At 62.1% G+C, this 57,671-nt stretch carries 42 protein-coding genes (2 of these 42 running past the window's edge); 10 read left to right on the top strand and 32 right to left on the bottom strand.

All coding sequences use genetic code 11. The features are described from left to right. The 20 genes from mscK to betI form a co-directional block, all read right to left on the bottom strand. Positions 1–41: the beginning of a mechanosensitive channel MscK gene (gene mscK / locus JKP78_RS07645; RefSeq protein ID WP_186684260.1), read on the bottom strand. The gene continues 3,268 nt to the left of window position 1, outside the view; the window shows 41 of its 3,309 coding nt (coding positions 1–41); the start codon lies at positions 39–41; its stop codon lies off the left edge, out of view. Between the two features lie 33 nt (positions 42–74). Beyond that, complete coding sequence (locus JKP78_RS07640; protein ID WP_200626458.1) at positions 75–1,817, bottom strand: potassium/proton antiporter; 1,743 nt, start codon at positions 1,815–1,817, stop codon at positions 75–77. Between the two features lie 183 nt (positions 1,818–2,000). Beyond that, positions 2,001–3,065, bottom strand: a complete 1,065-nt coding sequence (locus JKP78_RS07635) for a 3-deoxy-7-phosphoheptulonate synthase (protein ID WP_186684262.1) — start codon at positions 3,063–3,065, stop codon at positions 2,001–2,003. A 213-nt stretch (positions 3,066–3,278) separates the two neighbouring features. Continuing rightward, positions 3,279–5,189, bottom strand: coding sequence for a threonine--tRNA ligase (thrS, locus tag JKP78_RS07630; RefSeq protein WP_200626456.1), 1,911 nt, complete (start codon positions 5,187–5,189; stop codon positions 3,279–3,281). A gap of 90 nt (positions 5,190–5,279) precedes the next feature. Continuing rightward, the gene (locus JKP78_RS07625; protein WP_186684266.1) at positions 5,280–6,689 is read right to left on the bottom strand and encodes a chorismate-binding protein; all 1,410 of its coding nucleotides are present in this window, start codon (positions 6,687–6,689) and stop codon (positions 5,280–5,282) included. Beyond that, entirely contained in the window at positions 6,686–7,231 is a 546-nt protein-coding gene (locus JKP78_RS07620) for a hypothetical protein (protein ID WP_186684268.1), read from the bottom strand. The genes JKP78_RS07625 and JKP78_RS07620 overlap by 4 nt, the downstream gene beginning before the upstream one ends. A 210-nt stretch (positions 7,232–7,441) precedes the next feature. Next, complete coding sequence (locus tag JKP78_RS07615; RefSeq protein WP_186684270.1) at positions 7,442–8,212, bottom strand: 2,3-dihydro-2,3-dihydroxybenzoate dehydrogenase; 771 nt, start codon at positions 8,210–8,212, stop codon at positions 7,442–7,444. Beyond that, complete coding sequence (locus JKP78_RS07610) at positions 8,209–9,096, bottom strand: isochorismatase family protein (RefSeq protein WP_200626454.1); 888 nt, start codon at positions 9,094–9,096, stop codon at positions 8,209–8,211. Before JKP78_RS07610 ends, JKP78_RS07615 begins: the two co-directional genes overlap by 4 nt. Positions 9,097–9,126: 30 nt before the next feature. Continuing rightward, entirely contained in the window at positions 9,127–14,823 is a 5,697-nt protein-coding gene (locus JKP78_RS07605) for a non-ribosomal peptide synthetase (protein ID WP_200626452.1), read from the bottom strand. Between the two features lie 37 nt (positions 14,824–14,860). Then, positions 14,861–16,567 (bottom strand): thiamine pyrophosphate-dependent enzyme, encoded by a 1,707-nt coding sequence (locus JKP78_RS07600; RefSeq protein WP_200626450.1) that lies wholly within the window; start codon positions 16,565–16,567, stop codon positions 14,861–14,863. After that, complete coding sequence (locus JKP78_RS07595) at positions 16,564–17,886, bottom strand: hypothetical protein (protein ID WP_186684274.1); 1,323 nt, start codon at positions 17,884–17,886, stop codon at positions 16,564–16,566. Before JKP78_RS07595 ends, JKP78_RS07600 begins: the two co-directional genes overlap by 4 nt. A 2-nt stretch (positions 17,887–17,888) precedes the next feature. After that, the gene (locus tag JKP78_RS07590; RefSeq protein WP_200626448.1) at positions 17,889–19,142 is read right to left on the bottom strand and encodes a chorismate mutase; all 1,254 of its coding nucleotides are present in this window, start codon (positions 19,140–19,142) and stop codon (positions 17,889–17,891) included. Next, positions 19,139–20,596: an aminodeoxychorismate synthase component I gene (gene pabB / locus JKP78_RS07585; protein WP_186684276.1), complete on the bottom strand. Its 1,458-nt coding sequence runs from the start codon at positions 20,594–20,596 to the stop codon at positions 19,139–19,141. Before pabB ends, JKP78_RS07590 begins: the two co-directional genes overlap by 4 nt. Positions 20,597–20,627: 31 nt before the next feature. Continuing rightward, positions 20,628–21,218, bottom strand: a complete 591-nt coding sequence (locus JKP78_RS07580; protein ID WP_200626446.1) for an anthranilate synthase component II — start codon at positions 21,216–21,218, stop codon at positions 20,628–20,630. 16 nt (positions 21,219–21,234) lie between these two features. Continuing rightward, the gene (locus JKP78_RS07575; protein WP_186684277.1) at positions 21,235–22,173 is read right to left on the bottom strand and encodes a diiron oxygenase; all 939 of its coding nucleotides are present in this window, start codon (positions 22,171–22,173) and stop codon (positions 21,235–21,237) included. 49 nt (positions 22,174–22,222) lie between these two features. Beyond that, complete coding sequence (locus tag JKP78_RS07570) at positions 22,223–22,771, bottom strand: acyl-homoserine-lactone synthase (protein WP_186684279.1); 549 nt, start codon at positions 22,769–22,771, stop codon at positions 22,223–22,225. A 124-nt stretch (positions 22,772–22,895) separates the two neighbouring features. Beyond that, positions 22,896–23,675 (bottom strand): autoinducer binding domain-containing protein, encoded by a 780-nt coding sequence (locus JKP78_RS07565; protein ID WP_200626444.1) that lies wholly within the window; start codon positions 23,673–23,675, stop codon positions 22,896–22,898. A 285-nt stretch (positions 23,676–23,960) separates the two neighbouring features. Next, the gene (betA, locus tag JKP78_RS07560) at positions 23,961–25,658 is read right to left on the bottom strand and encodes a choline dehydrogenase (RefSeq protein ID WP_186684283.1); all 1,698 of its coding nucleotides are present in this window, start codon (positions 25,656–25,658) and stop codon (positions 23,961–23,963) included. Between the two features lie 77 nt (positions 25,659–25,735). Next, positions 25,736–27,208, bottom strand: a complete 1,473-nt coding sequence (betB, locus tag JKP78_RS07555; RefSeq protein WP_186684284.1) for a betaine-aldehyde dehydrogenase — start codon at positions 27,206–27,208, stop codon at positions 25,736–25,738. 37 nt (positions 27,209–27,245) lie between these two features. After that, entirely contained in the window at positions 27,246–27,902 is a 657-nt protein-coding gene (betI, locus tag JKP78_RS07550) for a transcriptional regulator BetI (protein ID WP_170033310.1), read from the bottom strand. A gap of 531 nt (positions 27,903–28,433) precedes the next feature. Between betI and JKP78_RS07545 the strand changes: the two genes are divergently transcribed. Further along, positions 28,434–30,380 (top strand): BCCT family transporter, encoded by a 1,947-nt coding sequence (locus JKP78_RS07545; protein ID WP_225931987.1) that lies wholly within the window; start codon positions 28,434–28,436, stop codon positions 30,378–30,380. A 122-nt stretch (positions 30,381–30,502) separates the two neighbouring features. Continuing rightward, a complete protein-coding gene (locus JKP78_RS07540) occupies positions 30,503–35,152 on the top strand; it encodes a hypothetical protein (protein ID WP_200626442.1) in 4,650 nt (1,549 codons plus the stop codon). A 76-nt stretch (positions 35,153–35,228) separates the two neighbouring features. Here the strand turns inward: JKP78_RS07540 and JKP78_RS07535 are convergent, their stop codons facing one another. The 6 genes from JKP78_RS07535 to gpmI form a co-directional block, all read right to left on the bottom strand. Continuing rightward, the gene (locus tag JKP78_RS07535) at positions 35,229–35,984 is read right to left on the bottom strand and encodes a hypothetical protein (protein WP_200626440.1); all 756 of its coding nucleotides are present in this window, start codon (positions 35,982–35,984) and stop codon (positions 35,229–35,231) included. Positions 35,985–36,027: 43 nt separating this feature from the next. Next, positions 36,028–36,630 carry a trypsin-like peptidase domain-containing protein gene (locus JKP78_RS07530; protein ID WP_186684290.1) on the bottom strand — a complete coding sequence of 201 codons (603 nt, stop codon included), beginning with the start codon at positions 36,628–36,630 and terminating at the stop codon, positions 36,028–36,030. Positions 36,631–36,708: 78 nt separating this feature from the next. Then, the gene (locus tag JKP78_RS07525) at positions 36,709–37,476 is read right to left on the bottom strand and encodes a divergent polysaccharide deacetylase family protein (RefSeq protein ID WP_186684292.1); all 768 of its coding nucleotides are present in this window, start codon (positions 37,474–37,476) and stop codon (positions 36,709–36,711) included. Positions 37,477–37,484: 8 nt separating this feature from the next. Next, positions 37,485–38,801, bottom strand: coding sequence for a S41 family peptidase (locus JKP78_RS07520; RefSeq protein ID WP_200626438.1), 1,317 nt, complete (start codon positions 38,799–38,801; stop codon positions 37,485–37,487). 78 nt (positions 38,802–38,879) lie between these two features. Further along, the gene (locus JKP78_RS07515) at positions 38,880–40,184 is read right to left on the bottom strand and encodes a murein hydrolase activator EnvC family protein (protein WP_200626436.1); all 1,305 of its coding nucleotides are present in this window, start codon (positions 40,182–40,184) and stop codon (positions 38,880–38,882) included. A 140-nt stretch (positions 40,185–40,324) separates the two neighbouring features. Continuing rightward, positions 40,325–41,860, bottom strand: coding sequence for a 2,3-bisphosphoglycerate-independent phosphoglycerate mutase (gene gpmI, locus JKP78_RS07510; protein ID WP_186684298.1), 1,536 nt, complete (start codon positions 41,858–41,860; stop codon positions 40,325–40,327). A gap of 204 nt (positions 41,861–42,064) precedes the next feature. On the opposite strand from gpmI, the gene JKP78_RS07505 reads away from it, so the two are divergent. Genes JKP78_RS07505 through secB form a run of 3 tightly spaced genes read left to right on the top strand, consistent with a single transcriptional unit; the run spans position 42,065 to position 43,259 of the window. Next, positions 42,065–42,478: a rhodanese-like domain-containing protein gene (locus tag JKP78_RS07505; RefSeq protein WP_170033294.1), complete on the top strand. Its 414-nt coding sequence runs from the start codon at positions 42,065–42,067 to the stop codon at positions 42,476–42,478. Between the two features lies 1 nt (position 42,479). After that, entirely contained in the window at positions 42,480–42,734 is a 255-nt protein-coding gene (gene grxC / locus JKP78_RS07500; protein ID WP_003249204.1) for a glutaredoxin 3, read from the top strand. Positions 42,735–42,773: 39 nt separating this feature from the next. Next, positions 42,774–43,259, top strand: coding sequence for a protein-export chaperone SecB (gene secB / locus JKP78_RS07495; RefSeq protein ID WP_170033292.1), 486 nt, complete (start codon positions 42,774–42,776; stop codon positions 43,257–43,259). 164 nt (positions 43,260–43,423) lie between these two features. On the opposite strand, the gene trmL is transcribed toward secB, so the two are convergent. Next, positions 43,424–43,885, bottom strand: coding sequence for a tRNA (uridine(34)/cytosine(34)/5-carboxymethylaminomethyluridine(34)-2'-O)-methyltransferase TrmL (gene trmL / locus JKP78_RS07490; RefSeq protein WP_170033290.1), 462 nt, complete (start codon positions 43,883–43,885; stop codon positions 43,424–43,426). Here trmL and JKP78_RS07485 point away from each other — a divergent pair. Further along, entirely contained in the window at positions 43,884–44,321 is a 438-nt protein-coding gene (locus tag JKP78_RS07485; RefSeq protein WP_186684301.1) for a hypothetical protein, read from the top strand. The genes trmL and JKP78_RS07485 overlap by 2 nt on opposite strands. A gap of 383 nt (positions 44,322–44,704) precedes the next feature. Here JKP78_RS07485 and ntrC read toward each other — a convergent pair whose 3' ends face one another. From ntrC to glnA, 4 genes are all read right to left on the bottom strand, one after another. Beyond that, entirely contained in the window at positions 44,705–46,141 is a 1,437-nt protein-coding gene (gene ntrC, locus JKP78_RS07480; protein WP_186684303.1) for a nitrogen regulation protein NR(I), read from the bottom strand. Further along, a complete protein-coding gene (gene glnL, locus JKP78_RS07475) occupies positions 46,138–47,223 on the bottom strand; it encodes a nitrogen regulation protein NR(II) (RefSeq protein ID WP_170033284.1) in 1,086 nt (361 codons plus the stop codon). The genes ntrC and glnL overlap by 4 nt, the downstream gene beginning before the upstream one ends. Before the next feature lie 262 nt (positions 47,224–47,485). Next, positions 47,486–48,313: a gamma subclass chorismate mutase AroQ gene (gene aroQ / locus JKP78_RS25040; protein ID WP_225931907.1), complete on the bottom strand. Its 828-nt coding sequence runs from the start codon at positions 48,311–48,313 to the stop codon at positions 47,486–47,488. Positions 48,314–48,569: 256 nt separating this feature from the next. Next, entirely contained in the window at positions 48,570–49,976 is a 1,407-nt protein-coding gene (glnA, locus tag JKP78_RS07460) for a type I glutamate--ammonia ligase (protein ID WP_170033280.1), read from the bottom strand. 470 nt (positions 49,977–50,446) lie between these two features. Here glnA and thiI point away from each other — a divergent pair, with 470 nt between their 5' ends. The 3 genes from thiI (at position 50,447) to JKP78_RS07445 (ending at position 55,461) form a co-directional block, all read left to right on the top strand. Then, positions 50,447–51,901, top strand: coding sequence for a tRNA uracil 4-sulfurtransferase ThiI (gene thiI / locus JKP78_RS07455; protein ID WP_170033278.1), 1,455 nt, complete (start codon positions 50,447–50,449; stop codon positions 51,899–51,901). Positions 51,902–52,028: 127 nt separating this feature from the next. Then, positions 52,029–53,849: a translational GTPase TypA gene (gene typA / locus JKP78_RS07450; RefSeq protein WP_186684305.1), complete on the top strand. Its 1,821-nt coding sequence runs from the start codon at positions 52,029–52,031 to the stop codon at positions 53,847–53,849. A 187-nt stretch (positions 53,850–54,036) separates the two neighbouring features. Next, positions 54,037–55,461, top strand: coding sequence for a PhoPQ-activated protein PqaA family protein (locus JKP78_RS07445; protein WP_186684307.1), 1,425 nt, complete (start codon positions 54,037–54,039; stop codon positions 55,459–55,461). Positions 55,462–55,501: 40 nt separating this feature from the next. Here JKP78_RS07445 and JKP78_RS07440 read toward each other — a convergent pair whose 3' ends face one another. After that, entirely contained in the window at positions 55,502–55,906 is a 405-nt protein-coding gene (locus tag JKP78_RS07440) for a YkgJ family cysteine cluster protein (RefSeq protein ID WP_186684309.1), read from the bottom strand. 182 nt (positions 55,907–56,088) lie between these two features. Here JKP78_RS07440 and JKP78_RS07435 point away from each other — a divergent pair, with 182 nt between their 5' ends. Further along, positions 56,089–57,671, top strand: partial view of a glycogen/starch/alpha-glucan phosphorylase gene (locus JKP78_RS07435; RefSeq protein ID WP_200626434.1) — the 5' portion only. It continues 868 nt past the right edge of the window; 1,583 of the gene's 2,451 nt are visible here — the first part of the coding sequence; its start codon is at positions 56,089–56,091; its stop codon lies off the right edge, out of view.

Here is a 57,671-nt window from a genome sequence, read left to right as displayed (position 1 = left end):
AGCCCGAGCAGGGCTGTGCGGAGATACGCGCGCAGGGACATAGGCAGGCTACTTGTGAATCAGGCAATCGAAGTTTAGAGGAACAATCCTGGTCCGGGTCGCGTTCCTTCGGGGAATCTGACGCCTACTTTCTGAATCTTGTTCCCGTCCATGGTGGCCACGGTCCAAATTGTGCCATGCCATTCGACCTGGTCACCTACTACTGGAGCGCCTCCGACCTTCTGTCGGATGAACTGCGCCAACGGCATTTTTGCATCCAGGCCATCGAGTTTCAGGCCATACAGCGCTGCCACCGCACCCAGTTCGGCATCGCCTTCGAGTACGAAGTCGCCGAAGAAGCGCAGGTCCAGGCCGCGTTGCGGCGCCTGGCTGAACAGTTTGCCCAGGGCTGGCAGGTTGTGCTCGTGGCCGATCACGCAAAGCATGTCGCCGACTTCCAGCACGGTGCTGCCCGACGGGTGCAGCAATTGCTCGCCCCGGAACAGTGCCGCGATGCGCGTGCCTTCGGGCATTTTCAGCTCGCGCAGGGCGGCGCCGATGCACCATTTTTCCGCACCCAGGCGGTAGACGAACAGCTCCCACTCGCTGGTCAGGTGGACTTCCAGGGCAGAACGGGAGATCGGCGCCGGGTCGGGCGGCACGGTCACTTTCAGTAGCTTGGCCATCCACGGCAGGCTGGTGCCTTGCACCAGCAGCGACACCAGCACGATGAAGAACGCCAGGTTGAAGAACAGCTGGGCGTCCGGCAGGCCGGCCATCAACGGGAATACCGCCAGGATGATCGGTACCGCACCGCGCAGGCCAACCCAGGAAATGAAGCCCTTTTCACGGCCGTGGAAGGCCTTGAACGGCAGCAGGCTGGCGACCACCGACAGCGGTCGCGCCACCAGGATCATCCACAACGCCAGGCCCAGCGCAGGCAGGGCGATGGGCAGCAAATCGTGCGGCGTGACCAGCAAGCCCAGCACCAGGAACATGCCGATCTGGGCCAGCCAGGCCATGCCGTCAAGCATGTGCAAGATGCCGTGGCGGCTGCGGATCGGCTTGTTGCCCAGCACCAGGCCGCACAGGTAGACGGCAAGGAAGCCACTGCCGTGCAGGGCGTTGGTCAGCGAGAACACCACCAGGCCGCCAGCGATGACCAGGATCGGGTACAGGCCGCCTGCCAGGTTGATGCGGTTGACCAGCTGCAGCATCATCCAGCCACCGCCCAGGCCCAGCAGCCCGCCGATGCCGAACTCGCGCAGCAGGTGGGTGAGCAGGCTCCAGTGCAGGCCGGTCTGGCCGCTGGCGATCATGTCGATGAGGGTGACGGTGAGGAACACGGCCATCGGGTCGTTGCTGCCCGATTCGATTTCCAGGGTGGCGGTCACCCGCTCGTTCAGGCCTTTGCCGCCGAGCAGCGAGAACACCGCCGCAGCATCGGTGGAGCCGACGATGGCGCCGATCAGCAGGCCCTGGATCAGGCTCAGGTCGAACAGCCAGGCGGCGACCATGCCGGTGAGGGCGGTGGTGATCATCACGCCGACGGTGGCCAGCGACAGCGCCGGCCACAGGGCCACGCGGAAGCTCGCAACCCGTGTGCGCAGGCCGCCGTCCAGCAGGATCACGGCCAGTGCCAGGTTGCCCACCAGGTAGGCGGTCGGGTAGTTGTTGAAGATGATGCCGCCACCATCGACGCCGGCGATCATGCCGACCGCAAGGATGATGACCAGGATAGGGATGCCCAGGCGCGACGACAGCGAGCTGACCAGGATACTTGCGCCCACCAGCAATGCGCCGATCAGAAACAGGCTGTTGATGGTGCTAGCATCCAAAGGCAGGTACTCCGGGGTGTGGCGCGGGAAGATGACTTGACTCGCAAGTCGCGTGCCAATCGATTCTAACCTGATGAATTGGCAGCATGTAAGGCGTTTCTGCTGATGAAAAAAGGCACCACCGTGGGTGCCTTGGCGAATGCTGGCAAACCACTGGCAGCGCAGGGCTGCGCAGTGGCACTGTCAGGCCAGATCAGCGGCGCGGCGCAACAGCGTGGCGGTCTCGTCCCAGCCGAGGCAGCCGTCGGTGATGGAAACGCCATAGCGCAGCTGCGTCGACAGGTCCTGTCGGCCCGGGTTCAGATTGCTCTCCAGCATGATGCCGAAAAGATCGCGATTGCCCGCACGTCGCTGTGCCAGTACCTCTTCCAGGACTTGCGGTTGGCGGCTATGGTCCTTGCCGCTGTTGGCGTGGCTGCAGTCAACCAGCAGGCGCGGGGCGACGCCTGCTGCCAGCAGTTGGGCTCGCGCCTGCGCGACTGCTTCCGCATGGTGATTGGCGCCGTTGCGCCCGCCCCGCAACACCAGGTGGCCGTCCATGTTGCCGGCACTACTGATCAGTGCCGGGCGGCCACGCAGATCGATGCCAAAGTAGCGGTGCGGGTGGGCAGCGCTGCAAATGGCATCGCAGGCCACGCCCAGGCTGCCATCGGTGCCATTCTTGAACCCGACGGGGACATCAAGGCTGCTGACCAGCTCACGGTGGATCTGCGATTCGCTGGTCCTGGCGCCTATGGCGACCCAGCTGAGCAGGTCGCTGAAGTAATGGGCGGCCATGGGTTGCAGCATCTCGTTGGCCAGCGGCAGGCCAAGCCCGACCAGTTCGAGCATCAGCGACCTGGAGAGCTCCAGGCCAGCCTGCATGTCGTCGCTGCCGTTGAGATCCGGGTCGTACATCAGGCCCTTCCAGCCGACGGTGGTGCGGGGTTTTTCCACGTAGGCGCGCATGACAATCAGCAGTCGGTCTTGCAGCTCGTCTGCGAGTTCAGCCAGCCTGCCGCCATACTCAACCGCAGCCGGGCCGTGATGCAGCGAACAAGGGCCTGCGATCACCAGCAAGCGCGAATCGTTACCGTGGACAATCTCCCGGATTTGCTGGCGCTGCCAGTGGACCTGCTGTGCCAACTGCCCGTCCACTGGCAGTGCGGCTCTCAGCGTGTAGGCGCTGGGCAGTGTCTGGATGACGGACTCCACGGGCGTGGCTGCAGAGTCGAGATTGGGCAAGCGCGAAAAGGCAATGGTGCTCATGTCTGACATCCTGGTTGTCGTTCTGAAACAGGCACGGCCAGGCCGCGCATGCGAATGGCTGCGAGGCAGGGTGCGAGAGGGGTGAGGCGGACTTGATGCGTTATCGGGTTCGGACTTTGGGCATTGCGACCTCCCGTGTTCAGCATTCATTCCAGGCAGGTCATGCCTGGGTTGGCCACGGGCTCAATACCTCTCGAGCCCGTGGCGGCAGGGTCAATCCACCAGGGTTTCCCTGGCCAGCAGTTCGGCGAAGTCGTCAACGCTGAGCGTACCGAGGTCGTCGCCGGCACGGCTGCGCACGGCGAGCGTGCCGCTGTCTTTCTCACGGTCACCGATTACCAGCAGGTAGGGCACACGTTGCAGCGTGCTTTCGCGGATCTTGTAGCCGATCTTCTCGTTGCGCAGGTCAGCCTCGACCCGCAGGCCGCGCTCGCGCAATTGGTGGCGGACCTGCTCGGCGTAACCGTTCTGTGCATCCGTCACGGTCAGCAGCATGGCCTGAACCGGTGCCAGCCAGGTGGGAAAGACGCCAGCATGGTGTTCGATGAGGATGCCAATGAAGCGCTCGAGCGAGCCGACAATTGCCCGGTGCAGCATCACCGGGCGACGGCGCTGCGAATGTTCGTCGACATACTCGGCACCCAGGCGGTCGGGCATGTGATAGTCGACCTGGATGGTGCCGACCTGCCATTCGCGGCCGATGGCATCGCGCAAGTGGTATTCGATCTTGGGGCTGTAGAAGGCCCCTTCCCCTGGCAGCTCTTCCCAGGTCACGCCACAGGCGGACAACGCCGAACGCAGCTGGTTTTCGGCTTTGTCCCAGACCTCGTCGCTGCCCAGGCGCTTCCCGGGTTCGGGACGCAGGGCGATCTTCACCGCCACGTCCTCGAAGCCGAATGCCCGGTAGACCTTCTGAGCCTGGTGGTGGAAGGTGCGAATTTCCGATTCGATCTGTTGCTCGGTACAGAAGATATGCCCGTCGTCCTGGGTAAAGGCGCGCACCCGCATGATGCCATGCAGGGCCCCAGAGGGCTCATTGCGGTGGCAACCGCCGAACTCGCCATAGCGAATCGGCAGCTCGCGGTGGCTGCGCAGGCCGAACTTGAAGATCTGGATATGCCCTGGGCAGTTCATGGGCTTGAGGGCGTATTGGCGGTTTTCCGATTCGGTGACGAACATGTTCTCCTTGTAGTTGTCCCAATGCCCAGAGCGGCGCCACAACGAGCTGTCCACCACCTGCGGCGAGCGCACCTCCTGGTAACCGCTGTCGCGATACACCTTGCGCATGTATTGCTCTACCGTCTGCCAGATCGCCCAGCCCTTGGGGTGCCAGAACACCATGCCCGGCGCCTCTTCCTGTTGATGGAACAGGTCGTATTGCTTGGCCAGCTTGCGGTGGTCGCGCTTCTCCGCTTCCTCCAGCTGCGACAGGTAAGCCTTGAGCTGCTTGTCATTCAGCCAGGCGGTGCCATAGATGCGGCTGAGCATTGCGTTGCTGGAATCACCGCGCCAGTAGGCACCGGCCACCTTCATCAATTTGAATGCTCCGAGCTTGCCGGTATCAGGTACGTGAGGCCCGCGGCAAAGGTCGGTGAACTCACCCTGCTGGTACACCGAAAGGGTTTCGCCGCCCGGAATGTCCTCGATGATCTTCACCTTGTACGACTCGCCCAGGCTGCTGAACAGGTCGATGGCCTGCTGGCGCGGAAGCTCCCGACGTTTTATCTCCAGGCGGCTGTCGACGATCCGGTGCATCTCCGCCTCGATCAACGGCAGATCATCCTGGTTGAAAGGGCGCTCGGCTACGAAGTCGTAATAGAAGCCATTGTCGATCACCGGGCCGATGGTGACCTGGGTACCTGGGTACAGGCGCTGCACGGCTTGTGCCATCAGGTGTGCAGTGGAATGGCGGACGACGTCCAGTGCCTCCTCGCTTTTGCTTGTGACGATCTCGACCGTGGTATCGCCAGTCAGCATGTATGAGGCGTCAACCAGGCGCCCGTCGACTTTTGCCGCGAGTGTCGCGGCCGCCAGGCCACTGCCGATGGACATTGCCAATTGCTGGACGTTGAGCGGCTCCGGGAATTCCTTGCGACTGCCATCCGGTAGAGCGATAGAGATCATGTTGTTTGCTGCCCATTTAGTTTGACGTTGGCGCCAAGGCGCCGGTGTAGAGGGCCTTGCTCGATCCTGTGCAAGGCTTTTGCAACGTTATCATCCTTCATATGACCAAGCGCCATTTTGCAGGTACGGTTTCATCTTGTTGCTGGTCTCCAGCCATTCGCGGTACGGGTCGCTGGCCTTGACGATGCCGCTGCCGGCAAAAATGTGTACCTGTGCTGCGGTCACCTTGGCGGTTCTGATCGCCAGAGCGAAGTTGCACCGGCTCCCCAGGGTCAGGTAACCCAAGCCGCCGGTGAAAAACTCTCGATCGATGTATTCGAAGCGTCGGATGCGTTCGCCGCTCAGGCCCAGCGGCTTGCCCCAGATGGTCGCAGGTGGGTAGACGGCCGCCAGAGCATCGAACACGTTCATGCCGCTCGCCAGTTCGCCTTCAATGCGGCTCTTGAGGTGTTGTACATACCCCAGATCGATGACATTCCTCGATTCGCGCACGTCGAGCGAGCCCGGTCGGCAAACCTGCCGAAGTTGTTCGAAAAACAGCTGGGCAGCTGTTTCGTGCTCTTCCAGTTCCTTGCTGTCGGACAGCAGTTCCTGACGATAGCGGTCACGCTTGAGCGCTTCGTCGGAGCCTTTTCGGGTTCCCGCCAGCGGCTCCACGACCACCTTGCTGCCGTCGGTACGTATCAGGGTCTCCGGTGAGATGCCGATCCATGCCGGACCGCGATCCCAGCGGAACAGGTACTCATAGTGCGGGTTGGGCCGCGGTGCGATTTGACCGAGCAACTGCAAGGGGTCTACCGGCTTGCTCATGCTCAAGCGGACTTCACGCCCTATCACCACCTTGTCCGCTTCGCTTGTGGCCATTTCGCCGAGCAGGTCGAGCAGGTTGTCGACATAGTTGCTGCATGGTGGGATCAACTCGTAGCGGTTGACTGCGGGCAATGCCGGGTAGGTGCGCGGAGCCAGGTGGGCCACGATACGTGCGATCTGTGCGCACAGTCCGGCATCGAAGGTCGCCCCGCTGATACGTCCAGGCTCCACCCACAGGAACAGGGTCGGCATGGTCATGATCAGTGGCTCGTGCAACCGTTCGGGGTGAGTAGCGCAGCGCCAGCCACCCAGCAGGGGGACGTCGCGAGGCAGGCCAGCCAGGGCTGGCGAGCTGCTGCCCACGGTCTTCCAGAATTGTGCCACGCCCTTGAACAGCTGTTCGTGAAACGACTGCTGGTCGTCCATGTGCAGCGTATCGCGGCATAGCACGCGGTCGTGGTCGAGCCAGTCGATACGAAGTGCCTGCGGTTCGCGCGTCGCACGAAGGCGATACTGGTTGCCGAGACCGACCAGCGAACGGTCATGCCCATCGGTATGTTCGCTGAACACGCAACTGAACTGCTCGGCAAGTCCGGGGAAGGCACGACTCATTTCGGCGAGCAGAGCTGTGCCGGCGTCGTGTACGCCGAGCGCAGATGTTGGCAGGGGAAAGTCGAAGTGGCTGATCATGCGCAAATTGGCTCCTTGAATGCCTGGGCCAGATGGCTGCAGAGCTGCAGGTCCCGTTCGAAGTCGGTCGGGGCTGGCAGTGGTGGCACGGCCGCGGCGTAGTTCGCGGCCTGCCAGCGGTGCACCAGGCCGTGCGGGCGGCTGCCTGGCTGTATGGCGCTGCGTATGTTGCGCAGATTGTCACAAGGGTCGAACAGCCAAAGGCTGCCGTCGTGTCGCGGCGGGGTATCGCACAGCAGCAGCGCAGTCCCGTGCGGCTGCGCCGGGTTGGTCTCGGCAACCCGCTGGGCGATTTGTGCCGGGCTGAGTCCGTGCACCGCCAAGGCAAGCGGCAGGGCCAATGTTTGCGGCCAGGCTGGCTGCAGCTGGTTGTCGAACAGCCTGAGCTGGCTACCCGCTCCAGGGTAGCCAGCCGTGATGGCCAGGTAGCTCTCGCTCAGGCCTTGCAGCTCGTGGGCCTGCGACGGGGTAGCGTGCAGGACCGTCAATACCGGGCCACCGGTCATCCACTGCAGGTAACGCCGCAAGCGCTGGCTGGTCATTTCGAGCGCCTGGCGATCAACGCGCGCATTGGTTGGCAGCTCGATCCACTGAATGAGGGCCTCACCTGCCAGCACTCTATCCAGAAGTTGGCCCAATGGTTCGCTGCAGGCCCTGCCTGGTGCCGTTTGCGCGTTTGCGGACGCGGACCTGGCAAAGGACGAAATCGTGAAATTCATGGCAATCTGCCTCGCAATATCCAGGACGTGCACTCAACCAAAGGTGGCGCCGCCGTCCATGACCAGGTTTTGCAGGGTAATGTGGTTGGCATCGTCCGAGAGCAGGAAAGCGATTCCGGCTGCGATGTCCTGGGGTTCGGCGATCTTGCCAAGCGGGATGCCGATGCGATGCAGGCCGAGGTCGCCCTCGACCATGCGCCGGTCCAGGGTTTCGTCGTGGCCGGCCAGTTGGTGCAGCATCGGGGTACGGGTAGAACCGGGCGATACCACATTGCAGCGCACACCTTGCCTGCCGAGCTCCAGGCCCATGCAGCGGGTGAGCATGGCCACGGCGGCTTTCGATGCGCAGTATCCGCTCAGGTTCACCCGCGGCGTGGTGGCGGCGTTGGATGCAACGCTGACGATGGCCCCACGGTGTCTTGCCAACATGCAGCGGGCTACGGACTGCGATACATGGAAGGTGCCGTGCACGTTGATCTCGAACAGCCGCAGCCAGGCCTGCGCCGACATCTGTTCGAAGGGCCCTGCCTCCATGACGCCTGCGGCATTGACCAGACCGTCGAGTGGATATTGCTCGTCGATGCGGCTGACCAGGCTCGTGATGTGCTCGCGGTCGGTGATGTCGGCCGCATGCAGCTTGACCTTGTCCGAGCGCAGTTCCGCCGCGAGTGCCTCCAGGCCAGAACTGTCGCAGTCCAGGGCGATCACCGTGGCGCCCTCGGCCAGCAGGCGCCCGGCCACTGCGGCACCGATGCCGCTCGCAGCACCGGTCACCATGACGGATCTTCCGGCGAAACGTTTCATACCGAGGCTCCACTGGCTTGTGCCTGCAGGCGCTGCTCGATCAGCTGTACCCAGGCGCGGATGCTGCGGCGCTCGAGCAGTTCCAGAAAGCTTACCGGCAGGCCTGCCTGTTGCCATTGTTCGAACAGCATCAGCAGGCGCACCGAGTCCAGGCCCAGTTCGACCGGGTCGTCCACTTCTGCAACGCGCTCCAGGGGCAGCGCCAGGCAGCGGGCGATATCGCCGGGAATATCGTGGGCCACCTGTGCCGGGGCAAGGGCATCAAGCAACTGCTGCGTCGACAGCACTACGCTCGAACAGTGCGCCATGTGCTCGAGTGCCAGTTGATGACGCTCCAGGGAAAAGTCACCCAGGGCATCGGCTACCACGAATGGCTGGATGTCCGCCATGAAGGCATCGGTGGCGGTGGTCAGACAGCCAATGTGTGCGTAGACCCCGCAGATGATCAATTGGTCGCGCCCCGCCAGTTGCAGGCGTTCAAGCAAGTCGGAGCGGGCGAAGGCGCTGTAGCGGTGCTTGACCAGCATGACGTCACGCTGAGGGTCGGGCGCCAGGCCGGAGACGATGCCAGGGCTGACACCATCCTCGGCCAGCCCCGGGCCCCAGAAGTCGCACAACAGACCGCGCGATTCGACCTGCTGATTACCGGGCTGGGCGGTGTAGAACACCGGGATACCAAGGGCATAGCATGCAGAGCGCAGGGCCTGGATGCGCTGTACCAGGGCGTCGACGAAAGCTTGCGAGGCATAGGGCTTGAGAAAGTGGTTCTGCATGTCATGGATCAACAGTGCCGCCCGTTCGGGGGCCGGCGTCCAGGGTAGCGCTGGACGGTTCAGCATGACGTGGCTCGGAACCTGGTAAAGCTCGATCTGTGGAATTGCCATCGAAATATCCTTGAAAGCGTAAAGGGCGGGTCACGCCGCGAATTGGTGGCGCAGCACCTTCTTGTCGGTCTTGCCCAGGGTGGTCTTGGGCAGGCTCGCCAGCCAATGGAACTGGTCGGGGATGCGCTGTGCCGCGACGCCGCGTGCCTGCAGATGAGCCTTGAGCGAATCGGTGTCGCAGCCCAAGCCGGGGGCGGCGACCAGCACGGCGCAGGAGCGCTCGCCCAGGTGCGGATCGGGTACGCCGATCACCGCCGCTTCCAACACCCCGGGGTGGGCCAGCAGGTGGCCCTCGATTTCCTCGGCGGCGATTTTCTCGCCGCCGCGATTGACCTGGTCTTTGTGGCGGCCAGTGACGACGAGGCAGCCGTCCTCACGCAGGCGGACCACATCGCCGGTTCGATAGAAACCATCGGTGGTGAAGGCTCGGGCATTGTGCTCAGGCGCGTCGAGATAGCCGCGAATGGTGTACGGCCCACGTACCAGCAGGTGTCCCGGTTGCCCGACGACGACCGGCTGGTCGTCATCATCGACCACCAGGATTTCGTCCAGCGGGCTCATCGGCCGCCCCTGGGTGTGCAGTCGCTGGTCAAGGTCGCCAGCCAGGTCGGTATAGCAAACCAGCCCTTCGGACATGCCATAAACCTGCTGCAAGGTGAATGCGAAGCTGTCGCTCAAACGCGCTGCAACGTCATCGCTCAGACGTGCGCCGCCAACTTGCAGGAAGCGCAGGCTGCCGAGGTCGTGCTGGCGTGGCGCGTGCAACCAGGCCTGCGCCAGGCTCGGAACCAGGGCGGTGAAAGTCACCGCTTCGCGGGCAATGCTGGCAAAGCAGGCTGAGCCGCTGGGGTCGGCCTGCATCACTACCCGGCCGCCGGCGAGCAGGGTGCCGATGAAACCGGGGGAACTCAGGGTGAAGTTGTGCCCTGCCGGCAGCACGCACAGGTAGACGCTTTGCGGGCTCAACTGGCAAATCTTCGCACTGGCACGGATGCTGTAAAGATAATCGTCGTGCCTGCGCAGGATCAGCTTGGGCATGGCGGTGCTGCCACCGGACAGGGTGATCAACGCCGGTGCGCGGCTGTCGCGAGGCGGTACCGGCAGGTCCCGGCCATACAGGCTAGCGTAGGGCGTGAACTCCGCCGCATCGCCCAGCACGATCACATGACGAACCGGGCCGGCAAGGTTTTGCAGTTCACGGGCGATATCCCGATAGTCGAACCCGACGGCGTGGTCCTTGATCATGTAGGCCACGGCCTTGCTGGCCTGGACGATGTGGGTGATTTCGTTGCGCCGGTCGGTGGGCAAGGCGAATACCGGGACCACGCCCAGGCGGAACAGCGCGAAGGTGGTCTCGATGAACTCCAGCACATTGGGCAACTGCACCACCATGCGGTCGCCCGGTCGCAACCCCAGACGGGTGAAGCCATCGGCGAGCTGGTTGCAGCGGCGGTCGAGTTCTGCGTAAGTGATGCGGCGTTCCTTGTCTACCACCGCGACCTGCCCTGGGGTCAGGCGGGCATGCTGGGCAATGCAGGCATCAAGGGTTTCACCGGTCCAGGCGCCTTGCTGGCGGTAGTAGCGCTCGAAGCGCTCCGGCCAGTAGGGCGCGTCCAGACCTGGCAGTTGGGGCGGCTCTGGCTGGACGTGGTGGTGCAGGTGGTCGAGGCAGTGCTGGCGCGAGGCCGGGCCGAACGCCACTTGCCAGCCGGCCGGCAACGGTTTGAAGCTTGGCCACAGTGAAGGTTGCAAGGCACCGTTGCGCAGTAGCAAGAACTGGCCATGCGCGGCATCGAACGGGTTGTGGAAGTCACGCAGCACATGCTGTGCTCGCCGTGCCTGGGGCTTCGCCAGCGCCGCGTTGTGGCGCAACAGCACTTGGGCGAGTGCCTCCGGCTGTTCGCTGACGAAATAGTGGCCGCCGCCTTCGATCACATCCAGAGACACCTTCGGGCTGTAGGCCTGCCAGTCGAGATAGCGGCTGGCGTAGTCCGGGGTCAATGGGTCGGCGCTGCCTACGATCACATGGATGGGCGCGCGCAAGGTGCCACGGCCCCTGGTTTCGTTGCTGAAGAATGCAGCGGTCTGGCCGGCATCGTGCTTGGTCATCCGGGCAATCGCGGCCAGGCTTTGCGCGTCCGGGACCTCCTTGAACCCGCCCAACTCCTGCAGGAAACCAATGATCTGCTCGCCCGAGCGCTGCGCCACCTGGTGTTCGACCTCGTGAGGCTGCAGGTCCAGCAGCATGCCGCCGATGGTCAACCCGCGCAGATCGGCGCCGGCCTGCTCCAGGCGACGGCTGATGTCCAGCGCCAGCGCATTGCCGGCGCAGTGCCCGTAGACCAGCAACGGCCCTTGCACCTTGGCCAGGACCTCGGCGGCGACACCGGCGGCGATCGTGGCGTTGTCCGCGAACGGTTCGTCGGCGCGCACCACATCGTGGCCCGGCAGGCGCACGCACAGGTAGTTGAACGCGGTGCCCAATTGCTCGACCAGTTGCCGGTAGGCAAACACGTTACCCCCAGCGAATGGCACCAGTAACAAGGTGGCTCGGTCGGCACGAGCGCTGGCCCCCATGGCCTGTGTCCAGCTGGTTTCGGCGGTGCCCATACCGTTGTGCCGCAGGTAGTCGGCGCAGCCGCGGGGTGTTGGCTGTTCGAACAGTTGCAGTACGGGCAGGCCCATTTCACGGCACAGGCCGATGGCCTTGATCGAGTCGCCACCGATGCTGAAGAAGTCGTCATCCATGCCGATGCGTTGTACATCCAGGTGCGACGACCAGTGGGCTAGCACCTGTTCGTCAAGGCTGTCCCTTGGCGGTTCCAGGTGACGGCTGGCATTCGACTCGATGGCCGGCAGCGCGCGACGATCGAGCTTGCCATTGGCGGTCATGGCAAATGCCTGTTGGACGCCGATCGCTACGGGCACCATGTACGCCGGCAGGTTGGCGCGCAAATGATCGCGCAATGCTTCGCTGTCCACATCTGCGATTGCATAACCCGGTGCCGGCACCACGTGGGCGATCAGTCGTGGGTCGTTGGCCCGGTCGTTGACTACCAGGGCCACGGCATTGGACACCGATGCGTGAGCCCGCAGGCAGCTTTCGATCTCACCCAATTCAATACGGTATCCACGCAACTTGACCTGCTGGTCGGCACGCCCGATGTATTCAAGCTCGCCGTCGGCCAGGCGAATTGCAACATCGCCACTGCGGTACATGCGTTGTCCCGCAGCGCCGAATGGGTCGGCGACGAACCGCGTGGCATCCAGTTCAGGACGGGCCAGGTAACCCTCGGCCAAGCCTTCACCACGGACATACATTTCGCCTTGCGCCCCTTCCGGTACAGGTTGCAGGGCATCATCCAGGACCAGGATATCCATGTCGGCGTAGGGCCGGCCTATCAGGCTGCCGGCATTGGCCAGCACCTGCTCGCGGGAGATGAGGCGGTGGCAGGTGTTGATGGTGGTCTCGGTGATGCCGTACAGGTTCAGCAACTGCGTGTTTGCCGGCCGCGGCAGATCGAACCATGGGGCCAGGCGACCGAGGTCGAGTGGCTCGCCGCCGAAGCATTGGTAGCGCAGCTTCATGCGTGCAACCAGCTCCGGATGATCAGCTTCGGCTTCCATGAACCGGTAGAACGCGGAAGGGATCTGGCCGAACACGGTGACGTGCTCGCGTACCACAAGGTCCAGCAAGGCATGAGGGTCGCGGGTGGTGGCTACCGGTACGATCACCAGACGCCCACCATGCAGCAGGGCGCCCCACATTTCCCAGACAGAGGCGTCGAACATGTAGGCGTGGCAGGCTGTCCAGACGTCGCTGTTGCGGTAGTCGAACCAAGAGTGGGTGCTGCTGAACAGTCGCACCACGTTATGGTGGCTGATGCAGACTCCCTTGGGTTTGCCGGTGGAGCCTGAGGTGTAGATGATGTAGGCCCTGTCGTGCGGTTGCGGACCGCCCGCCGGGGGCAAATCGGCAGCGTCTTGCAGCGCCTGCTGGGTGGCTTGGGCATCGATGCTCAGCAGTTGGCTATCGGGTTGCAGACTGCGGGCTTTCGTCGCCGTACTCTCGTCGCATAGCATGAAGTCAGCGGCGCATTCTTCAACAATGCCGGCCAGTCGCTCTTGCGGCGCATCGGGGTCCAGGGGCACATAGGCCGCAGCGCATTTGAGTACGGCCAGGATGGCCACTACCGTTTCCAGCGAGCGCTCCAGTAACAGGGCAACGGTGCGCTGCGGCGAAGCCGTGCGCGATGGCAGGCGGGCTTTGAGCAGGTGTGCCAGGCGGTTCGCCTGGCTGTCCAGTTCCCTGTAGCTCAGTGAGCGTTCGCCCAAGGTCAGTGCGGTGGCTTCGGGCGTGGTGCCAACCCAGTGAGCGAAGCCGTCGAGCAGCGTCGATTGTGCCTGGCAGGTTGGTTGCGGTGCTGGGCAGACCTGATACGGGTAGGCGGCAAGCTGGCCGAGCGGGCGCTCGACGTCGGTGGCGAATGCCTCGATGAAAGCGAGGAAACGCTCCACGTGGGTGCCTAGCGCCTTGCCATCGTACAGATCAGGGTTGGCCATACCGCATACCCGCAGCCCCTTGCCCGGGACGGGTTGAACCAGCAGCGACAGATCGTCGGCTGCACCGGCACTGAGCACTTCGACTTCACCGGCAAGCGGGCCGAACACCAGTGCAGGCGAATAGATGTCGATATTGATCTGAGGCCCGGTCAGGCGTCGTCCATCACCCAGCAGGTTGCAATCGCGGCGGATATCCTCGGCCCGGTAGCGCTGGTGTTCGCGCATGCTGGCGAGCGCCTTGGCTGTGGCTGCTACCAGTTCGCCAACACGTGTCCATGGGTCGATTTGCAGCTGCAAGGGCAGCACGTTGGCCAACGTGCAAGGAACATCATGCGCCTGTGTGTGCAGGCGGTTCATCATCGGAACACCAACGACCACGTCCCGCTGGCCGGTACTGCGGCCGATGAACGCGCCGAAGGCAGCGATCAGTACCTGCAGCCAGTGGCTCTGCGATTGGCTGGCGCACTCACGCAAACGCTGGAAGGCCGCTTCGGACACCTGGCCGCGGTGCAGCAGGGCTTGTCGGGTGGGCAGCTTGACCTGTGGATTGAGGCTGGCCACGGTCAGGCTGCTGTCGACCTGCTGCTGCCAGTAGTCGCGGTCGCGAGCGAAGTCGGGTGATGCCTGGTAAGCCTGTTCCGCTTCCAGCACCTTGTGCAATGCGCCCAGTGGCGCTGCGTTGACGGAATGGCCAGCCTGTTCGCTGTACAACGCCGCCCAGCGCTTGAGGAACAAGCCCAGTCCGACACCGTCCAAGGCGATGTGATGGCTCTTCACGTACAGCCAGTCAGGCTGTCCGGCGATACGCACCAGGCTTGCCTGCAGCAGCGGGCCCTGCCCCAGGTCAATGGGGAGCGCGAGGTCGCTGGCCATCCACTGGCGTGCCAGGCTTTCGCTGGCAAAGGCGTGCTCGGCCAGCGAGTACTCGGATGTGGTGATGATCTGCTGCTGTACCTGCCCATGCGCCTCGTGCACTTGTGCGCGCAGGCCGCTGCTCTCGCCCATCACCTGGTTCAGGGCAACCGCCAGGTGCTGCGCGTCCACCTTGCCATCGAAGCGCAGCAGGCTGGCAATGTTGTACGCGGCGCTGTCGCTGGCCAGCTGCTGCCCGAGCCAGATAGAGCGCTGGGCGGCAGTAAGCGGGAGTGAGGTGGCAACTTCCATTTCAAACGACTCCATTCTGTGACCGGGGCACGATTGCTCAGGCTTTGGGCAGGTGCTGCTGTTTCTGCACCGCGTCGAAGAAACGCTCGCAAAGGTACGAGCGGGTATCCGGGGCGACCCGGGCATCAATCAGCACGGGGCGGTCCATCGCCAAGGCTTCGGCAAGCTGGTCGCGTAGTTGCTCCGAAGTATGTGCGGTGAAACCCTGCACCTTGTGGAAGCGCGCTATGTCGATGAATTCCAGGTCTGGCTGCTCGGTCAATGGTCGGTCCTGAGGCTTGCCTGACAACGAGGTCCAGCGCCGGTTGTTGAGGACCACCACGATGGGGCTGGTGCCGAAACGGGCAGCATGCATCAGCTCGTTGCCGGTCATGTGGAATGCGCCGTCGCCCACCAGTACCAGCGGGCGTTTACCGCTTGCCAGTTGGTAGCCAATGGCGCCCGGGACGGCCAGGCCCATGCTCATGTACAGGGAGGACGCCAGCACATCGCGCGGGAACATGCCCAACGACATGAAGAAGGCATCACCGCAATCGACGATCAGGTCAAGGTCGGGAAGTGCGCTGAACACCCTGTTCAACTCATCGATGATTTCGTACGGGGTCAACGGTGAATCAGCGGCGAGCAGCTGTTCTGGCGCACTGGGGTGGATGAAGGCGGCCTGCTCCGCTTCCAGTGGCGCCAGGGTTTGACCATGGCGGCGTGCCGAAGCAGCCAGACCCAGCAAGGCGCGCAAGAAGGCTTCGGTGCTCAGCTCGTAGCGTTGCCGACCGACCATCACCACGCCGTCATTGGCGTGGATCAGCCGACCACCGGCAATCTGGCTGGCTATGCCCATATTGACGTCGGAGTTGGGTTCGCCAAGGAGCATCAGCACGTCGCAACTGTCGACCAACGTCTGGGTCAGACGGGAAGGTGAAGCCGGGCCGGCGTAGATGCCTCGATAGTGGGCATGCGTGGTCGGCAGGCCGCCCCGCGACATTGGTGTTTCGACCCAAGGCAACCCGAGCGCCTCGCTCAGCGCCAGTGCTTCGGCACCGAGGTGCCCGCGTTTCACATCGAGGCCGGGCACCAGCACCGGCTGCTGGGCCTGGTCGAGCAGTTTCAGTGCCTGTTCGGCCGCACTCAATGCGTGTTGGTCGAACAGGGCTGGTTGACGCCCCAGCGGTGTCCGTCGTGGTGTATGGCGTACCTTGTGCAGGAAGAGGTCGCGAGGGATTTCCACATACACCGGCCGCGATTCATGCAGGGCGATGGCGATGGCTTCGCGCAGCTGGTCCTGGGCTTGGTGCGGGTCGTCGATGCACGCCTGATGCACGGTGATTTCTTTCATCAGCCGCAGCTGGGTGCCATGGTCGACAATGGTGTGGTGAGCGAACATCGAACCCTGGCGTTCCTTGTGCCCGGGCGACCCGGATATCACCACCAGCGGCAGACGTTCCACGTAGGCTTGGGCGATGCCGTTGATGGCGTTCAGGGCACCCACCCCGTAGGTGAAACATACAGCGCCGGGCGCCTGGCCCCCGAGCGCGTAGCCCAGGGCGGTGAGGGTGGTGCTGTACTCGTGTGACATGGTGCGCAGGGTCAGGCCGGGAGTGGCCAGCATTTCCCGCGACAGCTGCATGGTGAAGTCACCGGGAATGCAGAACAGGTCATTGATCTGGCTTTCAACCAGCACATGGCCCACGAGTTGCCCAAGGGTCATTTCCCGGGACGCGGTGAAAAGCCGGGTCAGCATGTTCATCGCTGGATACCTCGCTCGATCAGATGGCGATGCGCTTCGTCAATCTGCCCGTCGAAGGAGTACGCCAGGGGGGCCAAGGGGAAGCCAGCCAGCAGCTCCTTGACACGGCTGGCGACCCGCGCAGGCTCGGTGCGCTTGAAGTACAAATCGGCTACCAGCCCGGCCACCTGACGGAAGTCGTCCTCTCGCATACCGCGGCGGGTCATGGCTTGTACGCCCAGGCGAATGCCATGAACGCCTGGCTTGCCGGGTATCTCGATGTTGGTAGAGCGGATGCCACCGGCATGCAGGCTGTCAACGCACATGGCCAGCGCTTGCTGCAGCGTGCCGACGGCGAAGTGCACCTGATGGGTTTCGGTGAAGCCGAACGACTCCCCCGAAACTTCCAGGCCGAGCTCGTGCAGTTGCTGCGCCAGGGCCTTGGCGTTTTTAACCATCTGCTGCGCGTAAGCCATCCCGAACACTTCCATTTCCTTGAAGGCCGCCCACATCGATGGCAGCAGTTCGGCGTGGCAGTTGCTTTGCAGGTGAGGGCACACCCACATCGAGGTATCGACCAGCAGTGGGTGCTGAGCGGACTTGAAGGCGATGTAGCCCTTTTGCGGGCCGGGGATGGTCTTGTGGGTATTGCCATGGACAGCGTCGGCGCCACAGGCCAGGGGCGAGTCGAACACACCGCCCAGGATCAGGCCGCCGTCATGGCTCATATCGTAGGTCAGGGCGCATGATTCGGGCAGTACGGCGCGAATCTCCGCCAACGGTTGCCAGCGCAACTTGAAAGACTGATCGAGGATGACAATACGGATATGCGGGTTTCGGCGCACCATGTCATCGAGCTTGGCGACATCGATCAGCAGGCTGCGCGGGTCGACCGGAAGGTGGAAGATTTCGATACCCATCTTGCTTGCCAGCTGCTCAAGCGCGAAGTGCCCACCGTCGCGATGGGCAAAGTGCACGAAGCCTTCGCCTGGCTTGCACGCTGCCAGCATCAATGCCTGTTCGGCGGGCGAACCACCGTTAGGTCGCCAGTCGAATGCCTGTGCCCCCAGCATGCGTCGGGCCAGCCCGCGCAGGTCGTCGGCAATCTCGTTCATCTGCCCTGGTTCGGGGAAGTGCCACTCGCCCAGCGGTACCGGGAAGGGGAAGGAACAGTGATAGAAGGCCCCGGCGGTGCTGCCGGATGTCAGGCGTACCAGTTCGCTTGGGTAGTTCTCGTTGGCAGTCAGGCTCAGGGTGTCCTGGCGGTATTGGTAATCCTGGTCGAGGGTCTGAGCCAGCCATTCGATGAGCGGGCCGGCGTTGTGCTTATCCTGGTTCATGTTCAGCGGACTCCTGTCTGTGAAAACACTTCCGGTGTGACGTCGAGCAATGTCTGGCGAGGGCCGCCGACGACGTCGTATTCGATCTGGCAGGACTGCTCGATGATGGCGTGGTAGAGCTGCTCGATCAGCTCTGCTGGCACATTGAGCGTACGCCCGCGTTCGGTGCAGCGGCTGACCACCTGCCTGACCCGTTCGGGCTGCATCACGGCGGTGCTGCTGCCTTTTTTGCTGTCGGCCACTTCACGGATGATGTTCAGCCGCTGTGCGATCAGGTCGATCAACTGGTCGTCGATACGGTCGATACGATCGCGATGGCTGCTCAGTCCTGCGCCCTCGCCCATGGGGCCGGGCGCATACGCCTGGATCACTTCGAACAGTTGCCTGCAGCTGGCTGCCAGTTGTGGCTGGGCTGGTTCGAGGTGGTTGCGGAGGCTGGCCATGGCGGCCAGGAACTCGACGTGGGCGTCGTTGCGGGCGTGTATATCGAGGCGTTGCAACTGGGCAAAGGCGTTCTCGCGGGCTGTAGCCGAAGCCGGGTTGCCGGCCTGGATCTCCCAGTACACGTCTGGATGGTTGGTCATCATGCGCGCCAGCAGGCAGAGCATGACCTTGAACGGTGGTGGCCCCAGTTCGATCAGTTGCGCCAACGGCACGCCACTGGCGGCCACGGTGTGACCGAAGGCGAGTACCATCGAGTGGCCAACTGTCTGCAAGAGAGCCATGGCGTGGTCGTGCTGCTGCGCTGTCAGCGTGAACAGGCGCATGCCGCGGCTTTCCAGACGTTCGCAGAGGTCGTCCAGGGCCGCGTCAGGCTGGTAGGGTACCACCACCACCGGTCGCCCTTCTGGCGGCAGGTCACCCGAGAACATCGGGTTGAGCCCAGCCACCGCCTGCGGCAGCGAAACGTCACGGATCAGCGTGGCGAAAGTGTTCTTGATAGACAGCGTTTCGACCAGCAGGCAGTCCAGCGCCAGATGCGGCAGCAACACGGGGAGCGCCTGCAGAAGCACCTTCTCCGAAAGCGCCAGTACCAGCAGATGCGCAGTGGCGAGGCGTTGGCACAGGAGTGGGGAAGGCGCACAGATATCGCCTTGCATGACGTCATAGCCTTGCGCTGCCTGGCTTGTTGCCAGGTCGACGCCGAGCACATGCAATCCGGATGCACTCAGCTGTTCGCAGAGCATCCGCCCTATCGATCCGGCGGCGCCAACGATGATCGCATGCCTCTCGCTCGGGTAGGGCACAGTTGTCATGCGCACACCTCTTCGAGAAGGGCTATTGCTTCTACCACGCCACTGGCCTTGACCACGGTCTCGAGGTATTCGCTTTCCGGGTCGGACAATGCGGTGATAGCCCCGCCGACACCGAAACGAGCCTGGGCGTTGTGTACTGCCACGCTGCGGATCAAGATGCTCAGGTCGCAGGCACCACCCAGCGAAAGCCACCCCAATGAGCCCGAGTAGGCTCCCCGCGCGCCTTGCTCAAGCTCACCGATGATCTGCATGGTGCGCTTTTTCGGCGCGCCGGTCATCGAGCCGCCAGGGAAACTGGCCTTGATGCAGTCCAATGCATGCATACCGGGTTTCAGCTGGCCCTGGATGGTCGAGACCAACTGATGAGCGTGCGAGTAACTCTCCACCACGAACAGGCCTGGCACGTTGACCGAGCCTATTTGGCATACCCTGCCCAGGTCATTGCGCAGCAAATCGACGATCATCAGGTTTTCAGCAAGGTCCTTTTCGTCCTGGCGCAATTCGTCGAGTTGGCGCTGGTCCTCCCTGGGATCGTGGCTGCGAGGCCGGGTGCCTTTGATCGGCTTGGCCTCGGCCTGGCCGGAACGGTCCACCTTGAGGAACCGCTCAGGTGACGAGCTGGCCATTTCGAAACCGGGGATGGCGTAGTAAGCGGCGTGGGGCGCCGGGCTGAGCTCGCGCATGATCCGGTACAGGGCATAGGCAGAATGCTCGAACGGCAGTTCGACCAGGTTGGTCAGGCAGACTTCATAGGTTTCGCCATCGACGATCTGACGCTGGGCCTCAAGGATCTTCTCGATATACGCCGGTTTGTTGTGGCGGGCCTTGGCATGGGCAGCAATCCACTGCTCCACCTGGTCCAGCGACATGCGCCTGGGGCGCTTGGCCAAGGGCTGGGCGGCAGGCAGGGCCTGCAAGCGGTTACCGGCTTGCTCCAGCCAGGCTCTGGCAGCCGGTTGGTCGTAGTCATCCTTGAGCAGGTGCAGCAGGTAGCTGCGGTTTTCCTGATGGTCGATCACAAGCATGCGCGTGGCCAGCATGAAGCACGCATCGGGGGCCGGAGATGTCCAGGCCGGGTCGGCCAATGTGGCCACCTTCAGCTCGTAGCCCAGAACCCCGACATAACCCAGGTTGAAGTCGAACGGCAGTTCGTCAGGGCAGGGCGTGCGCAGGGCAAGCATGCGCTCACCGAGCCAGGCGAGAAAGTCCTCGGCGGGCTCCTGCACGGTACCTTCCATGCGGCGGATCTCGACGCTGGCGCTTTCCTGCTTGTAGCGCAGCACCTCGGCCCAGCGTCCTTGCGAGTCACCCATGAAGGTAAAACGGGAGAACCCGGGGATCACCACACTGCTCTCCAGCAGGAAGCGGGCCGGGGACGGGGCGAACTCTTGCTCGAAGGCCGCCAGGGTGTCGGGCACATGGTCAAGGGCCCGGAATTCGACACGGTTGCTCATCTAGAATCTCCGGAAAAGCTGGCGATGGCTGTCAGCAAAGGCCACCCTGGTGCTGGTGTGCGAGGTCGCGGAAGTTGCCAAGCATTTGCAGGCCCGCTTCGGTGCAGATGGATTCGGGGTGGAATTGAATGCCGTGCAGTGGCCTGTCCTTGTGGCGAATGCCATGGATCATGCCGTTCTGGTCCCAGGCGCTGACGACGAACGGCGATTTGATCTGGCGCACCATCAGCGAGTGATAACGCACCACGGTCAGGTCGGCAGGTAGCCCGGCAAATACGCCCTGGCCGTCATGCTTGATAAGGCTCATGCGACCGTGCATCGGTTCGGGGGCGTGCACCACGTCCATCCCGTGCAGGTGGGCCATGCACTGGTGCCCCAGGCACACACCCAGCACAGGCACGCTGGCATCGCGGATGATGTTTTCGCTCAGGCCGACATCGGTCTTGCGCGCCGGGGTTCCTGGGCCGGGTGAAATGATGATGGCGGCATAACGGTTCAGGTCGATGTCCGCCGGGGAAACATCGTTGGTGAAGACATCAGGCTCTTCACCGCAAACCTGGCCCATGAACTGGAAGAGGTTGTAAGTAAACGAATCGAAGTTGTCGACGATCAGGGTTTTCACGGCCGCTGCCCTCCTGTCAGGCGCTGACGTAGTCGCGGCCGGCGAAGGCTTCTCTGACCTGTGGCAGGTCGAGGATGCCCATCTGCCGCAACAGCCGGTACAGACGTTGCAGAATCGATTTCTTCATGCGCGCATGGTCGGCATGGAAGGTCGGGTCGGATTCGTGGATTACCTGTTCGGCCAGTTCTGGCGTCAGGCCGCAATGGGCCAGCATGCGGCGTTCGAAGCGTCGCTCGGGGTCGATATCCAGGAAGTCGTCGAGATAGGCGGGGAGCATCAGGCCGAAGCGCTCGCGGGTGCTTTCCGGCAGTGTTGGCCAGCGCTTTTTCATCAGGTCGGCGAAGAACCGCGAATGGCGCCCTTCGTCGCGTACATGGTCAACCATCAGGGTGGTGAACGATTGGCTCAGCTGACGTTCGCGTCCGAGGTTGGCCACTTCGTCAGTGAGCACATTCTCTGCGATGGTCACGGCCAGTAACTGGAATTCGGTGCGTAGCGATTCGGGCAATTGCGCATAGGCGCGCGCTGTCGCATCCAGCTTCTGGTTGCTCTGCGGAACTTCGATAGCCTCGATACCGCTTTTTTCATTCATCTGCGTCAGGTAATCAAGGGCCACATGGGCGTGGTACCCCTCGTCGATGATCACGGTGAGCGCTTGCAGTTTTTCCTCATTGCCAATGCCTGGGAATTTGTCATGCAACATGTCCAGGCAACATTGGATAATAAATTTGGTTTCCAGCAGCCCTACGTTATACAAAAATTGATAGGCCGCCTGGGTCAACAGGTAATTCCTGATGTGCTTGCCGTGAGTTTGAATGATCGGATGCTCACACATCGCACAGCGGGAGACGGGATAAATTAATTGTTCACCGTCATACTCCGGGACGATGATTCGCGGTGTGCTGCGCACAGTCGCTTTTGCATACCAATGGTCATTGATCAAATCGAGACTCATTTTTTTTCCAGTCAGGTGAGGTGGAAACAAAGGGCGAAGCGCCCGCCGATCAGTTCACGGTGATCCAGGAGGCGTACAAGGGTTGGCCGTATTTGGTGCAGACCTGGCCGGCGCGAGAGGCATCTATGCCAACCTTGCGCAGCAGGCGCTCGATACCCAGCGGTGACACGGTTATCAACTTGCGCGCCCCATGTGCCGCAGCGCAGCGCAATGTCGCTTGCATCAGGGCAATAGCATTGGGGGAGGAGATCTGCCGCTTGGCACGGCAGGGGGCGTCGCCGACGGCGGCGAAGCGTGATAGCTCCCAGACCTGTTCACTGGCGGGCAGCGGCTGGCCGGCCATGAGTTCGGGAAACACTTCGCTGAGTAAATAAGGCGTGGCGGTGCTCAATAACCGCGCCACCCCGACCACTTGTTTCTGTTCGTCCCGGGCCAGAATATAGACCGTATCGTCTCGATCGAATTGATCAAACTCCGAATCTACTTCGCAGTCCAGTTTCCACCCGAGCTGGCGGACAAATACTTCATATCGATATTGCGCCATGGCCGAGCGCAGGCTGGCATCCAGTGTTTCCAGCGTACCCGTGATGAATTCCATTTATTAGGCTCCGCAAACTTTCGGTGGCGGAGCTATTAGATACAACAGTTACTGAATGTGTAACCTACCAAAATGGGTAGGGCGGCCGTCATTTGGCTGTCATGTTGCCGAATTGCTCACGGCGTCAGAACAGCAGCCCAAGCATGGCCGCGCGAACCACAGCAGCGGTCTTGTTGGCCGTTTTGAGCTTGCGCACCGCATTCTTGATATGGAAGTCGACGGTGTTCTTGGAGACCGTGAGCAGGTCGGCAATTTCACTGGCCGATTTGCCATCAGCAGTCCACATGAGTACCTCACGCTCGCGCTCGGTGAGCTCCGGGGCTTCGGCATTCCGGTGCCGGCGGTTGAGAATTGAGCTAAGCGAGACGTGGGCGGTGCTGGCCAGCCAGCGCAGTTTGTCGCCGTTCTGGTGTAACTCGCGTTCGCTGATAGGTGTGTCGCTGCGTGCTATGGTGAGCATCGCACAGCTACCGCCGGTGTTGAGTATTGACTGCGACAGGCCTTTGCGCAGCCCATGCCCACGGGCTTCCTCCCACAGGTCGGGTGCTTGAGCGTAAAGCTGGTCGCTCCAGATGATGGGCCGCTCCGACTGCCGCCCGAGGGCGATGGTGGGGTCTTTTTCCAGATACCTGGCCTTGCTGTAGCGCTCCTGCCAGGCGGCAGGGTAGTTGTTCAGCATGATCGCCTTGGGGCTGGAGATAGGGTAAGGCACCTGCAAACCATAGGCGCAGTAGTTGAAATCCAGCGCAAGGCTGGCCTCCATGATCAACGCGAAGATAGCGTTTTCGTCGCTGACACGTTCCAGTGCATGAAGAAGCTCGATTTGCCAACCGTCCATGTTTGTTCTCGTGGCCTCTGGTGTGGAAAAGCCTGTTCGGCTTACCTGGCCTCCTGGCCAGCGCAAAAATATGGCACCTCATGGCAGAAATGCCAAATTCATGACGGATATTTCATAAACGGCGGGATTCTCGGGGAGACTGGTGACGAGCAGCGCAGCAGAAACGAGCGCTCGAATGCACACCGGCATGCAGGGTAGACGTTCGAGAAGGGAAACAGGCGGGGTTGTCGCCATGCCATGATGAGCATGCTGCGACAGCGGGGCATGAAGGAAACTACGGAGGGGGTGCATAGCCATTGCGGCAGTGGGTGAGGCAGGCCTTGAGCTGGCCTGTCTCACCCAGGTCTAGGATCAGCCCTGCTTGACCTCACGCAGCGGCTTGCCCTTCACCGGTGCACCATTGGCCACATAGTACTTGGCGGTGCTGCGCGGCAGTGGCTTGCGACCACGGATCTTGTCCGAGATCTTCTCGGCAATCATGATCGTGGTGGCGTTGAGGTTGCCGGTGATGATGATCGGCATGATCGACGCGTCGACCACACGCAGGCCCTGCATGCCGTGCACGCGGCCTTCGCCGTCGACCACCGCCATGTCGTCGGTGCCCATCTTGCACGAGCAGGACGGATGGAAGGCGGTTTCGGCGTGCTCACGGATGAACTTGTCCAGTTCCTCGTCGGTCTGCACGTGCGCGCCCGGGCTGATTTCGCGGCCACGGTACGGGTCCAGCGCCGGTTGGGCCATGATTTCGCGGGTCAGGCGGATGCCGTCACGGAATTCCTGCCAGTCCTGTTCGGTCGCCATGTAGTTGAACAGGATGCTTGGGTGCTGGCGCGGGTCCTTCGACTTGAGGCGGATACGGCCGCGGCTTGGCGAACGCATCGAACCCATGTGCGCCTGGAAGCCATGTTCCTGCACGCCGTTGGAGCCGTTGTAGTTGATGGCCACCGGCAGGAAGTGGTACTGGATGTTCGGCCATTTGAATTCAGGGCGGGTACGGATGAAACCACCGGCCTCGAACTGGTTGCTGGCGCCGATGCCAGTACCGTTGAACATCCACTCGGCACCGATCGCCGGCTGGTTCCACCACAGCAGCGACGGGTACAGCGACACCGGCTGGGTGCAGGCGTACTGCAGGTACAGTTCCAGGTGGTCCTGCAGGTTTTCGCCGACGCCCGGCAGGTCGTGCACCACCGGGATGTCGAGGCTTTCCAGCAGGGCGCGCGGGCCGACGCCGGAACGCTGCAGCAGTTGCGGCGAGGCGATGGCACCGGAGCTGACGATCACTTCCTTGCGGGCGCGGGCTTCGACGCGCTCTTCGCTGTCGCCGACCAGGTAGGTCACGCCGATGGCGCGCTTGCCGTCGAACAGTACGCGGTCGGTCAGGGCGTGGGTGACGATGGTCAGGTTCGGGCGCTTCTTGGCCTGGTCCAGGTAGCCACGGGCAGTGCTGGAGCGGCGACCGTTCTTGGTCACGGTGCGGTCCATCGGACCGAAGCCTTCCTGCTGGTAGCCGTTGAGGTCTTCGGTGCGTGGGTAACCGGCCTGTACGCCAGCTTCGACCATGGCGTGGAACAGCGGGTTGTTACCGGCTTTCGGCGTGGTCACGCTGACCGGGCCGTCGCCGCCGTGGTAGTCGTTCGGGCCGATGTCACGGGTTTCGGCCTTGCGGAAGTACGGCAGGCAGTCCAGGTAGGTCCAGTCTTCCAGGCCTGGCAGTTCTGCCCAGCCGTCGAAGTCCATGGCGTTGCCGCGGATGTAGCACATGCCGTTGATCAGCGACGAGCCACCCAGGCCCTTGCCACGGCCACACTCCATGCGGCGGCCGTCCATGTGCGGCTCCGGGTCGGTCTCATAGGCCCAGTTGTAGCGGCGGCCCTGCAGCGGGAAGGCCAGGGCGGCTGGCATCTGGGTACGGAAGTCGAAACGGTAGTCGGGGCCACCGGCTTCCAGTAGCAGTACAGTGACGCCGGCGTCTTCGGTCAGGCGGGTCGCCAGGGTGTTACCGGCCGAGCCGGCGCCGACGATGATGTAATCGTATTCTTTGGACATGCAAGTACCCTCATGTTGGCGGTGATCAGGGAGCGGAAACGCCCGTGCACAGCGGCACGGGCGTGGCTAGACAGGGTTTAGAAAACCGAGTTGTAGCCGCCCAGCTCGACCTGGACCGACTTGATGCGAGTGTATTGGGCCAGCGAGCTGATGCCGTTCTCACGGCCGACACCCGACTGCTTGTAGCCACCCACCGGCATTTCGGCTGGCGATTCACCCCAGGCGTTGATCCAGCAGATACCGGCTTCCAGCTTGTGGATGATGCGGTGGGCGCGGCTGATGTCGTTGGTGCACACACCGGCGGCCAGGCCGTACTCGGTGTCGTTGGCACGGCGGATGACTTCCTCTTCGGTTTCGTAGGTCAGGATGCTCATCACCGGGCCGAAGATCTCTTCCTTGACGATGGTCATGTCGTCGGTGCAATCGGTGAACACGGTCGGGGCGACGAAGGCACCCTTGGCGAAAGCACCTTCGGTCATGCGCTCACCGCCGCACAGTACGCGGGCGCCTTCTTCCTTGCCCTTGGCGATGTAGCCGAGCACGCTTTCCATGTGCTGGAAGCTGACCAGCGGGCCGAAGTTGGTGTTCTCGTCTTCCGGGTTGCCAGCGCGAATGCGTGCAACGCGCTCGACGATCTTGGCTTCGAAAGCCGCCTTCATTGCCGCCGGGATGAACACGCGGGTGCCGTTGGTGCAGACCTGACCCGAGCTGTAGAAGTTGGCCATCATGGCGATGTCGGCGGCCTTGTCCAGGTCGGCGTCGGCGCAGATGATCAGCGGCGACTTGCCGCCCAGTTCCATGGTGACTTCCTTGAGCGACGAGCTCGAGGCGCTGGCCATGACCTTCTTGCCGGTGGTGGTGCCGCCGGTGAAGGACACTTTCTCGATACGCGGGTGCTCGGTCAGCCAGGTGCCGACTTCGCGGCCGCTGCCGGTGAGCACGTTGAACACGCCGTTCGGCAGGCCGGCTTCGGTGTAGATCTCGGCCAGCTTGAGGGTGGTCAGCGAGGTCACTTCCGACGGCTTGAAGATCATTGCGTTGCCAGCGGCCAGGGCCGGGGCGGATTTCCACAGGGCGATCTGGATCGGGTAGTTCCAGGCGCCGATACCGACGGTCACGCCCAGCGGTTCGCGGCGGGTGTAGACGAAGGACGACTCACGCAGCGGGATCTGCTCGCCTTCGATGGCCGGTACCAGGCCGGCGTAGTATTCCAGCACGTCGGCGCCGGTGACGATGTCGACGTAGCGGGTTTCCGAGTACGACTTGCCGGTGTCCAGGGTTTCCAGCATGGCCAGTTCGTCGTTGCGCTCGCGCAGGATGTCGACGGCGCGGCGCAGGATGCGCGAACGCTGCATGGCGGTCATCGCGGCCCAGACTTTCTGGCCGCGCTCGGCGCTTTCGACGGCCTTCTCGACGTCGGCCTGGGTGGCACGTTGCACGTGGGCGAGGACTTCGCCGGTGGCCGGGTTGATGGCTTCGAAAGTGGCATCGCTGCCAGCGTCGACGTAAGCGCCATCAATGTAGAGTTTTTGCGTTCCGAAACGGGCCATAGTGTCCTCGCAAGTGCAGTGTGTGGTTGGCTGCGCGTCACGCTCCTGCCGGGTCGACAAGTGCCGTGCGTGCTTGATCAGCAGCCTGGTTGTTGGTGTCCAGGGTGTGCTGTTTAGCCAGTTGTAGTTCCATGTATTCGTAAGCAATCCGTATCGCCTGGTCGGTGTCGAATGCATCACCCGACAGGGCACCACGCAGCCACAAGCCGTCGATCAACGCCGCCAGGCCGCGGGCTGCCTTGCGCGCATGGTAGAGCGGCAGGGCGCGGCGGAACTGGCAGCACAGGTTGGAATACAAGCGGTGGTCGTTGATCCGCTGCAACCTATGCAAATCGGGCTGGTGCATGCTGGAAGCCCAGAAAGCCAACCAGGTTTTCATTGCCGGGCCGTTCACCTGGCTGGCATCGAAGTTGCCCTCGATGATCACTTTCAGGTGGGCGCGCGGGCTGTCGTCCGTCAGGGCCTGGCGACGTGCTCGAACACCTTCGTTGAGCATGTTCATGATGTATCCCATCGTCGCTGCGATCAGGCCGTTCTTGTCCCGAAAGTAGTGACTGATGATGCCGTTCGACACACCGGCCAAACGGGCAATCAGCGCAATGCTGGCATCTCCCAGTCCGACCTGATCGACCGCCTGCAACGTGGCTTCGATCAACTGCTGGCGGCGGATGGGTTGCATACCGACCTTGGGCATCTTGCTATCTCCTCAGGCCTGCGAGCAGGCGACAGGCGCTGACTCGGCGAAGGCCAGTCTATTTTGTTTTGATTGAACGTTCAATCAATAAAGAATAAGCTCTGCGACAATTTGTGCCATTGACAGTTTTTCAGGCGGTCTAAGAAGCACGGATTGACACCCCAGGAAATCGCGTAACCCCCGGAATACAAGGCGTTGACGGGCATGAGCGATGCGAATGCAGATTCTGCCGTGCGCTCGTCGAGCCTGCGGCAGGCCCTTGGAGCGGGCGGGGTGGGCTGTGGCTAATGCGCACACCTCGACCGAGGTGTGGCAGTGGCGACAGGCCATCTGTCTGATTTTTTGCAACGTATCGATTCGGGATCACGGTTTCCAGGGTGCCTTTTATAACACCTGACGCAGTGGGGATATTCCACCAATTGCTCGGGAACACTGATTAGCCTCCATAGCCGCACTGCCCGGAGCATTCGTGCAATGAGTTCTGCCTCACTTACCAAACCCCCCGCCGAGAGGGTCCGGGTCAACCGCGTGGTGTTCTTCACCTCCGCGCTGATGATCCTTGTTCTGACTGCCTTGCTTATCGCTGTACCCGAAACCGCCGGCCAGGTGCTTGGCGTGGCCCAGAAGTGGCTGACGCGCACCTTTGGCTGGTACTACATGCTGGTGATCTGTGGCTACCTGCTGTTCGTCGTCTACCTGGCCTTCTCCGACTACGGCAAGCTCAAGCTTGGCGGCAAGGACGACGAGCCCGACTTCAGCTACGGCGCCTGGGCCGGCATGCTGTTCTCCTCCGGTATCGGCATTTCACTGCTGTACTTTGGCGCCTCCGAGCCGTTGGACCACTACTTCAACCCGCCGGAAGGTACCTCGGCCAGCCTCGAGGCCGCGCGCCAGGGCTTGCAGCTGACCTTCCTGCACTGGGGGCTGCATGGCTGGGCAATCTACGCCCTGGTCGGCCTGGCCGTGGGTTACTTCGCCTACCGTCACAACCAGCCGCTGGCCCTGCGTTCGGCGCTGTACCCGCTGGTGGGCGAGCGTTGGGTCAAGGGTGCCGCCGGCAACGCCGTGGACATCTTCGGCATGTTCGTGACCCTGCTGGGCCTGGTGACCAACCTCGGCATCGGCGCGATGCAGGTGGCCTCGGGCCTGGAATACCTGTTCGGCATGGACCACAGCAAGACCAACCTGCTGGTGGTGATCCTGGTGATGGCTGGCGTCGCCACCGTGGCTGCGGTCTCGGGTGTGGAAAACGGCATTCGCCGCCTGTCCAACCTGAACATCATGCTGTTCAGCGGCCTGTTGATCTTCGTGCTGCTGGGTGGTGAAACCCTGTACCTGCTCAACGGCTTCGTGCAGAACATTGGCGACTACCTCAACGGTATCGTGCTGAAGACCTTCGACCTCTATGTGTACGAAGGCTCGGGCGACAAGTCCGAGCGCTGGCTGGGCCTGTGGACCGTGTTCTACTGGGCCTGGTGGATCTCCTGGGGCCCGTTCGTAGGGATGTTCATCGCCCGTATTTCCAAGGGCCGCACCGTGCGCCAGCTGGTGATGGGCGTACTGCTGATCCCGCTGGGCTTCACCCTGGCCTGGCTGTCGATCTTCGGCAACACGGCGCTGGACCTGGTAATCAACCAGGGCGCGGTGGAACTGGGCAAGACAGCGCTGGAACAGCCGTCGATGTCGATCTACCAACTGCTGGAATACTTCCCGGCTGCCAAGATCGTGATCGGTGTAGCGGTGTTCGTCGGCTTCGTCCTGTTCCTCACCCCGGCCGACTCCGGCGCGGTGATGATGGCCAACCTGTCCTGCAAGGGCGGCAAGGTGGACGAAGACGCCCCGCACTGGATGGTGGTGTTCTGGTCGGTGGTCATCACCCTGGTCACCATCGGCCTGCTGTTCGCCGGCAATTTCGAGGCCATGCAGACCATGGTGGTACTGGCGGGCCTGCCGTTCTCGGTGGTGCTGGTGCTGTTCATGTTCGGCCTGTACAAGGCCATGAAGCAGGACGTGGTGGTCGAGCAGGAGCGTGCCGAGCTGGCTGCCCGTGGCCGCCGCGGCTTCAGCGAGCGCCTGACCCAGCTGGAACTGCAGCCGACCCAGGCCGTGGTGCAGCGGTTCATGGACCGGCATGTCAGCCCGGCGCTGAAAGAAGCCGCCGCGCAGTTGCAGACCCTGGGCTTCGAGGTGGAAACCCGTGTTGGCCAGTCGCGCAACATGATGGGCCTGCGGGTGATGATGGAAGAGGGCAACCCGTTCGTCTACGAAGTGAGCCTGGACGGCTACCTGGCGGCGCCGAGCGAAGCGCCGGTGGAAGGCGAGCCGGAAGTCCGTCAGCGCTTCTATCGAGCCGAGGTGTACCTGCACGATGGCAGCCAGGAGTACGACCTGATGGGCTTTGCGCCGGAACAGATCGTGCGTGACGTGCTGGACCAGTTCGAAAGCCACCGGCAGTTGCTGGGGCGTGTCTACAGCTGACGCTGGCCATTGCAGAAAAGGCCTTGCCCGACAGAGCAAGGCCTTTTTTTTGAGCAATATGTAGTGCAGATGTCGGATCTGACTGCCGCAGCCTACCGCTTTCCAAAGCGGAGGTACCCAGCATGACCAGTTCCCAGGTTCCTGTCTTCGATTTCAGGCAGGCCGTTGCCAGACAGTTTGATGATCGACCGACGCTGCGCCAGGTTGCCAGTGAGCAGTTACTGCGCTTGTTGTTGGAAGAGCTGCCATGGTTGGCCCATGTCACCCCCGCCCTGACAACGGCTGACCCGCTGATGCTGGACAGCCCGGACCCCGACACGACCTATTGGACTACCCAACCCCTGGTGGACCGGGTACTGCAGGCTTTGCTCGATTCGCAGCCGCTGAGCCTCGAGCCCCTGGGTGATGGTCGTCATTACAACCTCGGTCTGACCAGCACCTATCGTTTTGCCGGTTCGACGAGTGAGTTCGATACTCGCCAGTTGTCAGGCTTGTCACCTGCACTCGATCAACTGGTGGAGCAGCTTCCGCAGCACTTCTGTGAGGCTCAGCTCGAATATTGGCGAGCCAAGGGCAATGCAGGTGTCAGTCGCGACAGCTGGTTGCAGTTGCTGCTCAAGACCGCTCTGTTGCGCGGCCTGCCCTGGCAAGGCCTGGCTCCCCAGGAGCAGGCGTGTATCCGTGGCCTGCTTCACGGCGGTGACGACCAGCCCCCGGTGTACTTCGTCCAGACGCATCTGACCAGTGCCTCACTGCAGTATGCTCAGATGCAATGCCAGATGCTGATTTGTGGCGAGTGGGACGAGCGCGAGGTTGTCCTGTGGTGCGCGCCTTCGGGCGCGGTGCGCAGCTTCGATTCGTTGACTGCGTTTGGCCTTGCGTTGCGTGACGAACTGGCGCAAGCCTATGTCTTCGAACAAATGAGTTGGAAACGTCATCCAGCCCAAGGCAATGTTTTCGCCCAGCAGGTCTCGCTCTTGCTCGAGACGCTGCTTCAGAGAGTCGAGCAAGCCCGCTATCGCGGCATCAACGATGTTTCGGTCCTTGAGCAGCGTTTCGCCCAGCTGAGCGATCCTTCGCCCTGGTTCGAGGCCTACCAGGACGAAACTCCGGCAGTACCACCGCCTCCGGGTTTGCGGGCCAGCCACGCACAGGACAGCTTTGCGTGTAGTGCCGCGTTGCTGCAGCTTGCACTTTATCAACTGGAATCAGGCGGCATCGCGGCATTGGATGGCATTCAGTCGTTGACCGATTACACTCGCCAGCGGCTGATTGCACAAATCCGCGAGGACCACGCGGCTGACAGCTCACCGGACGAGCTGATGTTCGACCTTTACCTCGCCCGCGGGGTGCCGGGAGGGGCGGCAACAGGTGCTGGCGGTGGCGAGCCGCTAGCTTTCGCTGGCAGCAAGACGCTCACCGAGTTCGCCATCGGTAACCTCGCCTCCCTCAAGGGGGCGAGCATCAAGCGGGTTTACCTGCGCAGCGGCGGGGACGTGCCGGCATGGCTGAATGCCGAGTCGGCCAAGGCATTGATCACCAGGGTGGATATCGGAAGCCATTATCCAGCCTATGTCGCTGCGCAGCTGGACGATCCGGTCACTCGCGCGGACCGGGTCAGGCGGTTGGGTGGGGAGTGGCGTGCCGCTCTGCTCGCCAGTGCGATCACTGCCAAGCTTGACGGAAAGGTCACAGAGCCTGGGCTGCAATGCGTGGTCGACTTCTGTGCCGGTCACGTCGACCCGACCACGCCGCGGATGACGTTGATTCCGTTGGCGTTCAAGCGCAGCGCAACATCTTCGAAAACGGATGAAGTCCGCTGCATGTACATCCTCTACTGCGTAGAGCCCTCGCTGGTACTGCTTTACCGCCCTTTGTTCACTCAGGACACACTTCGTGAATATGGCAGCCTGTCGGCCTTGCTCGAACATGTGCACGACTCGGCGATCCTGCAGGACAGCATTCTCGACTGGATGGACCCGAGTGTCAGAGCGGTATATGACCATGGTGGTTTCAGCGAACCCCATATCAATGTCATCGGCATCGACCCCTACGTCAATCTCACACGCCCGGCACCAGCCCAGCTGGCCATCACCTATTGGCGTAACAACATCGACGAGAAGCTGTATGTGGCGAACCGCGATCTGCTGGTAAGTATCGCCGAAGAGCAGTCCGTATCCAATGCCGAGAGCCGCTGGCAGACCCTGTGCGAGGGCGCATGGCTATTGTTCGATGTCGTGACCTTGGTGCTGCGTGGGCCGGTGGCATCCGTGGCCTGGCTGGTGCAACTGCTGGTTTCCTTGCCACACGACCTTGATGCGCTTGAGCGCGGCGATGCGTTTGACCGTGCGGCTGCCGTTGCCGACCTGATGCTGAATTTGTGCATGGTGTTGTTGCATGCCAGGCAACCGTTACCGGCAGTTTCCAGCCATGAAATGCCCGGCGCGGCAGTCATCGAAGGGCCTGAACCGCAGCGCGGGGCTTTTGCCGAGGTTTCCGTCGCGCCAGTGGAGAAGGCGGTGGTTGTGGGCGAAGCGCTGCCCGGCAGCAGGCTTGATTTTACCTGGCGCGGCCAGAGTGGCTTCAACTGGTTGCCGCAAGCACAGCGGCAAGCACTGCTGGCTATGCGTTCCAATGTCTCGCTCAATGGCGTGAAACCCTTGATTGACGGCGACATGGTGGGCTCGTACCGCATCGATGACAACTATTACGTAGCGTTGGCCGGTGACGTCTACCGTGTAGAGCAATTTCCTGATGGTGTACGGGTGGTCGACTCCAAAGGAGCCCCAGGGCCCTGGCTGAGCTTTATCGATGACGTCTGGCGGGTAGACGCGACACTTCGTCTGGCCGCTGGCATGCCACGAAACTCCGTCCGCGATCGGCTGGCAAAGCAGTTCCTTGAGTTGCATAAAACAATCAACCAGCTAGGTGAACAGGCTAACCAGAAGAGAGAGCAATACGGCAGTATGGTCGCGAACTCGCTGGAGTCGAAGAACAGGCTCGAAGCCTTGAAGGTGCGCAGAGCCGAGACAGCCGCAACTCTATCTTCGTTGCCGGAGGGGGACGAAGCTGCCAGTTTGCAAGCGTTGCTGCAGCGCTTCGATGAACGCATAACTGATCTGGAGGTGACCTTCGCCCGGCAAAGGGACCAGTTGATACAGCAGTTGGAGGCCACCGTCCACGTTGAAAAGGAAATACTCCCGCTGCTGAAGACCATCAAAGAACCCAAATATGCCAGCGAGCGGCAGAGGCACGCCTGGGATGATGTGCTTCCGCAATACGAGAAATCTACCCGGGAGAGCCTTATCCGCAATAACGAATTCATTATCGATGAGCTTTGGGATCTGGTGGAGTACCCCAAACTGGTCGAAATGCAAAAGGCCTTGAATGGGCGGCCAATCGGCGAGGTCGCTGAGCTGTATCAGACGTTCCGCCTCAGACTGGAAAAGGTTGTCGACCTGCAGGAGCGCATACTCGTAGGCTTCGAGGGTCTCGATCAGTTGTTGGTTGATGCTGCAGACGATTTCACGATTAGCGGTATCGCGGGTGAGCCTGTGCGTACCGTTGCGCAACTGATTGCCCGACGCAACTTCTCCACGGTTCAGCTGCGTTTCCACCAGATAATGAACCTGGCTGACCTGGCATTGCATCTTGACAGGGCGGCTGGGCAAAACGTGCTCGCCGGCTACCGGGACGAGCTGGCTAGCCTGAGTCTGCGCAATGCCGCTGAAGCTCATGGTGAGCTGGACTTTGCCAACTTGTCGGCGCAGGACAGGATTGTCATCCTGCAGGAAGCCTGGGATGAGTACAGTGCTGCGCTGCTCAACAGCGATCGCATTCGCAAGGAAGGCGGAGTGTTGATCGAGCCGACGATGATCGATCGGTACCGCGAACATCTCGGCAAGCTCAAACTGGATGCGGGCAGGCGTCTGGTCGAGGCGGCTCGAGAGCAGGATGACCCCGAGGTGCCAGCCAGGCGTTCGCCCTACAAGGCGTCCAGCGCGACGCAGCGGATAGCGCGTAATGCCCAGGGCCAGCTAATGATCGGAACCGAGATCGAGCTGCAAGGGCAGCGCCTGCTCGAGGTGCGTGAGGCGGTCAGTGATACCGTGCTGGCCACGTTCGAACTGGTAGATGGCGAGTGGCGCGAGCGTGAGGCTGAGCAGCCTTCGGCGGCTGACGAAGCGCCCCCAAGTGATCTGGCCATGTGGGTGCAGTCACTGCTGGACGAGAACAATGCGTTGCGGGTAAAGGCCAAGTCGTATGTCGACAACGATATCAAGGGTACCTTGCTCGCTGGGTTGTTCGACCAGCAGCTGGGCAAACTGGATCAGGCGGCGAGCACCCTGCGTGATGCGGGCGGCAACGACTCGCTGCTCAGGACCCTGGAGCGAGAGTCGGATGCTTTGGCTGCGGAGAAAGAGCTCCAGCTGACCACCCTTTATACCGACACCAATTATCCCTCCGCTGAAGCCTTGCGTTTCCTGCACGAAAAGAAGCTGATCGCGGTCGAATACAACGAGCGGCGAACCATGCAGGATGGTAGTGCGTTTGACGAGTATCGGGTGCTGCGCCTGCCAAGCAAGCGAAATCTGTGGGCTGCGCATTTCCATTTCCGCTCGCCTGACGACTTCGCCGAGGATTTCGTTACCGGCCACCTCAAGACCTGGAGCCAACGTCGCATGAGCAGCCGCCTCGCTGCAAGCGCAGGGCAACGGCTCCACCGTGGCAAGCTGACGCTGGAGCAAGCCCGGGGCATCATTCCGTTCTGACCGGCCCAGTAACAAGACGGGAGCCCGCCTGCCGTACCTGACAATCATGCCTGGGTACGGCAGGCGCGTCGGCCTGCTACGGTGCCGCAGCCTGAATCAGGTCAGTACGGAATTCAGAACTCTGCCCAATCACATCGATGGCGACGCTGCATAGCTTCAAGGGCAAGGCCGAACCCGGGATATCACGGCTTAGTGTGCGCAATAGGCGATAGCCTGACGGATCGTGGCAGTCTGTCGTTTCTGGTGTGCCACGCTTTACCCGGTAGAACACGACATCAGGATCGCGCAACCAACTGATCCGGGCGCCACCGTCAGGCAAGTGTCCGATCATCACCTGAGCCAGGGGTTTGCCAGGTGGTAGCAGTTCCACTTTGATGCTCAGGCTATTGGCCATGAGCGCACGAGAAGGTAATTGCTCTGGCGCCTGTACGCCGATCAGGCACAGGTAGTGAACACCGGGCTCGGGGCCGATCGGGTCGTTGATCATGGCTTCGCTTGAAGTAAGGGTGCCGCTGTAGCCAACCGGATCTTCGCAGGCAAGTGCGTCGGTGCTGGTTTTGTAGCGGTAGCGTGGTGTATCGATCAGGAACTGGAAGCCCCAGCGTGCAGGCTCAAGGGAACCATCAGCCTGGCTTCGGGCTTTGGTCAGCTTCCTGAAGCTGTTGCCCTGCGGCTCGAGCTGAAAGCCCGGCAGTAATTGGCAACCCTCTAGCTCAAGGTCCACACGACCTGCACTGAAACAGCCATGTAGGCGTTGGACCGGAATAGCACCGACCTCATTGTCATGCAGGCTGTTGGCGATACCGACCAGGCGATTGCTCCTGCGGTCCACGACCGGGCTCCCGGATGCTCCTTCAGCCAGGCCCTGGCAATCATTACGCCTGGCATTGCGCCACACCGCTACCGACGCTGGATGTGCCCTGGAAACGCTCTGTACAGGTGGACAGGCGCAGGCCTTTGCCGATCGAACTTGGCTCGCCGACTACCAGGACTGCGCTCCCCGGAGCCGGGGATGGGCCTGGTTTGAGTGGTGTAATTCCCAGCGTCCGCAGCTCCTCGAGCTTGGCATCGAGCTCCAGAAGCGCCAGGTCGGCACCTTGCAAGCTGTTCCATATCGTGCGCTTCAGGGGCACGGTGTGACGCTGGTCTTGCGTATCGACAAAATAATTGAAGCTGATACTGCCGTTAATCGGCCGGTCCACGAGGACCTTGCCATTGATGCCGCCAACGCAGTGGCCAGCGGTCAATACATAGGCCGGTGCAGCCGGGTCGGTAGCGGCATCGCTGCTGTCCAGCAATGTGCCGATGCAATGCTTGTTCTGGGAAACCAGCCGACCAACACCGGTCCATTGGGCGCTTTGCCCATTACTGTTGTACAAGGTTGCCGGTTCGGCGAGCGTGCTGGCAGTGTCATCGGCGCCAGCCAGATTGCCGAATAGCGCTAAGGCCAGTGTCGCCAGGATTGAGGGGAGTTGCATGTCGTACCTCCTTGGAATGGAGGTCGAAGCGTGCAGGCGCTATCGGGGAAGGTGGCGGTACATAGGTGAAGAACCCGCTCAGCGGTTGCTGTAGCGGCCATGCCTGCCATGCGCTGGCATGGCTTGATTGCTGCGCTCGGCAATCATCTGCGGCAGGCTGAGCAGAATGACTCCCTGGCTTTTCAAGCGGGGCAGTTCGCGTGCCAGCACTTCGAGCGTTTGCGGGTAAGGGTGGCCAATCAACACTGCCGAGCCTTGTTTGTGTGCCAGGGCTATACCTTGTTGAAACTGCCCGGCAATGGCCTCGGTGGTGCGCACGTCGTCGAGAAACACATCCCGCGAGACATGCGCCAGCCCCTGCGCCTGTGCTTCGGCAGCGGCCACCGTAGCGGCACTGGTGCGGCTGTCGACGAAGAACAGGTGGCGCCGCTGCAGCTCGCCCATCAGCCAGGCCATGGCTTCGCGCTGGGCCGTCATGCGGCTGCCCATGTGGTTGTTGATGCCGGCGGCGTAGGGCACCTTGAGCAACGCGCTGTCCAGGCGCCGCGCCAGCTCTTCGATGGGGGCGCCGGGGTGCCAGGCATAGGGCCCGTTGGCCGGGTCCATGGGCATGTGCAGGATGACCGTCTTGCCGGCCTTGTGTGCCTGGCGGGCGAAGTCTGTGGCGTGTGGGGTGTCGGGCATGATCGCCATGGTCACCGGCCCCGGCAAGGCCAGGGTGCGGCTGTCGCGTTCGGGGTTCTGGCCCAGGTCGTCGATGATGATGCTCATGTAGGCCTTGCCGGTCGGTGCCGCGTGCGCGACCCCGGCCAACAGGCAGAACAACAGACACAGCAGATAACGCATGGGGTGGATCATTCGCCCTTGGTGATATTCAGGCCCTTGAGCAGGCTCAAGGCCTGGCTCAGCTGGAAGTCGTCATCCTGTGGGCGCTCCTTGCGCTTGCCGCTGCCGGTCGGGCGGTCGGCGCCGCCATTGCCGTTGCCCAGGTGGCCCTGCAGGTCGGCTTCCTTGAAGTTGTCGGTGTCGGCTTCGGCGGTGAGCTTGGCCGGGCGTACTTCGATGTCGGGGACGATGCCCTGGGCCTGGATCGAGCGGCCATTGGGGGTGAAGTACAGCGCAGTGGTCAGCTTCAGGGCACGGTCGTTGGCCAGCGGCAGCACGGTCTGCACCGAGCCTTTGCCGAAGCTGTCGGTACCCATCAGCACCGCGCGTTTCTGGTCTTGCAGGGCGCCGGCGACGATTTCCGAGGCCGAGGCGCTGCCGCCGTTGATCAGCACTACCAATGGTACGCCTTCGCTGGCGTCGGCCGGGTCGGCCGAGAAGCGCAGCTCGGAGTTGGCGATGCGGCCCTTGGTGTAGACGATCAGGCCCTTGGTCAGGAAGTGGTCGGCCACTTCCACCGCCGACTGCAGCACGCCACCGGGGTTGTTGCGCAGGTCCAGCACCACACCGCGCAGCTTCTTGCCGTTGTCCTTGCGCAGCTTGGCCAGGGCCTTGCCCACTTCGTCGCCGGTCTTGACCTGGAACTGGGTGATGCGAATGTAGCCGTAGTCGTTCTCCAGCAGCTGGCTCTTCACGCTCTTGACCTGGATGACAGCGCGGGCAAGGGTTACGTCGAAGGGGGTGCCGCCATCCCGCACCAGGGTCAGGGTGATCTTTTCACCGACCTTGCCGCGCATCTTGTCGACCGCCTCGGTCATGGTCTGGCCCCGGGTCGGGGCGCCATTGATCTTGACGATCAGGTCACCTGCCTGCACGCCGGCACGCGAGGCCGGGGTGTCATCGATGGGCGAGACCACCTTGATGAAGCCGTCTTCCTGGCCCACTTCGATGCCCAGCCCGCCGAACTCGCCGCTGGTGCTTTCCTGCAGCTCCTGGAAGTCCTCGGGGCCGAGGTAGGCCGAGTGCGGGTCGAGGTTGCTGAGCATGCCCTTGATCGCGTTTTCCAGCAGGGTCTTGTCGTCCACCGGCTCCACGTAGGCCGCCTTGATGCGGTCCATGACCTCGGCGAAGGTACGCAGCTCCTCGAGCGGCAGGGGGGCCTTGGCGGTCACCGCGGTGGCCGGTACCGCTGCCGGCTTGGCCGGCTCTGCGGCAGTAGCCAGGGGCGCGCCCACCGCCAAGGCGATGGACAGGGCCAGCTGGGTGAGACGAGGCGAGTGCAGCATGTCGAACGAACTCCTGATCCTGTAGGCGCTCCCTGGGGAGCATCGGCGTGGCTCATGGGCTACGCCGTAGAAATTTGACTAGCCCCGGCACCATTGCGAAGGGTCGGTAGGCCGGCCCTGCTGGCGAATGGCGAAATACAAGCCGGCAGCGTCCTGGCCGCCGCTGTCGCCAACGGTGGAAATGGCTTCGCCGGCCTTGACGATATCACCGGCGCTCTTGAGCAGGCTCTGGTTATGCCCATACAGGCTCAGGTAACCGTTGCCATGGTCGAGAATGACCAGAAGCCCGGCACCGCGCAACCAGTCGGCGAACACGACACGCCCGCCGTGCACGGCACGTACCTGGGTGCCCGGGCTGGCGCTGATCATTACCCCATCCCACTTGGCACGGGCATCGTTGCCGCGGGCATCACCGAAGCGTGCCAGTAATCGACCATTGACTGGCCAGGGAAGTTTTCCGCGCGCGGCAGAAAATGCGCCGCCGTAGCTCGCGCCGTCGCTGGAAACCATCGGGCCCAGGGTGGTACGGGCCTTTTTCGGTGGCTCTGCGGGGTCGCTGTCTTGCTCGCGGGCGGCGGCCGCAGCCAGGGCCTCTTGCTGGCGGCGTTTTTCAGCCTCCTGCTGGGCCAGCAAGGCTTTCTGGCGCGCCTCTTCGGCCTCGCGGGCCTGGCGTGCCAGGGTTTCCTCGATGGTCTTGAGCACTTTGGCCAGGTCGGCCTGGTCCTGCTCGCGCGCCTGCAGCTTCTGGTCGCGGTCCTTCATGTCACTGTTGAGCTTGGCCAGTACCTGCTGGCGTTTGCCACGCTCGGCTTCCAGGGCCTGGCGGCGGCTGTCGAGGTCGGCGCGCTGGGCCAGCAGCTGTTCCTGCTGGGTGGCAATGTCCTTCTCCACGTTGGCCAGCTGGCGCAAGGTCTCGTTGAAGGTGCGCAGTTGCTCCAGGCGCGCCTTGCTCAGGTAATCGTAGTAGGTGAGGGTGCGGGCGAACTTCTCGGGATTCTGCTGGTTGAGCAGCAGCTTGAGGTATTCCTCGCGGCCGTTCTGGTAGGCCGAACGGGCCTGGATGGCGATCAGTCGCTGTTGTTCAACGCGGGCGCTCTGGAGTTTTTTTTTCTCGGTATCAAGGCGCTCCAGCTCGCCCTCGGTCTTTTTTAGTTCTTGCTGCAGCGCCTCCACCTGCTTTTCGAGGTTGCCAATATCGGTCTCGGTGGCTTTGAGGTCCTTCTGCACACCGGCCTTTTCTTCCTGGAGCTTGCTCAGCGTCTTCTTGAGCTCGGCAATATCCTGGCGGGTGGCATCCAGTTGTTGCTGGGTCTGCGCACGCTCATCGGCGAATGCCGGACCGAGCAGGCAAGACAGGGCTAGGAGGATCAGGGCGCGAAGCATGGGGTTTGGCGTACCAAGGATGGAGACTGGCCTAGTATGCCCGCCTGGGCGTGCAAAAAAAACGCCTCGCTGCGGATGCAGGGAGGCGTTTGTCTGGAATTCATGTGGAAACAGGGCCGCAACGCGGCCCCTGCACAGAATCAGGCGTCGACCAGGATTGACGTACCGGTCATTTCCGCCGGTTTTTCCAGCCCCAGCAGCTTCAGCATGGTCGGCGCCACGTCGGCCAACACGCCGCCTTCACGGACTTTCAGGTTGCGCTTGCCGACATAGATGAACGGCACCGGCTCGGTGGTGTGCGCGGTGTGCGCCTGGCCGGTGCTTTCGTCTTCCATCTGCTCGACGTTGCCGTGGTCGGCGGTGATCAGCGCTTCGCCGCCCACCTTGTCCAGCGCGTCGACGATGCGGCCGACGCAGCCATCCAGGGCCTCGACAGCCTTCACTGCCGCCTCGAATACGCCCGTGTGGCCAACCATGTCGCCGTTGGCGTAGTTGACCACGATCACGTCATAGCGTTGCTGCTCGATGGCTTCGACGATGCGGTCGGTCACCTCCGGCGCGCTCATTTCTGGCTGCAGGTCGTAGGTGGCGACTTTCGGCGACGGGATCAGGATGCGCTCTTCGCCTTCGAACGGCTCTTCGCGGCCACCGGAGAAGAAGAAGGTCACGTGCGCATACTTCTCGGTTTCGGCAATGCGCAGCTGGGTCTTGCCGTTTTTCGCCAGGTACTCGCCCAGCACGTTGTTCAGGCTGGCCGGAGCAAAGGCGGCAGGCGCCGGGATTTTCGCCGAGTACTGGGTGAGGCCGATGTAGGCTGCCAGCTTGGGCAGGCGGGCGCGCGGGAATTCGTTGAAGTCGGCTTCGACGAACACCCGCGACAGCTCGCGGGCACGGTCGGCACGGAAGTTCATGAACACCACGGCATCGCCATCTTCAACCTTGACCGCTGCGCCGATGCGCGTGGCTTTCACGAACTCGTCGCTCTCGTCACGGGCGTAGGCCGCTTCCAGGCCTGCCAGGGCGGTGTCGGCGGTGTACTCGGCAGCGCTGTCGACGATCAGGTTGTAGGCGGCGCTGACGCGGTCCCAGCGGTTGTCGCGGTCCATCGCGTAGTAACGGCCGATCAGGCTGGCGATGCGGCCCTTGCCCAGCCTGGCGAAGGTGGCATCGAGCAGTTCGATGGACGACTGCGCGCTGCGTGGTGGCGTGTCGCGGCCATCGAGGAAGGCGTGAAGGTAGATCTTTTCGGCGCCCCGTTGCGCAGCCAGCTCGGCCATTGCTACCAGGTGGTCCTGGTGGCTGTGCACGCCGCCGTCGGACAGCAGGCCGAGAATGTGCACGGCCTTGCCGGCACTGGCTGCCTTGTCCACCGCAGCGGTCAGCACTGGGTTTTCGAAGAACTCGCCGTCGCGGATGGCCTTGGTCACCCGGGTGAAGTCCTGGTAGACGACGCGCCCGGCGCCAAGGTTCATGTGGCCGACTTCGGAGTTGCCCATCTGCCCGTCCGGCAGGCCGACATCCATGCCCGAGCCGGAAATGAGGCCATGCGGCTGGCTGGCGCGCAGGCGGTCATAGACCGGTGTGTTGGCGGCGTAGATGGCATTGTATTCGGGGCTTTCGCTGTGGCCGAAGCCATCCAGGATGATCAGGACCAGAGGTTTGGGCGTACTCATCAATCAAACTCACGGTTGTTCAAAGATGATAAAGACACGCATTTTAGGGCAAATACGCCACGGGCGGCGAATATTCGTCCCATCCGCCGACCGGCGTGCCCAGGGGTGGTGAGGTGCAGAAGGTTTTGCCGCCGGCCCGTCGGGCTTTGGTGGCACTAAGGGGCTGTGTATACTGGCCGGCATTTTCAATCGCCTGGAACACCGCTGATGGTTGCTCACCTGATTCAATTCGCGACAGATCACTACATCCTGGTTGCGATCTTCGTTGTTCTGCTGGTCCTGCTGCTGCTCAATGAAATCCGTCGTGGCGGCCAGAGCTTGAGCAATGGCCAGCTGACCGCTCTGGTCAATGCTGACAAGGGCCTGGTCCTCGACATCCGCCCGTCCAAGGAATACGCCGCAGGTCATATCGTCGGCGCGATCAACATTCCGCAGGACAAAGTGGTCAACCGTCTGAGCGAGCTGGAAAAACACAAGGCAAAGACCCTGATCGTCGTCGACGCAATGGGCCAGCAGTCGGGTGCTATCTGCAGCGAGCTGCTCAAGGCTGGCTACACCGCCGCCAAGCTGAGCGGTGGCGTTTCCAGCTGGAAAGCCGATAACCTGCCACTGGTGAAGTGATATGAAGCCCGTCATCGTCTACTCCAGCGACTACTGCCCCTACTGCATGCGTGCCAAGTACCTGCTCGAGAGCAAGGGCGTGGCCTTCGAGGAAATCAAGGTCGACGGCAAGCCACAGGTTCGTGCCGAGATGAGCCAGAAGGCCGGCCGCACATCGGTGCCGCAGATCTGGATCGGCAGCACCCATGTCGGTGGATGCGATGACCTCTATGCCCTGGAGCGCGCCGGCAAGCTCGACGCGCTGCTGGCGGCCTGATTTGCCCAGCATTCAAAAACATTAGGATAAGGACCTGCCATGACTGACCAACAGACCAACGGCGCTGCTGCAGAAGACAACAGCCCTCAGTTCTCCATGCAGCGCATCTATGTGCGCGATCTGTCGTTCGAGGCCCCGAAAAGCCCGCAGATCTTCCGCCAGTCCTGGGAGCCGAGCGTAGCCCTGGACCTGAACACCAAGCAGAAGGCCCTGGAAGGCGACTTCCACGAGGTGGTGCTGACCCTGTCGGTTACCGTGAAAAACGGTGAAGAGGTCGCCTTCATCGCTGAAGTGCAGCAGGCCGGTATCTTCCTGATCAAGAACCTGGATGCGGCTTCGATGAGCCACACCCTGGGCGCGTTCTGCCCGAACATCCTGTTCCCGTATGCCCGTGAGACGCTGGACAGCCTGGTGACCCGCGGTTCGTTCCCGGCCCTGATGCTGTCGCCGGTCAACTTCGACGCCCTGTATGCGCAGGAAATGCAGCGCATGCAGGAAGCCGGCGAAGCGCCGACCATGCAGTAATAGCTGCCGGTATCAGGAAAGCGCCTCTCGGGGCGCTTTTTTGTTGCCTGTGCCGGCCCTTTTCGCGGGCGCGCCCGCCCCCACAGGTAGGGCGCCGCTTTCAAGTGCCGCGCTGTACCTGTGGGAGCGGGCATGCCCGCGAAAAGGCCGGTGCGGGCGCAAGATCAGCTCCCGGCGAACCCGTTCTGCCGCCATGCCTCGTACACCGTCACCGCCACGGTATTGGACAGGTTCAGGCTACGGCAGCCTGGCCGCATCGGCAGGCGCAGGCGCTGTTCGCCCGGCAGGCTGTCCAGCACCTCGGCTGGCAGGCCTCGGCTCTCCGGCCCGAACAGGAAGGCATCGCCCGGCTGGTAAGCCACTTCGTGGAACGGCCGCGAGCCCTTGGTGGTGAACGCGAACAGCCGTGGGTTACCGAGGCTTTCCAGGCATCCGGCCAGGCTCTCGTGGCGCTTGAGCGTGGCATACTCGTGGTAATCCAGCCCTGCGCGTCGCAGGCGCTTGTCATCCAGTTCGAAGCTGATGGGCTCGATCAGGTGCAGGTCGCAGCCGCTGTTGGCGCACAGGCGAATGATGTTGCCGGTATTCGGCGGAATTTCTGGTTGAAAAAGGATGACGTGAAACATGCACGGCTCCAAGCGTGAAGATGACGGGCATTCTACCCCTGAACCGGACGTGCGTTCGAAGGCGTTGCCGCGGGTGATGCTGTCGCTGGCGATCGTCGGCTTGATGGTCGGGCTGATGATCGGCCGCCTGACCACGCCCGAGGAACGCGAACTGCAGCAGGTGCAGGTGGTGCAGGATGGCCTGGAGCTGTGGTTCAACGCCGAGCCCCAGCTGCACGGGGAGAATGTGGAGGGTACGGTGGCGTTGCTGTTCCAGGCTCAGGGCAAGGGCCAGCAGGGGCAATTGAGCCTGCAAGGCAAACCGGTGAGCTGGAAGCTGCAGAGGCGCAAGGAAGGCTTGCTGCTGACGGTGGTCGCCGCGCGCCCCCTGCACGGCGAATGGGCCGGTGCAGAGGACGCTGGGCGCTGGCGGGTGCAGGTGAAACTGCACGAATAAAAGAGGGGATTTCCCGGCCTGCCTGTACCGAGGTCCCCAAAACGGGTGCTGCTGCGAATAAAAGAGGGGTTTACCCGGCCTGCCTGTACCAGGGCCCCCGAAACTGGATATGTATTGTTTATTGCAGGGGGCGTGCCAGTTTTGAAAAGCCCGTGAATCTGGGCTTTCAGGGTGAATTGGCCGTTTTTTGAGGGGATTTGTGCCTTAGTGAGGTGCATCGGGCACAGGATCGGTGCATCGAAGGGCTGAAATGTTTGGGGCCGCTTTGCGGCCCATCGCGACACAAGGCCGCTCCTACAGGGGATCGCATTCTCCTGTAGGAGCGGCCTTGTGTCGCGATGGGCTGCGCAGCAGCCCCAAAGAACTATGGTTTTACCTGGAACTCAGTGCTCGTCACCTTCCTCATCATCGCCCCCGGCCACATTCATCCCCAGTTCCTTGATCTTGCGCGTCAGGGTGTTGCGTCCCCAACCCAGCAACAGTGCTGCATCGCGCCGACGGCCAGCAGTGTGCTTGAGCGCCGTCTCGATCATGATCCGCTCGAAGCTTGGCACGGCGCTGTCGAGCAGGTTCGACTGGCCACGGGTCAGCGCCTGGTCGGCCCACTGGCGTAGCGCCTGCTCCCAGTTGGTGACCGGTGCAGCATCCTGCGGCAGGTTCAGCAGCTCGGGCGGCAGGTCGCCGATCAGCACCTCGCGGCTGGAGGCCATCACCGTGATCCAGCGGCAGGTGTTCTCCATCTGGCGCACGTTGCCCGGCCACGGCAGATTGCGAATGAATTCTTCGGTTTCCGGCTTCAGGATCTTCGGCTCGACCGCCAGTTCCTGGGCGGCACGGGCCAGGAAGTGACGGGCCAGGGCCGGGATGTCTTCGCGCCGGTCGGCCAGCCGCGGGATGTGGATGCGGATCACGTTCAGGCGGTGGAACAAGTCCTCACGGAACTTGCCGGCCTGCACCAGCGACTCCAGGTTCTGGTGGGTGGCGGCGATGATGCGCACGTCGACCTTGACCGGCACGTGGCCGCCCACGCGGTAGAACTCGCCATCGGCGAGGACCCGCAGCAGGCGGGTCTGGGTGTCGGCGGGCATGTCGCCGATCTCGTCGAGGAACAGCGTGCCGCCATCGGCCTGCTCGAAGCGGCCGCGGCGCAGGTTGGCTGCGCCGGTGAAGGCCCCTTTCTCATGGCCGAACAGTTCCGACTCCATCAGGTCCTTGGGGATGGCGGCCATGTTCAGGGCAATGAACGGTGCAGCCGCGCGCGGGCTGTGGCGGTGCAGGGCATGCGCCACCAGCTCCTTGCCGGTACCGGACTCGCCGTTGATCAGCACGGTGATGTTGGAGTGGCTGAGGCGGCCAATGGCGCGGAACACCTCCTGCATCGCCGGTGCTTCACCGATGATTTCCGGCGTGCGCGCAAGGTTCTGCGGCACGTCCAGCCCTTGTTGTTCCTGGGCGTGCTGATTGGCGCGTTTCACCAGCGAGACCGCTTCGTCGACGTCGAATGGCTTGGGCAGGTACTCGAAGGCGCCGCCCTGGTACGACGCCACGGCGCTGTCGAGGTCGGAATGGGCGGTCATGATGATGACTGGCAGGCGCGGATGCTGTTCGCGGATCTGCGCCAACAGGTCCAGGCCGCTGGTGCCGGGCATGCGGATATCGGAAATGATCACGTCCGGTTGCTGGCGTGCCAGGCGGCCCATCACGCCGTCAGCGCTGTCGAAGCTCTGGGTGGTCATGCCTTCCTGTTGCAGGGCTTTTTCCAGGACCCAGCGGATGGAGCGATCATCGTCGACGATCCATACGGTTTCACTTCGGCTCATGAGGCGGTGGCTCCTTGTTCCAGAGGCAGGTAGATCGAAAAGGCGGTGTGGCCTGCATGGCTTTCACACTCGATCAGGCCCTGGTGCTGGCTGATGATGTTCTGGGTAATGGCCAGGCCCAGCCCGGTACCGTCCGGGCGGCCGCTGACCATGGGGTAGAAAAGGGTGTCCTGCAGTTCCGGCGGGATGCCGGGACCGTTATCAATGATTTCCACGCGTGCTACCAGGCGATGGCGCACGTGGCCGATGGTGAACTGGCGCAGGGCTCGGCTGCGCAGGGTGATGCGGCCGAGGCGCAGCTCGTTCTGCGAACTGATGGCCTGCATGGCGTTGCGCACGATGTTAAGTACGGCCTGGATCATCTGCTCTCGGTCGATCAGTACGTCCGGCAGGCTGGGGTCGTAGTCGCGCACCAAGGCGATGCAGCCCTGGCTTTCCGCCTCGACCAGGCTGCAGACCCGTTCCAGCACTTCGTGGATGTTGGTCATGGCCAGCGACGGCAGCTTGTTCGAACCGAGCATGCGGTCGACCAGGTTACGCAGGCGGTCGGCCTCCTCGATGATCACGTTGGTGTAGTCACGCAGGCCTTCCTCGGGCAATTCGCGCGCCAGCAGCTGGGCGGCGCCGCGAATACCGCCGAGAGGGTTCTTGATTTCGTGGGCGAGGCCGCGCACCAGCATCTTGGTGGTTTCCTGCTTGCTCAGCTGGGCCTCTTCCTTGGTGATGCGCAGCAGCCGGTCACGCGGGTGCACTTCGAGCAGCAGCAAGGTCTGGCCCAGGTGCAGGATCGGCGTTACCGCGTAGTCGACGGTGATGGTCTGCCCGGTCAGCGAAGTGAGCTGCGCTTCGCGCTTGGTGAACGGGTGCGCCTGCTCGACTGCCTGGCGCAGCGAGCTGAGAGCCTCGCTCGATTCGGTGAACAGCTCGCTGATGAACTGTCCATGGCTGCGCTGCCCACTGACCGCCAGCAGCATCTCCGCAGCCGGGTTCATGTATTCCAGGCACAGCTCGGCGTTGAGCAGGAGCGTGGCGGTGGTCAGGTTGTCCAGAAGCAGACGGTGCTGTGCATCGCTGATGGTCATAAGGTGTCGTTGACCTCTTTTGGCGCTTGTCTGGCAGGGGCGGGCATGATTGGCCGCGCAGTGAATCCGCTGGTTCCAGTCTCCCTGCAGAAAATGCAAGAAACAAACCAAGGCTCCGAAAAGAAGCGGATTTAGCCGAGAAAGGCCAGAAATGGCGTAAATCTGCACCAGAATGTTCTGGGGTAACGTTTCTTGTGACCTTTTTTGGGGTGCACTCAGGGGCATCAGTCCGCAGAGTGCACCAATATAGAGCATAGAGGTTTCAGGGCTGATCGCACAGTTGGCCAGTGGCACGAACCAAGGCTTGCTTCATCAATGGCGACAAGCCACGCTCGTTGATCGAGGACGCCAGCCGTTGGTTGCAAGCGGAACCGGTATCACTGGGCAGACTGGCCAGATGCTGCAGTAGCCTGGCTTGCAGGGCATCCAGTTCGGGGCGTAGCTCCTGCTGGAGGTCCCGGCGAGGTGTGTCAGGCGTACGACCTTGGCTGTGCCAGCGGCTAAGCAAGCTGTATTGCATCATTTTGTGTGCTTCGATCTGGTCGGCGAAGAAGGCTGCTGCCCGTTCGGCTGGCAATTGGTAGCGCCACGCGTTGTTGCGCACGTCATTCAGAATCTGCAACTCGCGCTTGTTGTCTTGCACGGGTTGAGCGTTGTCCCATTTGTGCAGCGCGACGGACTCGGCGCTTGCCAACCGATGCTCGATATCATCGAGCAGGATGTCCAGCGGCCCATCAGCTGGCGGCCGTTGCCCTGGGCACTGGTCTTGTGGCGTGGAAAAGGCCAGCTCCTCGTTCGCGGCGTGAAAGACCATCACCGTGGCAGCCTGTCGTGTCGTTCTGCCACGGTGCACCTCGCCTACCAGTTCAGCCAGGGTGTTGCCTGCCGTCAATGTCGTTCGCTTGCCGCCGCGGGTTTCCACTTCCAGCTCGCCTTCTTTCAGATAACCGAGGTTGAGCGCTTGGTGGCAGTGCCAGTCGAGGGTCGTATCTGGCGGAATGCTGACTTCCACCAGTGACAGCACGGGCTGCCCATCCGGGTAGTGGGTGTAGGGCGTGCCGTCCCAGCTACCGGCAGCACGATGAAGCACTTGCGACTGTACCTCTGCGGGTTGGTTGCTGCAGCCTGCGAGCAAGGCGGTTAAGGTCAGAACTGCGGGTATGAATCTGCGCATGGTATGGCGTCCGTTGGTGAGTGGACGTCTACCTTGAGAGTGGTTGCTGCAGCGAAATGCCAGCGGCATCCCTTTACTTTGTAGGAACAAGAGCGATTAAAGCGAAGAAACGAAAACGGCCTCCCAAGGGAGGCCGTTATGATCATGTCACCGACGCCAGGCGCCGATCAGATCAGCAGCTGTAGTACAGCTCGTATTCCAGCGGGTGGACGAAGGTGCGGACCTTGATCTCTTCTTCGCTCTTCAGCTCGATGAAGGCATCGATGAAGTCGTCGGAGAACACGCCGCCCTTGGTCAGGAACGCACGACCTTTGTCCAGCTCTTCCAGGGCTTCCTTCAGGCTGCCGCAAACCTGCGGAATGTCCTTGGCCTCTTCAGGCGGCAGGTCGTACAGGTTCTTGTCGGCCGCATCGCCTGGGTGGATCTTGTTCTGGATACCGTCCAGGCCGGCCATCAGCAGGGCGGCGAAGGCCAGGTACGGGTTGGCCGATGGGTCCGGGAAGCGTGCTTCGATACGGCGGGCTTTCGGGCTGCCGACGTAAGGAATACGGATCGAGGCGGAACGGTTGCGAGCGGAGTAGGCCAGCATTACCGGGGCTTCGAAACCTGGGACCAGACGCTTGTAGGAGTTGGTCGACGGGTTGGTGAAGCCGTTCAGGGCCTTGCCGTGCTTGATGATACCGCCGATGAAGTACAGGGCGGTGTCGGACAGGCCGGCATAGCCTTCACCAGCGAAGGTGTTCTTGCCGTCTTTCCAGATCGACATGTGCACGTGCATGCCCGAGCCGTTGTCGCCGTACAGTGGCTTCGGCATGAAGGTGGCGGTGCGGCCGTAAGCGTCGGCAACGTTGTGCACCACGTATTTCAGGGCCTGTACTTCGTCAGCCTTCTTTACCAGGGTGTTGAACTTGACGCCGATTTCGTTCTGGCCGGCAGTCGCCACTTCGTGGTGGTGGACTTCGACGGTCTGGCCCATTTCTTCCAGTGCGTTGCACATGGCAGTACGGATTTCGTGGTCGTGGTCGAACGGCGGGACCGGGAAGTAGCCGCCTTTCACGCCCGGACGGTGGCCCTTGTTGCCGCCTTCGATGTCAGCGCCGGTCATCCACGAGCCTTGCTCGGAGAAGATCTTGAACATCGAACCGGAGATGTCCGACTGGAACTTCACTTCGTCGAAGATGAAGAACTCTGGCTCGGGACCGGCGAATACGGTGTCACCGATGCCGGTGCTCTTCAGGTACTCTTCGGCGCGCTTGGCGATGGCACGTGGGTCACGGTCGTAGCCCTGCATGCTCGACGGGTCGACGATGTCGCAGGTCAGGATCAGGGTCGGTTCTTCGGTGAACGGGTCCAGGACGGCAGTTTCATCGACCGGCATCAGGATCATGTCGGAGGCTTCGATGCCTTTCCAGCCAGCGATGGAGGAACCGTCGAACATCTTGCCGACTTCGAAGAAGTCGTCGTCCAGTGCATCACGCGCCGGCATGGTCACGTGGTGCTGAGTGCCTTTGGTGTCCGTGAAACGCAGATCAATCCACTTGACGTCATGATCTTTGATGAGTTGAACCGACTTCGACATGTTGTCCTCCGGATGGTCTAGGGCGCGGTAGGCCGCTGCCCTGGAAAAAGGGTGTTGCCGGGCGCGGATAGTCGGCCAAGCGTACCTGCCTCACAAGGGAGCAAATTGCATGCCAGTGCCCGAAAATGGCGAGTCCGGGATAAAAAGGGGCGTTTGTAGGCATCTGCCGGGCTTGGAGCGAGCGAAAGTGCACACTTAGGAGGCATGAATTCAGTGTAGAGCACCAAATAAGTGCATAGCGTGACGGGTGTGCTTTGTTTGAGGGCCTCATCGCGGGTGAAACCGCTGCTACCAGGTGGGCGATGGCTGCAGGAGCGGATTAATCCGTGAGGAGGCAGGCACAGGCGCCGCAAATCCTGCCTCCTGCATTTATCTGAAAGCTTCTGATCAAAAGTTGGTCAAATCCTGAGCAATTTCCGCTATAATTCGCGCCCCTCATTTTCGGCAGGCCCTGCGCGCGCTGTTAACCAATGAAACTTATCGTCAAAGTCTTCCCAGAAATCACCATCAAGAGCCGGCCGGTGCGCAAGCGCTTCATTCGCCAGCTCGGCAAGAACATCCGCAACGTGCTCAAGGACCTCGACCCTGAGCTCGCGGTGGAGGGTGTCTGGGACAATCTCGAAGTGGTCACCCGCGTCGAAGACGAGAAAGTCCAGCGCGAGATGATCGAGCGCCTCACCTGCACTCCGGGTATCACCCATTTCCTGCAGGTAGAGGAGTACCCCTTGGGTGACTTCGACGACATCGTTGCCAAGTGCAAGCACCACTTCGGCCACTTGCTGGCCGGCAAGCACTTCGCCGTGCGCTGCAAGCGCGGTGGCCACCATGACTTCACCTCGATGGACGTCGACCGCTACGTCGGCAGCCAGCTGCGCCAGCAATGCGGCGCCGCCGGTATCGAGCTGAAGAACCCGGATGTACTGGTGCGCATCGAGATCCGCGACCAGCGCCTGTACGTCATCCATAGTCAGCACAACGGCATCGGCGGCTACCCGCTGGGTGCCCTGGAGCAGACCCTGGTGCTGATGTCCGGTGGCTTCGATTCCACCGTGGCGGCCTACCAGATGATGCGTCGTGGCCTGATGACCCATTTCTGCTTCTTCAACCTCGGCGGCCGTGCCCACGAACTGGGTGTGATGGAAGTGGCCCACTACCTGTGGAAGAAGTACGGCAGCAGCCAGCGCGTGCTGTTCATCAGCGTGCCGTTCGAAGAAGTTGTCGGCGAGATCCTCAACAAGGTCGACAACAGCTACATGGGCGTAACGCTCAAGCGCATGATGCTGCGTGGTGCGGCGCATATGGCAGACCGCCTGCAGATCGATGCGCTGGTGACCGGCGAGGCGATTTCCCAGGTGTCCAGCCAGACCCTGCCGAACCTGTCGATCATCGACTCGGCCACCGACAAGCTGGTGCTGCGCCCGCTGCTGGCCAGCCACAAGCAGGACATCATCGACCAGGCCACCGAGATCGGCACCGCCGACTTCGCCAAGCACATGCCAGAATATTGCGGCGTGATCTCGGTGAACCCGACCACGCATGCCAAGCGGCACCGCATGGAGCATGAAGAGAAGCAGTTCGACATGGCCGTGCTGGAGCGCGCCCTGGAGCGGGCCAAGTTCATTTCCATCGATCATGTGATCGATGAGCTGGGCAAGGACATCGAAATCGAGGAAGTGACCGAGGCGCTGCCCGGCCAGATCGTCATCGATATTCGTCACCCTGATGCCCAGGAAGACCAACCTCTGGTGCTGGACGGTATCGAAGTCCAGGCCATGCCGTTCTACGCGATCAACAGCAAGTTCAAGCACCTGGACGCCAACCGCCAGTACCTGCTGTATTGCGACAAAGGTGTGATGAGCCGCCTGCACGCACACCACCTGCTCAGTGAGGGACATGCCAATGTGCGTGTTTATCGTCCGGCATAAGACGCCAGGGCTGTATGGCGGCAGCATCCGCCATCGCCCTCCCGACCATCGGGCCCGCTGAGCCTCAAAGCGTACATATTCGCCGCCTACACTGGCGGCAACCGAATCCTCTGATCGAGATACAGTTGTGATCGAAAATCTGCGTAACATCGCCATCATCGCCCACGTTGACCATGGTAAAACCACCCTGGTCGACAAACTCCTGCGCCAGTCCGGCACCCTGGAGCGTAACGAGCTCAACGACGAGCGCGTGATGGACTCCAACGACCAGGAAAAAGAGCGCGGCATCACCATCCTGGCGAAAAACACCGCCATCAACTGGAACGGCTACCACATCAACATCGTCGACACCCCCGGCCACGCCGACTTCGGTGGCGAGGTTGAGCGTGTAATGTCGATGGTCGACTCGGTGCTGCTGCTGGTCGACGCCCAGGACGGCCCGATGCCGCAAACCCGCTTCGTGACCAAGAAGGCCTTCGAAGCCGGCCTGAAACCGATCGTTGTCATCAACAAGGTCGACCGCCCGGGCGCTCGTCCTGACTGGGTCCTGGACCAGATCTTCGACCTGTTCGACAACCTCGGCGCCACCGACGACCAGCTGGACTTCCAGGTTGTCTACGCCTCGGCCCTGAACGGCATCGCCGGCCTGGACCACACCGCCATGGCCGAAGACATGACCCCGCTGTACCAGTCGATCGTCGACAACGTTCCGGCGCCGAACGTTGACGTCGATGGCCCGTTCCAGATGCAGATTTCCGCTCTGGACTACAACAGCTTCCTCGGTGTTATCGGCGTTGGCCGTATCGCCCGTGGTCGCATCAAGCCGAACACCCCGGTTGTTGCCATCGACACCGAAGGCAAGAAGCGTAACGGCCGTATCCTGAAGCTGATGGGTCACCACGGTCTGCACCGCGTCGACGTCGAAGAAGCCCAGGCCGGCGACATCGTCTGCATCAGCGGTTTCGACGAGCTGTTCATCTCCGACACCCTGTGCGACATGAACCACGTCGAAGCGATGAAGCCGCTGACCGTTGACGAGCCAACCGTTTCGATGACCTTCCAGGTCAACGACTCGCCGTTCTGCGGCAAGGAAGGCAAGTTCGTCACCAGCCGTAACATCAAGGAACGTCTGGACAAGGAGCTGCTGTACAACGTTGCCCTGCGCGTTGAAGAAGGCGACTCGGCTGACAAGTTCAAGGTTTCCGGCCGTGGTGAGCTGCACCTGTCGGTACTGATCGAAACCATGCGTCGTGAAGGCTTCGAGATGGCTGTGGGCCGTCCTGAAGTGATCATCCGCGAGGTGAACGGCGTCAAGCAGGAACCGTACGAGAACGTCACCATCGACATCCCTGAAGAATCGCAGGGCAAGGTCATGGAAGAAATGGGCCTGCGTAAAGGCGACCTGACCAACATGGCACCGGATGGCAAGGGCCGTGTACGTCTGGAGTACAACGTACCTGCTCGTGGTCTGATCGGTTTCCGTAACCAGTTCCTGACCCTGACCAACGGTGCCGGCATCCTGACCTCGATCTTCGATCGCTACGACACCATGAAGCCAGGCCAGATGTCCGGCCGCCTGAACGGTGTGCTGGTTTCGATCGAGACCGGTAAGGCGCTGACCTACTCGCTGGAAACCCTGCAGGCGCGCGGCAAGCTGTTCATCGAGCACGGCCAGGACATCTACAACGGCCAGATCATCGGCCTGAACAGCCGTGACAACGACCTGGGCGTGAACCCGACCAAAGGCAAGAAGCTCGACAACATGCGTGCTTCGGGCAAGGACGAAGTAATCGCCCTGGTGCCGCCGGTTCGCCACACCCTGGAACAGGCCCTGGAATTCATCCAGGACGACGAGCTGTGCGAAGTCACGCCGAAGTCGATCCGCCTGCGCAAGAAGATCCTGGACGAAGGCGAGCGTACCCGCGCAGCCAAGAAAGCCAAGGCTTGATCGTCTAGCTTGAGCTGAAAGAAACGCCCCTGGTCACAAGCCCAGGGGCGTTTTTTTTATGCGGCGGAAGGTCTTGTAATCCTTCTCTCAAGCGAATGTAAGTTGCGTCTCTTGATGCGATTGGCGCCTTGTGAGCTGCGCCAGCCTTACCTAACGTGAATTGCTTTCTTGCCCAGGAAGCATGCTCATGAAGTATCGATTTGCACTGGCTATCCCTTGCCTGCTGGTCAGTTGGCATGCCAGTGCCCTGCAGGACTGCAGCAGCTTGCATCCGCAGCAAGTCGTCCATTGCCACATCAGCAATGTGCGTCAGGCTCCCTTGGGATATGCACTGCTCGAACAGGCTTCCGGGCCTGGCTACAGATTCTTGCGTCTGCAGATGGTCTCCCAGTCATGGGCGCCCGATCCGGTCGTTGCGCCCCGCCGCTGGGAGCACGATGTCGAATTGCACATTCCGCTGGATGTCGTGCCGGGCACGGCTCTGCTGGTGGTGAACAACGGCGTGCGCCATGGGCCGGTGCAGTCACCGGACTTTACGCGCGAAGTGTTGCGAGAGTTGGCCCTTGAGGCGCGTACTGCGGTCGTCATGATCAACGACGTGCCCAACCAGTACGTGACGTTCGATGACGCCGCAAAGCCGATGCGCGAGGACGCCGCCGTGGCCCATACCTGGGCGCATTCGCTACGTGGCGCTGCGCCGGAACTGCCATTGCATGTACCTATGGCCGCTGCGGCAAGCCGGGTGATGGATCTGGCCGAACTGGAGTTGCGAAAGCAAGGGCTTGTGGTCGACCGCTTCATCATCACCGGAGCCTCCAAGCGCGGCTGGAGTGCGTGGCTGACGGCATTGGCCGATGAGCGGGTGATGGCCATCGTACCCAGTGTTATCGATATCGCCGACACGTCGGACATGCTGAGGGGGGTGCGCAAGCGCTATGGTGGCCACTGGCCGTTGGCGTTGTGGCCCTATCAGCAAGCCGGCGTGCTGCAGCAATTGGGCAGCCCAGGTTTCGAGCGGCTGATGGCGATGATGGACCCGATGCAGTACGTGAACGAGCCAGGGCAGCGCCTGGCGATGCCCAAATACCTTGTTTCTGCCAGCGGCGATGATTTCTTCGCTCCGGATCCTGTGACCGATTACCAGCAGCGTTTGCCTGGCCAGACCAGCCTGAGGGTATTGCCGAACTCAGATCATGGCGGGGTGCGTCAGGCGGTGCTCAGCACCTTGGTGCCGGCGGTAACGCGCTTGCACAATGGTGTACCTTTGCCGAGCGTGCAAGTGTCGGCAAACATGCAAGCCGGGTATATGGACGTCGACTTCTCCGAGCCGCCGGTAACGGTGAAGGTATGGACGGCGAGCAACCGTCACGACCGCGATTTCCGCTATGCCTGTGGGGTGCGCTACCAGTCCGAGACACTCGTACCCGCGCAGCACTTCACTCTGCAGCGCGTGCCACCGGCAGAGGGTTGGCAGGCACAATTTGTCGAGGCGACGTTCGCCGACGGCTTCATCGCCACCAGTGCGGTGAGTGTGTTGCCACTGACCTTTCCCGACCATCCGCCGGCTCAGCAGGGAGACGCGTGCAGAAGCTTTCCTGCTGACGCAAAGTAAAAGGCTGGCTTGCCTGCGTACAGGTATGACAGGCAGGCGATCAACGCGTGGCCACCTTGGGCTTGTAGGCACAATACCCCGGGCGCGGTCCGATTCTCGGGTGGTTGCGGCAGGTGTCCGGGCGCTTGTCGTAGATGGTGCACAGGCGGCTCTTGCGGTCTAGGTACAGGCAGTCGTCGTTGCTCATCCGGGTCAGGGTGAAGATCCCCGATTTCTGGTTGAAGCGTTCGATGATGCCTTCCTTTTGCAGGCGCTTGGCGATGTTCTTGGGTGGTTCGTCTTTTTCGAAGTCGTCGACCACACCGATACGGATCAGATCCTTGATCTTCACCTCTACTGGCAAGGTGCAGCAGGTTGAATGGCAGCCGCCACACATGTGGCTGGCATAGCGCTGCCAGGTCTCCAGGCGATCGACTTCGGCCGCGGCGATCAGGGTCGTTTTCATGTTATGGGTGCATCACGGTTTCGGGGCGCGCGATCATACCGGAATTGTTCAATTTATGAACAATTTTTTGCGGGAATCGCAAAGTGGGCATGAAAACTGCGAACGGTAACTGCCACTCCCTGTCGAAGGGTCTAGGCTCAACAGTCTCCCTCCGTTTTCGTCAACTTGCCCGAGGATGCCGCATGTCCCAGGAACCCAAAGCTCGTGACGCCGAGGTGGCCGAATTTCGCGCCGCTGTACTGGACAAGCTGACCTACGCGGTCGGCAAGGACCCGGAACATGCCTTCGACCACGACTGGTTCGAAGCCATCGCCCTGGCCGCGCGCGATCACATGGTCGATCACTGGATGGACCACACCCGGCAGGCTTATCGCCGTAGCCAGAAGCGGGTCTACTACCTTTCCCTCGAATTTCTCATCGGCCGCCTGCTGTATGACAGCCTCAGCAACCTGGGCCTGCTCGACATCGCTCGCGACGCACTGGAAGGGCTGGACGTGGACCTGGAGCGCATCCGCCTGCTCGAACCCGATGCGGCGCTGGGCAACGGCGGCCTGGGCCGCCTGGCGGCGTGCTTCATGGAGAGCATGTCGACCCTGGGTATTGCCGCCCACGGCTATGGTATCCGCTACGAGCACGGGCTGTTCCGCCAGGCCATGGTCGATGGCTGGCAGCAGGAGCAGACCGAGAACTGGCTGGACTTCGGCAACCCCTGGGAGTTCGAGCGCGCCGAGGTGATCTACCCGATCAGCTTTGGCGGCAGCGTCGAAACGGTGCACGACACCCACGGCCAGCAGCGCCAGGTGTGGTGGCCGGGCGAGACCGTGCGGGCGGTGGCCTACGACACGCCAGTGGTCGGTTGGCGCGGATCCAGCGTCAACACCCTTCGCCTTTGGCGTGCGCGGGCGCTGGAAGAACTGCACCTGGAGCGCTTCAACGCTGGCGACCACCTGGGTGCGGTGGCCGAGGTGGCGAGGGCCGAGAGCATCTCGCGGGTGCTGTATCCGGCCGACAGCACCGAGGCCGGCCAGGAGCTGCGCCTGCGCCAGGAATACTTCTTCGTGTCGGCATCGCTGCAGGACTTGCTACGCCGTCACCTGAACATGCATGACAACCTGCTCAACCTGCCTGACGCGGCGGCCATCCAGCTCAATGACACCCATCCGTCGATTGCCGTGGCCGAGCTGATGCGCCTGCTGGTCGACCAGCATGAAATCCCTTGGGATAGCGCCTGGGAGCTGACGGTGGGCACCTTGGCCTACACCAACCACACCTTGTTGCCCGAAGCTCTGGAAACCTGGCCGGTGGCGCTGATGGAGCGGATGCTGCCGCGGCACATGCAGATCATCTACCTGATCAACGCCTACCACATCGATGCATTACGCGCGAAAGGCCTGCACGACTTCGACTTGCTGCGGGCGGTGTCGCTGATCGAGGAAGACAACGGGCGCCGGGTGCGCATGGGCAACCTGGCATTCCTCGGCTCGCACAGCGTCAACGGCGTGTCGGCGCTGCACAGCAAGCTGATGAAGAGCACGGTGTTCGCCGAGCTGCACAAGCTCTACCCGCAACGGATCAACAACAAGACCAATGGCATCACCTTCCGCCGTTGGCTGTACCAGTCCAACCCACAGCTGACGGCCATGCTGGTGGAGGCGTTGGGCCCGGAGCTGCTGGACGACCCGGAAGGGCGCCTGGCCAGCCTGGTACCGTTCGCCGACAAAAGCGGTTTCCGCAAGCAGTTCGCTGCCCAGCGGCTGCACAGCAA

Source organism: Pseudomonas sp. LAM2023 (assembly GCF_016620375.1).
GTDB classification, from domain to species: Bacteria; Pseudomonadota; Gammaproteobacteria; order Pseudomonadales; family Pseudomonadaceae; genus Aquipseudomonas; species Aquipseudomonas anuradhapurensis.
The sequence above is the reverse complement of the archived record's forward strand: the minus strand, read 5'-3'. Positions and strand labels throughout refer to the sequence as shown.

Coding starts and splice junctions, on each gene's coding strand:
- JKP78_RS07575 (WP_186684277.1), bottom strand. CDS start 22,173: ATGAGTCTCGATTTGATCAATGACCATTGGTATGCAAAAGCGACTGTG.
- JKP78_RS07570 (WP_186684279.1), bottom strand. CDS start 22,771: ATGGAATTCATCACGGGTACGCTGGAAACACTGGATGCCAGCCTGCGC.
- secB (WP_170033292.1), top strand. CDS start 42,774: ATGACTGACCAACAGACCAACGGCGCTGCTGCAGAAGACAACAGCCCT.
- JKP78_RS07635 (WP_186684262.1), bottom strand. CDS start 3,065: ATGAGCACCATTGCCTTTTCGCGCTTGCCCAATCTCGACTCTGCAGCC.
- glnL (WP_170033284.1), bottom strand. CDS start 47,223: ATGACCATCAGCGATGCACAGCACCGTCTGCTTCTGGACAACCTGACC.
- JKP78_RS07530 (WP_186684290.1), bottom strand. CDS start 36,630: ATGCAACTCCCCTCAATCCTGGCGACACTGGCCTTAGCGCTATTCGGC.
- glnA (WP_170033280.1), bottom strand. CDS start 49,976: ATGTCGAAGTCGGTTCAACTCATCAAAGATCATGACGTCAAGTGGATT.
- JKP78_RS07605 (WP_200626452.1), bottom strand. CDS start 14,823: ATGGAAGTTGCCACCTCACTCCCGCTTACTGCCGCCCAGCGCTCTATC.
- pabB (WP_186684276.1), bottom strand. CDS start 20,596: ATGAGCAACCGTGTCGAATTCCGGGCCCTTGACCATGTGCCCGACACC.
- JKP78_RS07515 (WP_200626436.1), bottom strand. CDS start 40,184: ATGCTTCGCGCCCTGATCCTCCTAGCCCTGTCTTGCCTGCTCGGTCCG.
- JKP78_RS07520 (WP_200626438.1), bottom strand. CDS start 38,801: ATGCTGCACTCGCCTCGTCTCACCCAGCTGGCCCTGTCCATCGCCTTG.
- JKP78_RS07445 (WP_186684307.1), top strand. CDS start 54,037: ATGAAGTATCGATTTGCACTGGCTATCCCTTGCCTGCTGGTCAGTTGG.
- JKP78_RS07485 (WP_186684301.1), top strand. CDS start 43,884: ATGCACGGCTCCAAGCGTGAAGATGACGGGCATTCTACCCCTGAACCG.
- JKP78_RS07540 (WP_200626442.1), top strand. CDS start 30,503: ATGACCAGTTCCCAGGTTCCTGTCTTCGATTTCAGGCAGGCCGTTGCC.
- JKP78_RS07610 (WP_200626454.1), bottom strand. CDS start 9,096: ATGGCAATTCCACAGATCGAGCTTTACCAGGTTCCGAGCCACGTCATG.
- JKP78_RS07525 (WP_186684292.1), bottom strand. CDS start 37,476: ATGCGTTATCTGCTGTGTCTGTTGTTCTGCCTGTTGGCCGGGGTCGCG.
- JKP78_RS07505 (WP_170033294.1), top strand. CDS start 42,065: ATGGTTGCTCACCTGATTCAATTCGCGACAGATCACTACATCCTGGTT.
- betI (WP_170033310.1), bottom strand. CDS start 27,902: ATGCCCAAGGTCGGTATGCAACCCATCCGCCGCCAGCAGTTGATCGAA.
- JKP78_RS07595 (WP_186684274.1), bottom strand. CDS start 17,886: ATGAACCAGGATAAGCACAACGCCGGCCCGCTCATCGAATGGCTGGCT.
- trmL (WP_170033290.1), bottom strand. CDS start 43,885: ATGTTTCACGTCATCCTTTTTCAACCAGAAATTCCGCCGAATACCGGC.
- JKP78_RS07600 (WP_200626450.1), bottom strand. CDS start 16,567: ATGAACATGCTGACCCGGCTTTTCACCGCGTCCCGGGAAATGACCCTT.
- JKP78_RS07615 (WP_186684270.1), bottom strand. CDS start 8,212: ATGAAACGTTTCGCCGGAAGATCCGTCATGGTGACCGGTGCTGCGAGC.
- thiI (WP_170033278.1), top strand. CDS start 50,447: ATGAAACTTATCGTCAAAGTCTTCCCAGAAATCACCATCAAGAGCCGG.
- betB (WP_186684284.1), bottom strand. CDS start 27,208: ATGGCCCGTTTCGGAACGCAAAAACTCTACATTGATGGCGCTTACGTC.
- JKP78_RS07625 (WP_186684266.1), bottom strand. CDS start 6,689: ATGATCAGCCACTTCGACTTTCCCCTGCCAACATCTGCGCTCGGCGTA.
- betA (WP_186684283.1), bottom strand. CDS start 25,658: ATGTCCAAAGAATACGATTACATCATCGTCGGCGCCGGCTCGGCCGGT.
- ntrC (WP_186684303.1), bottom strand. CDS start 46,141: ATGAGCCGAAGTGAAACCGTATGGATCGTCGACGATGATCGCTCCATC.
- JKP78_RS07440 (WP_186684309.1), bottom strand. CDS start 55,906: ATGAAAACGACCCTGATCGCCGCGGCCGAAGTCGATCGCCTGGAGACC.
- grxC (WP_003249204.1), top strand. CDS start 42,480: ATGAAGCCCGTCATCGTCTACTCCAGCGACTACTGCCCCTACTGCATG.
- JKP78_RS07590 (WP_200626448.1), bottom strand. CDS start 19,142: ATGACAACTGTGCCCTACCCGAGCGAGAGGCATGCGATCATCGTTGGC.
- thrS (WP_200626456.1), bottom strand. CDS start 5,189: ATGATCTCTATCGCTCTACCGGATGGCAGTCGCAAGGAATTCCCGGAG.
- JKP78_RS07620 (WP_186684268.1), bottom strand. CDS start 7,231: ATGACCAGCCAGCGCTTGCGGCGTTACCTGCAGTGGATGACCGGTGGC.